This window comes from Robiginitalea sp. (assembly GCF_982776155.1).
On record NZ_CEXZKX010000004.1, the window covers coordinates 1 to 55,218 of the forward strand.

57 protein-coding genes and 1 riboswitch (1 of these 58 only partly in view) are annotated in these 55,218 nt (G+C 56.1%); of the genes, 24 read left to right on the forward strand and 33 right to left on the reverse strand.

All coding sequences use genetic code 11. The features are described 5' to 3' along the window. Nucleotides 1-193: 193 nt before the first annotated feature. Nucleotides 194-892: a DUF4294 domain-containing protein gene (locus AC3DKS_RS07805; RefSeq protein WP_015755204.1), complete on the reverse strand. Its 699-nt coding sequence runs from the start codon at nucleotides 890-892 to the stop codon at nucleotides 194-196. Between the two features lie 101 nt (nucleotides 893-993). On the opposite strand from AC3DKS_RS07805, the gene AC3DKS_RS07810 reads away from it, so the two are divergent. Continuing rightward, entirely contained in the window at nucleotides 994-2,082 is a 1,089-nt protein-coding gene (locus tag AC3DKS_RS07810) for a M42 family metallopeptidase (protein WP_015755205.1), read from the forward strand. A 16-nt stretch (nucleotides 2,083-2,098) separates the two neighbouring features. Then, nucleotides 2,099-2,647 carry an NUDIX hydrolase gene (locus tag AC3DKS_RS07815; RefSeq protein ID WP_272607880.1) on the forward strand — a complete coding sequence of 183 codons (549 nt, stop codon included), beginning with the start codon at nucleotides 2,099-2,101 and terminating at the stop codon, nucleotides 2,645-2,647. Between the two features lie 18 nt (nucleotides 2,648-2,665). Here the strand turns inward: AC3DKS_RS07815 and hisS are convergent, their stop codons facing one another. From hisS to rpsF, 5 genes are all read right to left on the reverse strand, one after another. Beyond that, nucleotides 2,666-4,048 (reverse strand): histidine--tRNA ligase, encoded by a 1,383-nt coding sequence (gene hisS, locus AC3DKS_RS07820; protein WP_272607879.1) that lies wholly within the window; start codon nucleotides 4,046-4,048, stop codon nucleotides 2,666-2,668. A 124-nt stretch (nucleotides 4,049-4,172) separates the two neighbouring features. Then, on the reverse strand, nucleotides 4,173-4,646 hold the full coding sequence (locus AC3DKS_RS07825) for a DUF6495 family protein (protein WP_272607878.1): 474 nt from the start codon (nucleotides 4,644-4,646) through the stop codon (nucleotides 4,173-4,175). A 74-nt stretch (nucleotides 4,647-4,720) separates the two neighbouring features. Further along, nucleotides 4,721-5,173, reverse strand: a complete 453-nt coding sequence (rplI, locus tag AC3DKS_RS07830; RefSeq protein WP_015755209.1) for a 50S ribosomal protein L9 — start codon at nucleotides 5,171-5,173, stop codon at nucleotides 4,721-4,723. Nucleotides 5,174-5,185: 12 nt separating this feature from the next. Beyond that, nucleotides 5,186-5,482: a 30S ribosomal protein S18 gene (rpsR, locus tag AC3DKS_RS07835; RefSeq protein WP_015755210.1), complete on the reverse strand. Its 297-nt coding sequence runs from the start codon at nucleotides 5,480-5,482 to the stop codon at nucleotides 5,186-5,188. 4 nt (nucleotides 5,483-5,486) lie between these two features. Further along, nucleotides 5,487-5,825, reverse strand: coding sequence for a 30S ribosomal protein S6 (gene rpsF, locus AC3DKS_RS07840; protein ID WP_015755211.1), 339 nt, complete (start codon nucleotides 5,823-5,825; stop codon nucleotides 5,487-5,489). A 243-nt stretch (nucleotides 5,826-6,068) separates the two neighbouring features. Between rpsF and AC3DKS_RS07845 the strand changes: the two genes are divergently transcribed. Beyond that, nucleotides 6,069-6,761, forward strand: a complete 693-nt coding sequence (locus tag AC3DKS_RS07845) for a LytR/AlgR family response regulator transcription factor (RefSeq protein WP_041327243.1) — start codon at nucleotides 6,069-6,071, stop codon at nucleotides 6,759-6,761. On the opposite strand, the gene priA is transcribed toward AC3DKS_RS07845, so the two are convergent. Genes priA through nadC form a run of 3 tightly spaced genes read right to left on the reverse strand, consistent with a single transcriptional unit; the run spans nucleotide 6,762 to nucleotide 11,103 of the window. Continuing rightward, a complete protein-coding gene (priA, locus tag AC3DKS_RS07850; protein ID WP_272607877.1) occupies nucleotides 6,762-9,281 on the reverse strand; it encodes a replication restart helicase PriA in 2,520 nt (839 codons plus the stop codon). Beyond that, complete coding sequence (locus AC3DKS_RS07855) at nucleotides 9,274-10,245, reverse strand: YihY/virulence factor BrkB family protein (RefSeq protein WP_015755214.1); 972 nt, start codon at nucleotides 10,243-10,245, stop codon at nucleotides 9,274-9,276. The genes priA and AC3DKS_RS07855 overlap by 8 nt, the downstream gene beginning before the upstream one ends. Continuing rightward, nucleotides 10,246-11,103, reverse strand: a complete 858-nt coding sequence (nadC, locus tag AC3DKS_RS07860; protein ID WP_272607876.1) for a carboxylating nicotinate-nucleotide diphosphorylase — start codon at nucleotides 11,101-11,103, stop codon at nucleotides 10,246-10,248. Nucleotides 11,104-11,233: 130 nt separating this feature from the next. Between nadC and AC3DKS_RS07865 the strand changes: the two genes are divergently transcribed. Together AC3DKS_RS07865 and AC3DKS_RS07870 are read left to right on the forward strand one after the other, a co-directional pair. Further along, a complete protein-coding gene (locus AC3DKS_RS07865; protein ID WP_015755216.1) occupies nucleotides 11,234-11,707 on the forward strand; it encodes a 23S rRNA (pseudouridine(1915)-N(3))-methyltransferase RlmH in 474 nt (157 codons plus the stop codon). A 75-nt stretch (nucleotides 11,708-11,782) separates the two neighbouring features. Continuing rightward, nucleotides 11,783-12,547: a class I SAM-dependent methyltransferase gene (locus AC3DKS_RS07870; RefSeq protein ID WP_015755217.1), complete on the forward strand. Its 765-nt coding sequence runs from the start codon at nucleotides 11,783-11,785 to the stop codon at nucleotides 12,545-12,547. On the opposite strand, the gene serA is transcribed toward AC3DKS_RS07870, so the two are convergent. From serA to AC3DKS_RS07890, 4 genes are all read right to left on the reverse strand, one after another. Beyond that, the gene (serA, locus tag AC3DKS_RS07875) at nucleotides 12,544-14,427 is read right to left on the reverse strand and encodes a phosphoglycerate dehydrogenase (RefSeq protein ID WP_015755218.1); all 1,884 of its coding nucleotides are present in this window, start codon (nucleotides 14,425-14,427) and stop codon (nucleotides 12,544-12,546) included. The two genes, AC3DKS_RS07870 and serA, sit on opposite strands and share 4 nt — an antisense overlap. A 111-nt stretch (nucleotides 14,428-14,538) precedes the next feature. Continuing rightward, the gene (locus AC3DKS_RS07880; protein ID WP_272607875.1) at nucleotides 14,539-15,243 is read right to left on the reverse strand and encodes a DUF3307 domain-containing protein; all 705 of its coding nucleotides are present in this window, start codon (nucleotides 15,241-15,243) and stop codon (nucleotides 14,539-14,541) included. Continuing rightward, on the reverse strand, nucleotides 15,231-15,851 hold the full coding sequence (locus tag AC3DKS_RS07885; protein WP_015755220.1) for a hypothetical protein: 621 nt from the start codon (nucleotides 15,849-15,851) through the stop codon (nucleotides 15,231-15,233). The genes AC3DKS_RS07880 and AC3DKS_RS07885 overlap by 13 nt, the downstream gene beginning before the upstream one ends. Before the next feature lie 79 nt (nucleotides 15,852-15,930). Continuing rightward, a complete protein-coding gene (locus tag AC3DKS_RS07890) occupies nucleotides 15,931-16,392 on the reverse strand; it encodes a methyltransferase family protein (RefSeq protein ID WP_015755221.1) in 462 nt (153 codons plus the stop codon). Nucleotides 16,393-16,457: 65 nt separating this feature from the next. Between AC3DKS_RS07890 and rdgB the strand changes: the two genes are divergently transcribed. The 4 genes from rdgB (at nucleotide 16,458) to AC3DKS_RS07910 (ending at nucleotide 21,595) form a co-directional block, all read left to right on the forward strand. Further along, a complete protein-coding gene (rdgB, locus tag AC3DKS_RS07895) occupies nucleotides 16,458-17,036 on the forward strand; it encodes an RdgB/HAM1 family non-canonical purine NTP pyrophosphatase (RefSeq protein WP_015755222.1) in 579 nt (192 codons plus the stop codon). A 198-nt stretch (nucleotides 17,037-17,234) separates the two neighbouring features. After that, a complete protein-coding gene (locus AC3DKS_RS07900; RefSeq protein ID WP_041327244.1) occupies nucleotides 17,235-19,013 on the forward strand; it encodes a DEAD/DEAH box helicase in 1,779 nt (592 codons plus the stop codon). Between the two features lie 72 nt (nucleotides 19,014-19,085). Continuing rightward, nucleotides 19,086-19,859, forward strand: coding sequence for a carboxypeptidase-like regulatory domain-containing protein (locus tag AC3DKS_RS07905; protein WP_272607874.1), 774 nt, complete (start codon nucleotides 19,086-19,088; stop codon nucleotides 19,857-19,859). A gap of 50 nt (nucleotides 19,860-19,909) precedes the next feature. Continuing rightward, nucleotides 19,910-21,595: an alpha-amylase family glycosyl hydrolase gene (locus tag AC3DKS_RS07910; RefSeq protein WP_272607873.1), complete on the forward strand. Its 1,686-nt coding sequence runs from the start codon at nucleotides 19,910-19,912 to the stop codon at nucleotides 21,593-21,595. A 36-nt stretch (nucleotides 21,596-21,631) separates the two neighbouring features. On the opposite strand, the gene AC3DKS_RS07915 is transcribed toward AC3DKS_RS07910, so the two are convergent. The 3 genes from AC3DKS_RS07915 to AC3DKS_RS07925 form a co-directional block, all read right to left on the reverse strand. Beyond that, nucleotides 21,632-22,012, reverse strand: a complete 381-nt coding sequence (locus AC3DKS_RS07915) for a VOC family protein (protein ID WP_015755226.1) — start codon at nucleotides 22,010-22,012, stop codon at nucleotides 21,632-21,634. 17 nt (nucleotides 22,013-22,029) lie between these two features. Next, nucleotides 22,030-22,560, reverse strand: coding sequence for an SRPBCC family protein (locus tag AC3DKS_RS07920; RefSeq protein WP_015755227.1), 531 nt, complete (start codon nucleotides 22,558-22,560; stop codon nucleotides 22,030-22,032). A gap of 76 nt (nucleotides 22,561-22,636) precedes the next feature. Beyond that, complete coding sequence (locus AC3DKS_RS07925; protein ID WP_015755228.1) at nucleotides 22,637-23,290, reverse strand: TrmH family RNA methyltransferase; 654 nt, start codon at nucleotides 23,288-23,290, stop codon at nucleotides 22,637-22,639. Between the two features lie 164 nt (nucleotides 23,291-23,454). Here AC3DKS_RS07925 and AC3DKS_RS07930 point away from each other — a divergent pair, with 164 nt between their 5' ends. Further along, a complete protein-coding gene (locus tag AC3DKS_RS07930) occupies nucleotides 23,455-24,150 on the forward strand; it encodes an SIR2 family NAD-dependent protein deacylase (RefSeq protein WP_272607872.1) in 696 nt (231 codons plus the stop codon). Here the strand turns inward: AC3DKS_RS07930 and AC3DKS_RS07935 are convergent. Further along, a complete protein-coding gene (locus AC3DKS_RS07935) occupies nucleotides 24,110-24,583 on the reverse strand; it encodes a heme-binding domain-containing protein (RefSeq protein ID WP_272607871.1) in 474 nt (157 codons plus the stop codon). The two genes, AC3DKS_RS07930 and AC3DKS_RS07935, sit on opposite strands and share 41 nt — an antisense overlap. A gap of 31 nt (nucleotides 24,584-24,614) precedes the next feature. Between AC3DKS_RS07935 and AC3DKS_RS07940 the strand changes: the two genes are divergently transcribed. After that, the gene (locus AC3DKS_RS07940; protein ID WP_272607870.1) at nucleotides 24,615-25,184 is read left to right on the forward strand and encodes an adenylosuccinate lyase; all 570 of its coding nucleotides are present in this window, start codon (nucleotides 24,615-24,617) and stop codon (nucleotides 25,182-25,184) included. 35 nt (nucleotides 25,185-25,219) lie between these two features. Further along, complete coding sequence (gene purB, locus AC3DKS_RS07945; RefSeq protein WP_272607869.1) at nucleotides 25,220-26,563, forward strand: adenylosuccinate lyase; 1,344 nt, start codon at nucleotides 25,220-25,222, stop codon at nucleotides 26,561-26,563. An 86-nt stretch (nucleotides 26,564-26,649) separates the two neighbouring features. Here the strand turns inward: purB and AC3DKS_RS07950 are convergent, their stop codons facing one another. From AC3DKS_RS07950 to AC3DKS_RS07965, 4 genes are all read right to left on the reverse strand, one after another. Continuing rightward, nucleotides 26,650-27,201 (reverse strand): DUF4252 domain-containing protein, encoded by a 552-nt coding sequence (locus AC3DKS_RS07950; protein ID WP_272607868.1) that lies wholly within the window; start codon nucleotides 27,199-27,201, stop codon nucleotides 26,650-26,652. A gap of 64 nt (nucleotides 27,202-27,265) precedes the next feature. Continuing rightward, complete coding sequence (locus AC3DKS_RS07955; RefSeq protein WP_015755234.1) at nucleotides 27,266-27,817, reverse strand: DUF4252 domain-containing protein; 552 nt, start codon at nucleotides 27,815-27,817, stop codon at nucleotides 27,266-27,268. An 11-nt stretch (nucleotides 27,818-27,828) separates the two neighbouring features. Next, a complete protein-coding gene (locus AC3DKS_RS07960; RefSeq protein WP_015755235.1) occupies nucleotides 27,829-28,251 on the reverse strand; it encodes a hypothetical protein in 423 nt (140 codons plus the stop codon). Next, nucleotides 28,238-28,750 carry an RNA polymerase sigma factor gene (locus AC3DKS_RS07965; protein WP_015755236.1) on the reverse strand — a complete coding sequence of 171 codons (513 nt, stop codon included), beginning with the start codon at nucleotides 28,748-28,750 and terminating at the stop codon, nucleotides 28,238-28,240. The genes AC3DKS_RS07960 and AC3DKS_RS07965 overlap by 14 nt, the downstream gene beginning before the upstream one ends. 228 nt (nucleotides 28,751-28,978) lie before the next feature. Here AC3DKS_RS07965 and AC3DKS_RS07970 point away from each other — a divergent pair, with 228 nt between their 5' ends. Continuing rightward, nucleotides 28,979-30,502, forward strand: coding sequence for a S41 family peptidase (locus AC3DKS_RS07970; protein WP_272607867.1), 1,524 nt, complete (start codon nucleotides 28,979-28,981; stop codon nucleotides 30,500-30,502). 148 nt (nucleotides 30,503-30,650) lie between these two features. On the opposite strand, the gene AC3DKS_RS07975 is transcribed toward AC3DKS_RS07970, so the two are convergent. Beyond that, a complete protein-coding gene (locus AC3DKS_RS07975; RefSeq protein ID WP_041327247.1) occupies nucleotides 30,651-32,516 on the reverse strand; it encodes a TonB-dependent receptor plug domain-containing protein in 1,866 nt (621 codons plus the stop codon). Between the two features lie 73 nt (nucleotides 32,517-32,589). Beyond that, nucleotides 32,590-32,807, reverse strand: a riboswitch (cobalamin riboswitch). Nucleotides 32,808-32,874: 67 nt separating this feature from the next. Between AC3DKS_RS07975 and AC3DKS_RS07980 the strand changes: the two genes are divergently transcribed. The 5 genes from AC3DKS_RS07980 to AC3DKS_RS08000 all read left to right on the forward strand — a co-directional run bounded on the left by AC3DKS_RS07980 (nucleotide 32,875) and on the right by AC3DKS_RS08000 (nucleotide 37,777). Further along, a complete protein-coding gene (locus AC3DKS_RS07980) occupies nucleotides 32,875-34,032 on the forward strand; it encodes an ABC transporter substrate-binding protein (RefSeq protein ID WP_015755240.1) in 1,158 nt (385 codons plus the stop codon). Next, nucleotides 34,029-35,060, forward strand: coding sequence for an iron ABC transporter permease (locus AC3DKS_RS07985; protein WP_015755241.1), 1,032 nt, complete (start codon nucleotides 34,029-34,031; stop codon nucleotides 35,058-35,060). The genes AC3DKS_RS07980 and AC3DKS_RS07985 overlap by 4 nt, the downstream gene beginning before the upstream one ends. Before the next feature lie 93 nt (nucleotides 35,061-35,153). Further along, a complete protein-coding gene (locus AC3DKS_RS07990; RefSeq protein WP_015755242.1) occupies nucleotides 35,154-35,981 on the forward strand; it encodes an ABC transporter ATP-binding protein in 828 nt (275 codons plus the stop codon). A 63-nt stretch (nucleotides 35,982-36,044) separates the two neighbouring features. Further along, entirely contained in the window at nucleotides 36,045-37,415 is a 1,371-nt protein-coding gene (locus tag AC3DKS_RS07995) for a DNA recombination protein RmuC (RefSeq protein WP_015755243.1), read from the forward strand. Continuing rightward, nucleotides 37,412-37,777, forward strand: a complete 366-nt coding sequence (locus AC3DKS_RS08000) for a hypothetical protein (protein WP_015755244.1) — start codon at nucleotides 37,412-37,414, stop codon at nucleotides 37,775-37,777. The genes AC3DKS_RS07995 and AC3DKS_RS08000 overlap by 4 nt, the downstream gene beginning before the upstream one ends. Here AC3DKS_RS08000 and pgl read toward each other — a convergent pair. Together pgl and zwf are read right to left on the reverse strand one after the other, a co-directional pair. Beyond that, the gene (gene pgl, locus AC3DKS_RS08005) at nucleotides 37,757-38,482 is read right to left on the reverse strand and encodes a 6-phosphogluconolactonase (protein ID WP_015755245.1); all 726 of its coding nucleotides are present in this window, start codon (nucleotides 38,480-38,482) and stop codon (nucleotides 37,757-37,759) included. The genes AC3DKS_RS08000 and pgl overlap by 21 nt on opposite strands. A gap of 9 nt (nucleotides 38,483-38,491) precedes the next feature. Then, nucleotides 38,492-40,015, reverse strand: coding sequence for a glucose-6-phosphate dehydrogenase (gene zwf / locus AC3DKS_RS08010; protein WP_015755246.1), 1,524 nt, complete (start codon nucleotides 40,013-40,015; stop codon nucleotides 38,492-38,494). Nucleotides 40,016-40,122: 107 nt separating this feature from the next. Between zwf and gndA the strand changes: the two genes are divergently transcribed. Continuing rightward, complete coding sequence (gndA, locus tag AC3DKS_RS08015) at nucleotides 40,123-41,538, forward strand: NADP-dependent phosphogluconate dehydrogenase (RefSeq protein WP_015755247.1); 1,416 nt, start codon at nucleotides 40,123-40,125, stop codon at nucleotides 41,536-41,538. Nucleotides 41,539-41,615: 77 nt separating this feature from the next. Here gndA and AC3DKS_RS08020 read toward each other — a convergent pair whose 3' ends face one another. Further along, nucleotides 41,616-42,476: a DUF5777 family beta-barrel protein gene (locus tag AC3DKS_RS08020; protein WP_015755248.1), complete on the reverse strand. Its 861-nt coding sequence runs from the start codon at nucleotides 42,474-42,476 to the stop codon at nucleotides 41,616-41,618. Nucleotides 42,477-42,725: 249 nt separating this feature from the next. Between AC3DKS_RS08020 and AC3DKS_RS08025 the strand changes: the two genes are divergently transcribed. Both AC3DKS_RS08025 and AC3DKS_RS08030 read left to right on the forward strand, forming a co-directional pair. Further along, nucleotides 42,726-43,139, forward strand: coding sequence for a hypothetical protein (locus AC3DKS_RS08025; protein WP_015755250.1), 414 nt, complete (start codon nucleotides 42,726-42,728; stop codon nucleotides 43,137-43,139). Then, entirely contained in the window at nucleotides 43,136-43,702 is a 567-nt protein-coding gene (locus tag AC3DKS_RS08030) for a YceI family protein (RefSeq protein WP_015755251.1), read from the forward strand. Before AC3DKS_RS08025 ends, AC3DKS_RS08030 begins: the two co-directional genes overlap by 4 nt. A gap of 7 nt (nucleotides 43,703-43,709) precedes the next feature. On the opposite strand, the gene carB is transcribed toward AC3DKS_RS08030, so the two are convergent. After that, complete coding sequence (gene carB, locus AC3DKS_RS08035) at nucleotides 43,710-46,562, reverse strand: carbamoyl-phosphate synthase large subunit (protein ID WP_015755252.1); 2,853 nt, start codon at nucleotides 46,560-46,562, stop codon at nucleotides 43,710-43,712. Between the two features lie 88 nt (nucleotides 46,563-46,650). Continuing rightward, nucleotides 46,651-46,809: a 50S ribosomal protein L34 gene (rpmH, locus tag AC3DKS_RS08040; protein WP_015755253.1), complete on the reverse strand. Its 159-nt coding sequence runs from the start codon at nucleotides 46,807-46,809 to the stop codon at nucleotides 46,651-46,653. Between the two features lie 156 nt (nucleotides 46,810-46,965). On the opposite strand from rpmH, the gene AC3DKS_RS08045 reads away from it, so the two are divergent. Then, the gene (locus AC3DKS_RS08045; RefSeq protein ID WP_272607866.1) at nucleotides 46,966-47,865 is read left to right on the forward strand and encodes a DUF6263 family protein; all 900 of its coding nucleotides are present in this window, start codon (nucleotides 46,966-46,968) and stop codon (nucleotides 47,863-47,865) included. Next, nucleotides 47,855-48,370 (forward strand): hypothetical protein, encoded by a 516-nt coding sequence (locus AC3DKS_RS08050; protein WP_015755255.1) that lies wholly within the window; start codon nucleotides 47,855-47,857, stop codon nucleotides 48,368-48,370. The genes AC3DKS_RS08045 and AC3DKS_RS08050 overlap by 11 nt, the downstream gene beginning before the upstream one ends. Nucleotides 48,371-48,498: 128 nt before the next feature. On the opposite strand, the gene cls is transcribed toward AC3DKS_RS08050, so the two are convergent. The 3 genes from cls to AC3DKS_RS08065 are packed head-to-tail and all read right to left on the reverse strand — an operon-like array spanning nucleotide 48,499 to nucleotide 51,652. Then, nucleotides 48,499-49,962, reverse strand: coding sequence for a cardiolipin synthase (gene cls, locus AC3DKS_RS08055; protein ID WP_015755257.1), 1,464 nt, complete (start codon nucleotides 49,960-49,962; stop codon nucleotides 48,499-48,501). Beyond that, nucleotides 49,962-50,933, reverse strand: a complete 972-nt coding sequence (locus AC3DKS_RS08060) for a lytic transglycosylase domain-containing protein (protein ID WP_041327249.1) — start codon at nucleotides 50,931-50,933, stop codon at nucleotides 49,962-49,964. The genes cls and AC3DKS_RS08060 overlap by 1 nt, the downstream gene beginning before the upstream one ends. Before the next feature lie 32 nt (nucleotides 50,934-50,965). Then, nucleotides 50,966-51,652: an alpha/beta fold hydrolase gene (locus AC3DKS_RS08065; protein ID WP_272607865.1), complete on the reverse strand. Its 687-nt coding sequence runs from the start codon at nucleotides 51,650-51,652 to the stop codon at nucleotides 50,966-50,968. Between the two features lie 161 nt (nucleotides 51,653-51,813). On the opposite strand from AC3DKS_RS08065, the gene AC3DKS_RS08070 reads away from it, so the two are divergent. Further along, on the forward strand, nucleotides 51,814-52,107 hold the full coding sequence (locus AC3DKS_RS08070; protein WP_272607864.1) for a GNAT family N-acetyltransferase: 294 nt from the start codon (nucleotides 51,814-51,816) through the stop codon (nucleotides 52,105-52,107). 89 nt (nucleotides 52,108-52,196) lie between these two features. Here the strand turns inward: AC3DKS_RS08070 and mtaB are convergent, their stop codons facing one another. The 3 genes from mtaB to AC3DKS_RS08085 form a co-directional block, all read right to left on the reverse strand. After that, nucleotides 52,197-53,525, reverse strand: a complete 1,329-nt coding sequence (mtaB, locus tag AC3DKS_RS08075; protein WP_272607863.1) for a tRNA (N(6)-L-threonylcarbamoyladenosine(37)-C(2))-methylthiotransferase MtaB — start codon at nucleotides 53,523-53,525, stop codon at nucleotides 52,197-52,199. A 123-nt stretch (nucleotides 53,526-53,648) separates the two neighbouring features. Further along, nucleotides 53,649-54,821: a GlmU family protein gene (locus AC3DKS_RS08080; RefSeq protein ID WP_272607862.1), complete on the reverse strand. Its 1,173-nt coding sequence runs from the start codon at nucleotides 54,819-54,821 to the stop codon at nucleotides 53,649-53,651. Nucleotides 54,822-55,012: 191 nt separating this feature from the next. Further along, nucleotides 55,013-55,218, reverse strand: the 3' portion of a protein-coding gene (locus AC3DKS_RS08085) for a type B 50S ribosomal protein L31 (RefSeq protein ID WP_015755264.1). It continues 82 nt past the right edge of the window; the window shows 206 of its 288 coding nt (coding positions 83-288); its start codon lies beyond the right edge, outside the window; the stop codon is at nucleotides 55,013-55,015.

Consider the following 55,218-nt stretch of genomic DNA (forward strand, 5'->3'; position numbering starts at 1 on the left):
TCCTCGCATCCAGGTTTTACCCCGAAAAGCGGGTGCAAATATAGAATGCTTTTTTTGAAAAACAATCACATAAATGCGTAAAATTTTTTTCTTTTTTCCGGCCTGACACCTAACCCGCTTAGAACGAGAAATTTGGTTGTATCAACCCCAAAAAAAGGACAAGGAAGATAACGGAAAAAAAAGAACCCTGCAACTAATTTTCCTTCTTTTTGGCGCTGCTCCACTGGTTGGTCAGGGAGGCGTAGTCGTAATCCAGTACGGATTCCTGCCGCTCCAGTATATTTGCCGCGAAAGCCCGCTGCAGAATATCCTCGATCAGGTAATCCTCGTGGACGCTTTCCGGGTGGAACTCCTCCTTGATGCTGATATCGAACAGGCTTGCGGTAGTCTGGTACCAGAAGGCCCGCCAGCCGCTCCTGAGTTGTTTCACCAGGTCAAAAGCGGTAATGCCCGTCTGCCGGTAGATCAGTTTCACCAGGATCTGGCCCTCGGTCCGCGTGAGCTTCTTCAGCTCAGCGGCGAACTCGTCTTCGATGAACCGCTGTACAATGCGCGTGTAGCGTTTCTGCTTCCGCCTGGAGGTGATGCTCTCGAGGCGGCTGTTGAGTTCTACGAGCCGCTCCGAGGCGAGCTTCGCGTACGGATACACCTTGATGGTCTTCCTTCTGAGGATCAGGTACCGGAGTTTGTCGTCATAGGAGTCGAACTTCAGTTTTCCGAAAATATACACCGCGTCCAGCTCGATGGAGCTGCGGAAAATACTATCCCCCTCCAGGATGATCATTTGCTCCTCCACCGAATCCAGTTCCTGTTCGGGCACCTGCCCGATAAGCCAAGCCGGCAGCAGGGAGATCTGCAGGATCGCCAATAAGGTTTTACGGGAAAAACGCATAGACATATTCAATCAAAGGCCTTGCCAAAAGTAACGATAAAGCCAGGCTGGAAGTATTAAATAAAAGTGAATATTGCTAAGTTTGCAGCAAACAAAGCTACATGAACGCAGACAGCATTCTCACTCCGGAATCCCTGGAATTTTTTGAAAAATATCTGAATAACGCCTCCCCGACCGGCTATGAATGGGAGGGCCAGAAAATTTGGATGTCCTACCTGAAACCCTATGTGGACACCTTTATCACGGACACCTATGGAACCGCTGTAGGCGTCATCAACCCGGATGCCCCCTACAAGGTGGTTATCGAAGGGCACAGTGACGAAATTTCCTGGTATGTCAACTATATTACGGACAACGGACTGATCTACGTGATCCGCAATGGGGGCAGCGACCACCAGATCGCCCCGTCGAAATGGGTGAATATCCATACGGCCAACGGCATCGTTAAGGGAATTTTCGGTTGGCCGGCCATCCATACCCGCGACAAGTCGAAAGAGGAGCCGCCCAAACTCGAAAACATCTTTATAGATATCGGGGCCAAGGATAAAGAGGAGGTTGAGAAGATGGGCGTGCATGTAGGCTGTGTTATTACCTACCCGGACAACTTCCAGGTTTTGGCCGGAAACAAGTTTGTCTGCCGGGCCATCGACAACCGGGCCGGAGGCTTTATGATTGCCCAGGTAGCCCGCTTGTTAAAGGAAAACGGCAAGAAACTACCCTTTGGTCTCTATGTGACGAATTCGGTCCAGGAGGAAATCGGGTTGCGGGGGGCCGAAATGATCACCCAGCGGATCAAACCGAATGCCGCGATAATTACGGATGTCTGCCACGATACAACCACCCCGATGATCGACAAGAAAAAAGAGGGGCATACCGAAATCGGGGCGGGGCCGGTGATCTCCTACGCCCCGGCTGTTCAGAACAAACTCAGGGAACGCATCCTGCAAACCGCCCAAAAGAATGACATTCCGTTCCAGCGCCTGGCGGCTTCCAGACAAACCGGGACGGACACGGATGCATTTGCCTACAGCAACGGGGGGGTGGCTTCCGCCCTGATTTCCCTGCCGTTGCGGTATATGCACACCACGGTGGAAATGGTGCAAAAGGAAGATGTGGCGAATGTCATCCGGCTCATTTACGAAACGCTTTTGACCATCGAGGAAGGGGAAACGTTCAGCTACTTCGATTAACCAACCCGCAGACAAGGTGGATGAGCGGATAGACATCTGGGACGCAGACGGCAATCCCACCGGCAAAACGGCGCTGAAGTCGGAAGCCCACCGGGAAGGCTGGTACCATCCCACCGTCCACGTCTGGTTCTACACCTCCGATGGACGCGTCTTGCTGCAGCGTCGCGCCGAGGACAAAGCTACCGACCCGGGCGTCTGGGACGTTTCCGTTGCCGGTCATGTCGGCGCAGGGGAAAGCCCGCTGGAAGGGGCAGTGCGGGAGATACGCGAAGAGATTGGCCTGGAGGTATCCGCGGACCAGCTCATACCGATAACCATTGTGAAGGATTCCCGGGACCACCCCGGGGGAATCCGTGACCGGGAGTTCCGGCATGTATACCTCTGCCGGCTCAGCCAGCCCTTTGGGGCGCTCACCCCCCAGCAATCCGAAGTTGCGGAACTCCGGCTTATCCCCCTCCTGCAATTTGCCGAAGAAACCTGGGGGCTGGCCCGGCCCGGGGAATACGTACCGCACGGGGCCCAATATTATTCCCGGATCGTCAAAGAGGTCAAAAAAAGGCTGTAGTAATACAGGCTGTTGCCGTTATGCGGAAAGGGTATCGGCAAAGTCTTCCCATGCATCCAGCGGGTAGGATTGCTGCCCGCCCCCGCGCATGTCCCGGACGGTAAACTCCCCTTTGCGCAACTCCTCGTCCCCGATCAGGACGACGAAGGGAACGTCCCGTTTATCTGCGTATTTAAATTGCTTGCCCACCTTGGCGTCATTTGGGTAGAGGTCTGCCCGGATCCCGCGGGAACGCAGGCGCATGACCAACCGGAGCGCTGCCCGCGCCTCTTCCGGGCCAAAATTGATGCAGAACACATCCAGGGCGCGGTCCAGGGTTTCCGGGAACAACCCAAGCTCCTCCATTACCAGGCAAATCCGGTCCAGGCCAAAGGAAATACCGACCCCGCTCACATCCCTGAGGCCAAAGATGCCCGTCAGGTCGTCGTAGCGGCCGCCCCCGCCAATGGACCCCATTTGCACCGTTTCCGGGGCTGCCACCTCAAAGATGGTCCCGGTGTAGTAGTTCAGGCCGCGGGCCAGTGTAACGTCGAGCACGCACTTACCCGCTTCCAATCCCATCTGCCGGGTCAGGTCGAGCAATTCTTCCAATTCCTCCACGCCCTGCAGCCCAGTCGGCGATTCGGCGAGCAGCCCGCGCAGTGCGGCCAGTTGTCCGGAAGCCTCCCCGCTCAGGTCGAACAGGGGTGCCGCTTTGCGGATGGCCTCCCGGGAAATCCCCTTTTCCTCCATCTCGGCTTCCACCTTTTCCCGCCCGATCTTGTCGAGTTTGTCCAGGGCTACGGTAAAATCCGTCAGCCGGTCGGCAGCCCCGATGACTTCGGCAATGCCGGACAACACCTTGCGGTGGTTCAGCTTGATGGTTACCCCATTCAGGCCCAGAGAGGCAAAGACCCGGTCGTATAGCTGGATAAACTCCGCTTCCTGGATGAGCCCGGTGGCGCCCACAACATCCGCATCGCACTGGTAGAACTCCCGGAACCGCCCCCTTTGCGGCCGGTCTGCCCGCCAGACAGGCTGGATCTGGTAGCGTTTGAAGGGAAAATCGATTTCGTTCTGGTGCATCACCACATAGCGCGCAAAGGGCACGGTCAGGTCGTACCGGAGGGCTTTTTCCGCTATTTGCGGAGTGAGCCCGGCGGAGTCTTTATCCTGCAGGACGGTCGCGTCTGCCTTTTTTAAAAAATCCCCCGAATTCAGGATCTTGAAAATCAACCGGTCGCCTTCCTCCCCGTATTTGCCCATGAGGGTGTCGTAATTCTCAAAGGACGGGGTTTCGATGGGCTGGAAGCCGAACCGCTCAAATTGTTCGCGGATGGCCCCGATGATATGGTTGCGCCTTGCAACCTCCTGCGGGCTAAAATCCCTTGTACCTTTCGGGATGGATGGTTTTCTTGCCATAAGGCGGCTTGAATTCGTGTGGTTATTTCCGGAGCCTGGGATGATCCGACACAGGCTCATGCAAATATAGCGGAAAGACGGGAGGGTGCCAGTCCCTGGGGAGGTTAGTTTTCAAGGCTTGCCGTTAGTTTTCAATCACCTCGTCAAACCAGCGGTACAGGTCGCCTTTGGTAATGGTCGCCCCCTTTCGGATCAATTCGAATTTATCCGCATTCGGATCGTCCGAATACGCCTTGGCCGCCGTGAGGTACTCCACAAAATCGGACTGCCAGTTTTTCTTGAACCAGCCAAACCCTTCCTGCGACCTGAGATCGATTTCCGGGTTCATTACCCGGACGGAAATCAGTTTCATCTCGCGCTTTGTCATGTGGAACAGATGCATTTGCTGCGCCTCGATCTGTTCCAGGTATTCTACCCGGGACAGGACGCCCTCCCAGACCAGGTCGCTGAAGACATCGATTTCGTCTTCGGCCACCTGGGGCGTTTCCCGCTTAATCCGGTCCCATTCCTCGGCCGTGATGGATTGCGTTGCCAGGAAATTGATGAATTCCGGGTGCAGTTCCTCCAACTGTTCGCGTGTAAGCCTTTCGTATTTCATCCTCCGCAATTCGGTTTATAAAAAAAGCCCACCCTGATGGCCAGGATGGACTCTTATCTATTTGCCGGTCGGGCTTAGTTTTGTTCAGCCACCACCTCAAAGGCAAACTCCACCTGTACCTCGCGGTGCAGCCGGATTTCCGCCTCGTAGGGTCCGGCGCGCTTGATAGCGCCTCCTTTGATGCTGATATACTTCTTCTCGATAGCGTGTCCCTCTTTCTCCAGGGCAGCCGCCAGGTCGGCGTTGGTAACGGAACCAAACAGTTTGTCCGCTTCCCCTACTTTGGCGGGGATTTTAATTTCCAGAGCCTTCAGGGCTTCGGCTGTCTTCTCGGCAGCGTCGATGGCCTGCTTTTCCTTATGGGCCCGCTGGCGCAGGTCCTCGGCGAGTACCTTTTTGGCAGAAGGGGTAGCCAGTACCGCCATCCCCTGGGGAATCAGGTAGTTCCGGCCATAGCCGTTCTTGACGGATACCAGGTCGTCCTTGAACCCGAGGTTCTCTACGTCTTTCTTGAGTATCAATTCCATGATTCCTTCCGTTTACTTTAATAAATCACCTACATAGGGCATCAACGCCAGGTGGCGCGAACGCTTAATCGCCTGGGCTACTTTCCGCTGGTACTTCAGGGAGGTACCCGTCAGCCGGCGCGGCAGGATCTTGCCCTGCTCGTTCACCAGCTTCATCAGGAAATCCGGATCCTTGTAATCGATATACTTAATACCGGATTTCTTGAAGCGGCAATACTTCTTCTCTTTGCTGGTCTCAATATTCAGCGGGGTCAGATACCGGATCTCCCCGTCTTTTTTTCCTTTTGCCTGTTGTTGCAGTGTGGCCATATCCTTAGGCTTTAGCTTTTAATTTGTTACGGCGTTTCTCCGCCCATGCGACGGCGTGTTTGTCCAACTTCACGGTGAGGAAGCGCATGATGCGCTCATCCCTCTTGAACTCCTGTTCGTACGGGCCAATGACCTCGCCGGGAGCCGTGAATTCGAACAGATGGTAGAATCCGCTCTTTTTGTGCTGAATGGGATAGGCCAGTTTCTTGAGTCCCCAATCTTCCTTGGAGACCATCTTGGCACCATTCTTGGTCAAGAAATTTTCAAATTTCTTAACTGTTTCCTCTATCTGCGTATCAGATAGAACGGGATTTAAAATGAAAACAGTTTCGTAATGGTTCATATTAAGAGTTTAATTTAAGGTGCGCAAAAGTAAGAATTCTTTGGCCTTTTTACAAGAAATCCAAAAAAAGATCGTTATAGCTAGGAAGGATTAAAAATTAGAGCTTAACCTGAACCCAAATCAAATGACTGAAAGTCGTCTGCAAACCGTACAGTAATTCACACCATGTTTACAACTTTAGTTGTCGACACCGCTGATTTTTAAGTACTTTGTAGATGATTAAACCCCACAAATCAACCATTTATGAAATTAAGGAGTATTGTGGTTGATGATTCATCAATGCAACGAATGGCGGTTGCGAAATTGGTGAATAATCACCCGAATTTAGCCTTGGTTGCTGAGTACAGCAATGCTATTGAAGCCAAAAACGGCATCAAAAACAATGAAATTGACCTGATTTTCCTGGATGTGGAAATGCCCATCATCAACGGTTTCGACCTGTTGGAATCCCTGGAAAATCCGCCCCAGGTCATCCTGATCACCGGGAAACCGGATTACGCCCTCAAGGCGTTTGACTACGACGTGACGGATTACCTGCACAAACCGATTACCATGGCCCGGTTTGACGCCTCCGTAAAACGCGCGGTGTCCAAATACGAGCAGATGCACAAGGTGAATGAGGACGAGGAGCACATCTTCGTGAAAAGCAACCTGAAAAAACGCAAGGTCATCCTCAACGACATCAAGTGGATCGAAGCCCTGGGCGATTACATCAAACTGGTGACCGACGAGGCGAACATCGTTATTTTATCCACGATGAAAGCTTTTGAGAAACAGTTGCCGGAAGACAAATTCCTGAGGATCCACAAATCCTATATCGTCAACCTGGAGAAAATCGAAAAATTCAACAGTAAAAACGTGGAGGTAAGCGGACGCTCGATCCCGCTGAGCCGTAACAAGAAGACGGAACTCGCGGAAGCCTTGAGCAATGTTTAACTAAATGTAGTCGACGTTATAGATCACACGTATACTTCGGAATTGCGAAATAGCATTAAAAGACGATTCAATTCTTTTAATGCTATTTTTTGTTTGGGCCAGCCCGCTGCCCGGCCGGATCTTCAATAGGATATTCTTGTGGTACTGGTTCCGGATCCGCGCTACCGGAGGGAATTCCGGCCCCAGGACGTCCTTTCCGAAATGCATCCGCATAGATCGGGCAAACCAGGCGGCGCCCTCCCCTACCCGATTGTATTCCCGGTGGCGAAAGGTGATCCGGATGATCCTGAGGGCAGGCGGGTAGCCAAACTGCTCCCGTTCGTAGACCTGTTCGGCATACATCGCATCATAGGCCCCGGAGGCAACCTGCTGGAGGATCTGGTGGTTCGGGTTGTACGTCTGGATCAGCACCCGACCCCGCTCCCGCGTGCGCCCCGCGCGCCCCGCCACCTGCGTCAAAAGCTGGAAGCAGCGTTCGTGGGCCCGGAAGTGGGGGAAGTTCAGCAGGGAGTCCGCATTCATGATGCCCACCAGCGCCACATTCCGGAAGTCGAGCCCCTTGGTCAGCATTTGCGTCCCGACCAAAATGTCCGTTTCCCGCGCTTCAAAAGCCTGGATTATGCGGCCGTAGGCGTGCTTGCCGCGGGTGGTGTCCAGGTCCATCCGGGCCGTACGGGCCTTGGGGAACAATTCCGCCAGCTCCGCCTCCACCTGTTCCGTGCCGAATCCCTTGGTGTCCAGCGTGGGGTTGCCACAGGCTTCGCAGGTGTTTTCCAGGAGCCGGTGGAAACCGCAGTAGTGGCACCGGAGCTCCTTGCGGTGCCGGTGGAAGGTCAGGCTGACGTCGCAATTTCGGCACTGGGGGGCATGGCCGCAACTCGCACATTCCACAATGGGTGCAAAGCCCCTGCGATTCTGGAACAGAATCACCTGCCCGCCCTGCCCCAGGGCACCCTCAACCTCCTCCCGCAACCGCTCTGAAAAATGTCCCTGCATCTTCTTTTTCCGGAACTGCTCCGCGAGGTCTACCAGTTCCATCTCCGGCAGCAGCACATCCCCGAACCGCCGGTCCAGTCGGGCATAGGCGTATTTTCCCGACCGGGCATTGTGATAGCTCTCGATACTCGGTGTGGCGGAGCCGAGAACCACCCGGGCCCCGGATAGGCCGGCCAGTACAATGGCAGCATCCCGGGCGTGATATCTCGGTGCCGGGTCGAATTGCTTATAAGTGTTTTCGTGCTCTTCGTCCACTACGATGAGGCCCAGGTCTGCAAATGGCAGAAAGAGGGCTGAGCGGGCTCCCAGGATTACCGACGCCTTTTCCTCCCCGGCGCGTACATGGTACCAAAGTTCGGCCCGTTCCTGCATGCTGTGGCGGGAATGGAAAACGGCCACGCGATGGCCCAGGACCCGTTGCAACCTCCTCACGAGTTGTTCCGTAATGGCGATTTCAGGGACCAGGTACAAAACCTGCCGCCCTGCCGCCACCATATCGAGGATCAGGCGGAGGTACACCTCGGTCTTTCCGGAGGAGGTTACCCCGTGGAGAAGGACCGGCCGATCCGATTCAAAACCGCTGCGAATGACTCCCAGGGCCTCCTCCTGAAGAGCATTCAACTCCGGGGGTTGATGCTGCGCCCCGCCCCCCGGGGATACAATCCGGTCTTCCTCCAGGAAGTACTCTTCCAGGACGCCCTTATCGATCAACGCTTTTAAAACTGCCCGGGAAGTTCCGGATTGCTCCTGCAATACCTTGCTGCGAATGGGTTTGTCGGTTCCCCGCCGCAATTGGAATAAATGCAGGAGGAGCTCGGATTGTTTCGGGGCCCGCCCCATGGAGTCCATCAACTCCCCGAGTGCGGCCTGGTCCTCGTAGTCCGGGTGTAACCGGATAAAACGGGCCCGCAGGGGTTTATATCCCTGTTGGAGCTTTTCCTGCAATACCAGTAAATCCCGGCCGATCATCCGGTGGAGGATGGGCAAAACGGATTTGCGGTCCACGATATCCCCTATTTCGCCCACCGAGAGTACCGGTTGGTGCTGCAATGCCTCCAGGATCAGAAATTCGGTATCGTCCAAATCCTTTTCGTCGGGGTTCGCCCCTTCCCGCAGCATGACCCGGGTTTCGCTCTGTAAAAGGAAAACCGAAGGCACGGCTGTACGGAATACCTCGCCGGCAGTACACATGTAATAATCCGCAATCCATTGCCAGTGCCGGAGCTGCAATTCGGTGACCAGGGGCTCCTCGTCCAGCACGCGGTACACCTCCTTGGCCTCATACGCCTCGGGTGCCCGGTGTCCGAAGCCCACTACCAGGCCCGTATACAATTTGGATTTTCCGAAGGGGACGGCAACCCGGGTCCCGGGACGGAGCGTCCCCGGCGGGATGTCTCCCAGGGCATAGGTGAAATTCCGCTCCAGCGGCATCGGGAGGAGCACCTCCACATAGCGCGCGCCCGACGAAACCTTTGGGCCGGAGCCCCGGGGGCTGGCATCCGCTCCGGTCCCCGCCTCATTCATCTCGCGGGAAACTTTTGCGCAAGTAATTCAGCGTGGCGTTTAGCTCAAACCCGAGCAGCAGGATATTCGAATTCAGCCAGATATAAATCATCAGGATCAACAGGCCGCTCAGTGCCCCGTAAAGCTCGTTGTACCTGGCAAAATTATCGATGTAGACGCCAAACAGGTAGGAAGTCAGCAGGATGAGCAAGGTGGTCATCAGCGCACCGTAGGAGAAAAATTTCGCTTTCTTCCCTTCTGTCGTGCCAAAGTAGTAGAGGATGGCGGTGGTGAGGTAGGTAAGCAGGATAAAGAACAATACTTTGCCCACCCGGACCCCGAGGATCTCTCCTTCGTCCAGGACCACCCCGCTGTTGCGTGCCGTGAATTCGGTGAGGTATCCCAGGACGTAAAACTCGAAATAGACGTAAAAAACCGCGCCGACAATCAGGAGGACCGAGAGGATAAGCCCCACGAACAACGCATAGGCATATTGCTTGAAGAAATTCCGCGTGAGTTCGATGTGGTAACTGTTCTCAAAGCCCCCGAAAATAGCATTCACGCCGTTGGCCATCAACAGGATGGAAATCAGGAAGGCCGAGGATACGAGCCCACCCTGTTTCTGGTCGCGGATTTGCTGATAGACCTCCGTGAAATACTCCCCGGTGGCCTGCGGGAGGAAGGCTTCCAGAAAACTCAGGAACTGGGCGTCAAAATTGCTGTTGCCCACGCTGACCAGGGGGATCACGAAAGGGATGAGGGTAACCAGGAAGATCAACAGGGGAAAAATGGCCAGGAACAGGCTGAAGGCAATGGCGCTGGCACGGGTGGAGAGCGCCCCGCGAATGATTCCCCGGGCGTACATAACGATCAGGTCGAAGAGGGAGAGCCCTTCGAATGCCTTTAGCTGAACCCGCTTTAAGGCAAATACCACCCAGCGGATAACGGGCATGCGCTCCAGTTTTTCGATGAAATTCTGCCCCATCTAGACCGCTTTAAGGCTCATGTCCAGGTTGTGGACCGAATGCGTGAGTGCCCCGGAGGAGATATAATCCACCCCGCACTCCGCAAAGGCCCGCAGTGTTTTTTCGTCGATCCCCCCGGAGGATTCGGTTTCGCACCGACCCCCGATCCGCCGCACGGCTTCCCGGGTGTCTGCGTAGTTGAAGTTATCCAAGAGGATCCGGTGGACGCCCTGGCAGGCGAGTATTTCATCTACTTCCACGAGGTTCCGGGCTTCGACGATGATCTTCAGGTCGCGGCCGGTACTTGCCAGGTATTCCCGGGTCTTGCTAATGGCTTCCCGGATTCCCCCGGCAAAGTCTATATGGTTGTCTTTCAACATGATCATGTCGTAGAGGGCAAACCGGTGGTTTGTGCCGCCCCCGATGCGGACGGCCCATTTCTCCAGGGCGCGGATGCCCGGAGTGGTCTTTCGGGTGTCCAGGATTTTGGTGCCCGTCCCTTCGAGCAGGTTCACATACCTGCGTGTTTTGGTGGCAATCGCACTCATTCGCTGCATCGCGTTGAGGACCAGCCTCTCGGCGCGAAGGATACTCTGGGAGGATCCCGAGATAAAAAATGCCGTGTCGCCGTGGCCCACATTGCTCCCGTCCTGCAATAAAACTTCCATGTCCAGGTCCGGGTCTACCGCCTGGAAAACCTGTCGCGCCAGGTCTACGCCGGCCAGGATTCCCCGGTCCTTGACCAGCAGGCGGGCCCGCCCCGCCGCCGACGCCGGGATACAGGCCAGGGAACTGTGGTCCCCGTCACCAATATCTTCCCGCAGCGACGTTTCGATAATCCGGTCAATTTCCTGCTGGAATTTTTCGGCTGAAATCATTTGTTCTTTTTCTATCGCTAAAGTAACAAAATGTTCGGGTTAGACCCGGGCCAATCAGACCGAATCGGTGGGGGATACACTGCGGAACGGGAGATTTCCCGAATTGGCCCGCATACCTTATTTTTACCGGATGAAGCTCATTCTGCTCGCTGTTGGCAAAACGGATGCCGGCCCGTTGGAGGCTCTCATTGCGGACTTTGAACGCCGACTCAACCACTACATCCCTTTTGAAATCGGGATCGTCCCGGATATTCGAACCAAAGGGAAGGTTAAACCGGAACAGCTGAAAGAAAAAGAAGCGGAAGCCATCCTCCGGGCGTTACATCCCCAGGATGCCCTTTGGCTGCTCGATGAAAAGGGGCGGGAGTATTCCTCCCGGGGGTTTGCAGGGCAGTTGCAGAAATGTATGAATGCCGGGCCGAAAAGGCTCGTACTGGTTATCGGCGGGGCCTACGGCTTTTCAGAAGGCCTGCGCACCCGGGCCGATAGGACGGTGAGCCTCTCGAAGATGACCTTCAACCACCAGGTGGTCCGGCTCCTGGCGGTGGAACAGCTCTACCGGGCTTTTTCCATCCTGAGGGGGGATCCCTACCACAATGACTGACGGGGAAGGCCGCCCCCGGGCCTGTTCCCACGTTGCGGAATACCGTCCGGGCGGCACCGTTAAAAAGCGACAAAGATGAAGCAACCGAAAGACTTGTTTTCCGAGCAGGCCGCAGATTACCGGCGATTCCGGCCTTCCTATCCGGCAAATTTGCTGGAAGATATAATCGCCCTGGTTCCCGACAGGCAACGGGCGCTGGATTGTGCCACCGGCAACGGGCAGGTAGCCCGGGCCCTTTCACCTTATTTCCAGCAGGTAAACGCTATCGATATCAGCGAAGAACAATTGCGGCAAGCCCCTTCGGCCCCCAACATTACCTACAGCCGGCAGCGGGCGGAAGCCACCGGTTTTGCCAACGGGACGTTCGACCTGATCTGTGTGGCCCAGGCCATCCACTGGTTCGACATCCCGGCATTCCACAACGAGGCGCGACGGTTGCTCAAACCGGGAGGCGTGCTGGCCGTCTGGGGTTACGGCTTACTGAAAACCGACCCGGAAACCGATGCCTGGCTCGATCGGTATTACCGGCAGGTGGTGGGCCCCTATTGGGAGCCCGAACGACGATACGTGGAAGCGGCATACGCCAACCTGCCCTTCCCCTGGGAAGAAATCGAAATGCCCGGCCCGTATTCCATACGCCGTGAGGTGGCACTGGAGGATATAGCCGGATACCTGTATTCCTGGTCGGCTACACGCCACCTGTTGCACACCGAAAGGGACCCGGTGCCCGAATGGATGGATCAACTGGCTGCCCGCTGGATCCCGGGAAGCACCCGGGAAGCAAGACATGAGATATTCCTGCGTGCGGGGCGAGCGGATGTCCCGGACGGAGACGGTTAGTAGAGCACCCGGAACTTAATCGTGTGCTCGATGGCCTTGAGTTCCTTGATGACCGCTTTGTTGTACTCCTTATCCAGGTCGGTGATTACGTAGCCCACTTCTGGGTCTGTCGACAGGTACTGGCCGATGATATTCATGTCGTAGGACGCCAGGACCTTGTTGATATGGGCCATGATCCCCGGCACGTTCTTGTGGATGTGCAGGAAACGGTGCGCATTTTGTTGTTTGGGCAGCCGGATGTTCGGAAAATTCACCGCGTCTACCGTACTGCCCGAATTGATATAGTCCATGATCTTGTTCGGGACAAAGTCGGCTATATCCCGCTGGGCTTCCTCGGTGCTCCCGCCGATATGGGGGGTGAGGATCACGTTATCCAGGTTTCTCAGTTCAGTTTCAAACGGGCCGTTGCTGGCAGGTTCTTCCGGGTACACGTCGATGGCGGCACCTGCGAGCTTTCCGGATTTCAGGGCTCCGACCAAAGCCGGGATATCCACCACGAACCCCCGGGACAGGTTGATCAGGTAGGCCCCCGTGCGCATCTGGGCGAGTTCCCGTTCCCCGATGAAATTCCGGTTGGCAGGGTTGTCGTCTATGTGCAGGGTGACCACGTCGGAGACGCCGAGCAGGTCTTCCAGCGTGTCACATTTAACGGCATTGCCCAGGGCGAGTTGTTCGTTCACGTCGTAATAGTACACGCGCATGCCCATGGCCTCGGCCAACACGGAGAGTTGTTTCCCGATATTCCCGTACCCGACAATCCCCAGGTTCTTCCCCCGGATTTCCCGGGCATTTGCTGCGGTTTTATGCCATTCCCCGTTGTGGATTTCCGTGCTCCTGGGAAAAATGCTCCGCATCAGGACGATGATCTCCCCGATGGCGAGTTCCACCACGGAACGCGTGTTGCTGTAGGGGGCGTTGAAGACCACCACCCCTTTCTGGCGGGCGTACTCGAGTTCGATTTGGGTGGTCCCGATGCAAAAGGCCCCGACAATCAAAAGCTTATCGGCGGCATCCAGTACTTTCTTGGTGACCCGGGTCTTGGACCGGATACCCAATACATGGACACCCTTGATTTTTTCGATCAGTTCTTCCTCCGGGAGGCTGTGTTTGACCAGTTCGACGGAAAATCCGTCTTCGGAAAGGTTTTTAAATGCTGCCGGGTGAACATTTTCCAGCAGGAGGATCTTGATCCGGTTCTTGGGGTAGGATAGATTTCGTGGCAAATCGTTTACAAATAAAAATTCATCAAGGTTAGGTGCGATATGGTCGGCATTTCGGGCGGCCTTTTCGCGGTGGACATTCTCGGTATAGGCGAAGAATTTATGGGCTATACCGGCCTCGCGCATCACGTAATCGCTGTAGCCGTCACCGATGACCTGTACCTCCCCTTCCAGGTCGAGTGCCCGGAGGCATTCGATCTTTCCGTTGTGGGAAGCAAGTACATTGGCCGTGTCGAATCCGGTAATGCGGCCCTGCTCGTCAAACTCGAAGGTGTTTGCAAAAACCCGTTCTTCCGGAATGTTGTATTCCCGGACAATCGGATCGATAAACTCCTTGAAACCGCAGGAAATCACATAGATGTCATCCGCAAATTTTTCAAAGAATTCCCTGTTGGTTGCAATGGATTTTGAAATTTTCTCCCGCAGCATCCCTATGAGGGGTTCCAGGTCTTTCCGGTGCGCCCCGAGCAATCGGATACGCCTTTCCAGGGACTCCGTAAAGGAGATATCCCCGTCGATGCCCAGGTTGGTGATCTGCTGAATCTCCCGGATGATGGCATCCCGGTCTTCCCGGCCTTCCAGGGTAATTTCCGCCAGGACATCCAGGGCCTCAACCCGGGTCAGCGTGCTGTCAAAATCGAAGACGAATTTCCGGCTCACGTACCAACAAGTGTTTAAGGCGGTGAAGATAAAAAGAAATTGCGGCAACCCCTCATTGCCTCTGACAAAATGAAACGGGCGCTACAAAGCCGCCCCGGGATGTTATATTCTTTAACCCTGCAGGGAGGGGAGAACCCACAGGCCGGCCAGGATGGCCATGCCAAAACTCAGGAGCGTCCCGATCAGGATATATTCCGTCCAACGGCGGTTGTTGAACTCCTTCAGGTCGTTGAAGCGGAATACGGATTTGGCCGCTATGAGCAACCCGATGGCTTCCCAACGACCCAACAGGATAAACGCAAAGACAAACAGTCTTTCCAAAATCCCGATATACATGCCGGCGCGCGGGAGGGATTTGTGGTCCATTGGGATCTGTTCGCCCAGCCCCTCGAGGAGTTTGGCGGTGAGGAAGGCCGCCGGAAAGGTCACAAAGAACAAACCGGTAAGGACAGGCCAGTTGAGCCCCGCTGCCAGATGCGCCAACTCCCCTGTGGTATCCGGATAGGTTGCCACGACCAGGAGGACCAGTACATGGGCCAACTGGTCCAGGAAGAATGGGATGCTGTCTCTTCGGTACCAGTGTGCAGTGTAGAGTTTGACGGCGTCGATGACCAGGTGGGAGGCCGCGATGACCAGGGCCTCCTGCCAGAACCGCAAGTCCCATACCAGGAGCAGGGTCAGGGAAAAATGCACCAGACCGTGGAGGTAGAAAAACCAGGAGCCGGCCTTGCGGGCCTGCTTGTGGCGGAGCGCCCTGCCGGGTTGCAGGAGGAAGTCGCCAAGCATGTGGGCGAGCAATAATTTTACAATAAGCATCCGATCTGTTTTAGGTAATCATCCTGGTAGTAACCCAGCAACTCTCTTACCAGGTCGAGGCGGGCCCGGGTCTGTCGCTGACTCACCGCCGACTGGCGGATTTCGAGCCGTTCTGCCAGCGTCTCCTGGCTCGCTTCCGGATAGGCCAGGGCCAGGCTGACAGTTTCGGCAGAGACCCGGGTCCAGCTGTCCATGAACTGCAATGCGAGCCGGAGCATCAGGTTGAGGCTTTTGTCGGCATCCGGGACGCCTCCTGAAACCTTCAGGCGCGTTTTATCCTTCTTCAGATTTTCAAAAGCCCGCCCGGATCGCCGGTAAGCTTCCCCATTCGACTCGCTGACCCGCCGGCCCCGAAAAGTTTCCGTCCCGATTCCTATGGCCAGCCGGATATCCATGTCCTCCCGCGACCGCATGAGGGCTTTCAGCCAAACTGCAGCCCGGAGGGCTTTGCCCGGGGGCAGGCGCAGCTGCAATTCGTCCCCCCGGTATATTTCCCAATCCTGCGGGCTTTCCCCCCACTCCCCCATCAGCGATTTAAGTGCAGGCAGCCATTCGGGAACCGGTGTTTGGGCGGAATTGATGATGTCTCCTGTGAGAACAGCAATCATTTTATTAGTTTTTCAGCTAATATAATTATTTATTATTTAAAAAGCTAATATTTTGTATTATAAGCATTAAAGATAATAGTTAGAACCACCTGCGGACCAATTTGCAATACTGCCTGTAGGGCGCCCCAAAGCGATCCAGCAACACCCGCTCCTCCGGGAGAATCTGAAAGCGGTTCATATACGCGACAAACCCGGCCGCGAGCAGCGTGTTGAAGGCGTTGCCCAGTTGCAGCCCCCAGGCGAGCAAAAACAAAAGCATGGCCAGGTACATCGGGTTCCGGGTATAGTTGTAAATCCCCGAGGTGACCAGCCGGTTGACCTTCTGCGGATGCATCGGGTCCGTGGTGGTCCGGCTGAAGACGAATTGCAGGATAGCGACGGCCAGGATGACAATCCCGGCACCTCCCAGTGCATAGATCAGCCAGCGCCGGCCGAAAAAATCAAATTCCCCTGCAGGCAGCCAGGCGGCCAGCAGGTACATGGCGCCGGCAAAGGCCAAAAAAACCAGGGCGGGCGGAAGGCGTAATTCAAGTGTTTTCATAATGCGGGCAGAAGCCTAAAAATAGTATTTTTGAAACCGTCCCAGGAACAAATGATCCAATATCTGTGAAACTGGTATTTGCAACTCGAAACCCCGGCAAACTCCGGGAGGTTCGGAAAATGCTGCCGGAAGGCATTTCCCTCCTTTCCCTGGACGCCATTGGCTGTACAAGTGAAATCCCCGAGACCGAGCCCACCCTGGAAGGCAATGCAGGCCTCAAGGCCCGATATGTTTCAGACAATTTCCGCATGGATTGTATTGCCGATGATACCGGCCTGGAGGTAGCCGCCCTGGGCGGGGCCCCCGGCGTATATTCGGCGCGGTACGCAGGCCCTGCAGCCGACCCGGAGGCCAATATGCGCAAATTGCTGGCAGCGATGGAAGGGAAGGAGGATCGGCGGGCCCGATTCCGCACGGTGATCGCCCTTTGCCTGGGCGGACAATTCCACTATTTTGAAGGCGTGGTCAACGGGGAATTGCTCAAAGCCCCCAGGGGGACGGGTGGTTTCGGCTATGACCCGGTATTCCAGCCGGAGGGTAGCCCGCGGAGTTTTGCCGAATTTACCACGGACGAAAAAAACAGCATCAGCCACCGCGGAAAGGCATTCCGCGCCCTGGATGCCTTCCTCCGCACCCGGGTCTGAGCCTGGCGGCAGATCCCGGTCCATCCGGGCCCGGGACGCAAACATCTGAGGCAGAAAAAGATAAATTGCGGCACATATGTCGAAAATTCGAAATATCTTTGCGGCCGAATTTCAACCGCCGGGTCTCCCGGGTTCATGCGGCACATCCCATGCGTATCGCCGCCACTGTTCGCAACGATTGAACAGCAATACCATCCTATGACATCATTTAAAGACCTGGGGCTCAGCCAGCCACTTGTGGAGGCCGTCGACGCCCTCGGATTTGTACAACCTACGGGCGTTCAGCTCGAAACCATCCCGCTGCTACTCGGCCCGGAAACCGACCTGGTTGCCCTTGCCCAGACCGGTACGGGAAAAACTGCCGCCTTCGGCTTGCCACTTCTGGAAAAAACGGATTCCGCCAGCCGGAAGAGCCAGGCGCTCATCCTGGCCCCTACCCGGGAACTCTGCCTGCAGATTACCTCGGAATTACAGGCCTATGCCAAATTCATCAAGGGGCTCTCCATTGTGGCCGTATACGGAGGCGCGTCCATCCAGCAACAGGCCAAGGCACTTAAAAACGGCGGTCAGATCATCGTGGCCACGCCGGGGCGGATGAAAGACATGATCAGCCGGAAGCTGGCGGATATATCTTCCATTGGCTACTGTGTCCTGGACGAGGCCGATGAAATGCTGAACATGGGTTTTTACGAAGACCTGGTGGATATCCTCTCCCATGCACCCAAAGACAAATCGACCTGGTTGTTTTCGGCCACCATGCCGAACGCCGTCGCCCGGATAGCCCGGGACTTTATGCACCAGCCTGCAGAGGTAACCGTCGGAACCCGAAACGAGGCCATTGCCAGCGTCCAGCACGAATACTACACCGTTGCGGGCAGGGACCGTTACCCGGCCCTCAGGCGCCTGGCCGACGCAAATCCCGGCCTGTTTTCCGTAATTTTCTGCCGAACAAAACGCGACACCCAAAAGGTGGCGGAAAAATTGATCGAAGACGGGTATAACGCCGGCGCCCTCCACGGCGACCTGAGCCAACAACAGCGCGACCTGGTGATGAATGCCTTCCGCAAGCGGCAACTGCAATTACTGGTAGCTACCGATGTAGCCGCCCGGGGCATCGATGTGGACGATGTCACCCATGTGATCCATTACCAGCTGCCCGACGAAACAGAGACCTACACCCACCGCAGCGGGCGTACGGGCCGCGCGGGAAAATCCGGGGTGTCCATGGTGATTCTGACGCGCTCGGAACAACGGCGGATCCGCGCCATCGAAAAAATAATCGGACGGCCATTTGAGCAGAAAAAGCTGCCCGACGGAATGGAGATTTGCGAAATCCAGCTCTATCACCTGGCCAACAAAATCCGGTCTGTGGAGGTCAATCCCTCTATCGAGGCGTACCTCCCGGCCATTGAAGATGTCTTTAAAGGCATGGACCGGGATACGCTGATCCGGAAGATGATCTCGGTGGAATTCAGCCGGTTCTACGACTTCTACAGCAAGACGCGCGACCTGAACCCGGCCGCAGGGGCTGCCGAATCGGCCCGGGATTCCGGGACCACGCGGTTTTTTATCAATATCGGCGAAATGGACGGCCTGGACTGGATGCAGCTCAAGGACCTGCTTAAAGCGGCAACCGGACTCGGCCGTGACGACATCTACAAGGTGGAGACCAAGGACAGTTTCTCCTTCTTCAACACCGATTCTTCCATGGCCCCACTCGTGATGGAATCGATTCAGGGGGTCACCTACGAGGGGCGGGAAGTCCGTGTGGAAATTTCTTCCAGCCCTCAGGACGGGGGATCGAACAGGAAAGGCGGCAAGAAATTCCGCAAAGGCGGCAAGAAGTCCTACAAAGGCGGAGGCCAGGGAAAAGGCGGGTACTCCAAAAAAGGGGGGTATCCCAAAAAAGGAAAGCCTGCGGGGGGCAAGAAGAAAAAGGGGGCCAAGAAAGGCGGGAAACGTGCCGGCTTCTATTAGTTAAGGCCACGCTAAAAATTGGGAAACAGCCATTTTTTTTGTTTTCTTAGCAGCCCATTGTCCCGCATCCCCATGAAGAACCCCCTGCTTTTATTCCTGCTCCTGGCAGTTACCCTTCCGGCAAGCGCCCAGGATACATCGACAGCCGGCGTTTTTAAGGCCCGCGTGATCAACGCGCAGACCGATCAGCCACTGGAGAGCGTTCACGTCATCAATTTGAACCAGGTGGTCGGGACCATTACGGACCGACAGGGGGAATTCGCCATCCGGGCAGCCGTCAACGACACGCTCTACTTTTCCTATCTGGGGTTTAAGTCGCAAAAGATCCGGGTAACCAACGACATGTTTAAGTTCGAGGATACCGACATCGCCCTGACCGAGCTCGCCTATGCCCTGGAAGAAGTCATCGTACAGCCCTACCAGCTTACGGGCTACCTGGAGATAGACGTTAAAAACCTGCCCATCAATACGGCCTACCAGTACAGCATCTCCGGCCTGCCCGTGAGCTATGAGTCCGGGAGCAAAAGCCCGAGTGCGGTTACCAAGGTCCTGGGGGCCATCATGAACCCGGCAGACTTGCTCCGCAACCTGTTTGGCAGGCACCCGCGCCAGATGCGCAAGCTCCGGCAAATCAAGGAAGACGATCGGATCCGGGACCTGCTGGCCTCGAAGTTCGACCGGGAAACCCTGACCGAACTCCTGCAGCTGCAGAAGGTGGATATCGAGGATATACTCACCAATTGCAACTATTCCAGTTCGTTTATCCGCACAGCAAATGACCTGCAGATCCTGGATGCCCTGAGCAGTTGTTACGAAGAGTACAAGGTGCTCAACCGCCAAAAATAAATTTTAATTATCCCCCTCCATTTTTTAGCTTTAGGAAAAATCCTGAAACCATGCATAGACTCCTGCTGATTCTGGCGCTATCGGTTAGTATTTACAGCTGTAAACCCGAACCAAAAACAGCGCAGTTACCGGCAACGGAGCAAGTGGCAGATCAGGGCCGGGACAGCATCCCCTTCCTCTGGGAGGCAGCGAACATCTACTTCCTGCTCACCGACCGGTTCCGCAACGGGAATCCGGAAAACGACCTGAATTTTGATCGCGTCAACCCCACCGGGCCCCTCCGCGGGTTTATGGGTGGCGACCTGGCCGGCATTACCGAGAAAATAAAAGACGGTTATTTTACCGACCTGGGCATCAATGCCATCTGGTTTACCCCCGTAGTGGAGCAGGTGCACGGGGACACGGACGAAGGGACGGGCAACACATATGCCTACCACGGGTACTGGGCGAAGGACTGGACGGCCCTGGATCCGAATTTCGGTACCCGGGACGAACTGGCAGAACTGGTGGCAGCTGCCCACGCCAAAGGGATCCGCATACTGATGGACGTGGTCCTGAACCACACGGGTCCGGTTACCGGGGAGGATCCGGCCTGGCCGGAGTCCTGGGTGCGTCTGGACCCCACCTGTAATTTTGAGGATTACCAGGGAACCACCGCCTGTACCCTGGTGGAGAACCTGCCGGATATCCGAACGGAATCGTCGGAAGCCGTCGTGCTGCCGGATGCGCTCCTGGCCAAGTGGAAGGCGGAAGGCCGGCTGAGCGAGGAATTGGACGAATTGCAGGTGTTCTTTGACCGCACGGGCTACCCCAGGGCACCGCGGTACTACATCATCAAATGGCTGACCGACTATGTCAACGACCTGGGCATCGACGGTTTCCGCGTAGATACGGCCAAACACGTCAATGAAGACGCCTGGTCGGAATTGTACCGGGAAGCCGCCTACGCATTCCAGAGCTGGAAGCGCAAACATCCCGGGAAGGTCCTGGATGACACCCCGTTTTATATGGTTGGGGAAGTGTACGGCTATGGGGCTTCCTCAGGCCGCGACTACGATTTTGGCGACCGGACGGTGGATTACTTTGACCACGGCTTTAAAAGCCTGATCAATTTTGAACTAAAATCGGACGCCGGGCAATCCTATGACCGGATCTTCGAAAAATACAGCACCCTCCTCCACGACGACCTCAACGGACTGGGAATCGTCAATTACCTGAGTTCGCACGACGATGGCAGCCCCTTTGACCCGGACCGGTCCAAACCTTTCCGCTCCGCCAATATCCTGCTGCTCACCCCTGGCGCCTCACAGGTTTACTACGGGGACGAAAGCGCCCGGGGGTTGGTGGTGGAAGGCACCGTAGGCGATGCCACGCTGCGTTCGTTCATGAACTGGGAAGAACTGGACAGCCTCCCGGAGAAACAGGAGATCCTGGCCCACTGGCAGAAACTCGGCCAATTCCGGAACCACCATCCGGCTATCGGGGCCGGCAGGCACAAACGGCTTGCCAGCCAGCCGTATGTATTCAGCCGCACCTATACGGACGGCGACTATCGGGATAAGGTGGCCGTTGGCCTGGATTTACCCGAAGGGCCAAAATCGCTCTATGTACGTGGGTTTTTCGGGGACGGCACCGTCCTGAGGGATGCCTATTCGGGCAGCGAAGCCACGGTTAGCGGCGGCCGGGTGGAGCTCGATACGCCCTACCCCATCGCCCTGCTGGAACTGGCGGATTAACGGCGAGACAGCCAAAAGCCCGTACAGCCTATTGACCTATTGGCGGGAATGCAGCGCCATCCGGTTTCCTTCCGAATCGATAAAAAGCCCCATGTACCCGTGGTCCGGCGAGATTTGTTTTTTCTCCTGGAGGACCTTGCCTCCGGCTTTGGTAATTTTATCCAGGGTTACCGCCACATCCCCGCAGGAAAGGTAAATCATTACTCCCTTGGAATCGCTTGGCTCGTAGAAATCCTTGTGGTACACCAGGGATCCCGAAGCGCCCGGCTTCTCGGGTGCAAACGGGAACCACCCCATCTTGAGGTCGTGCATGTCGTTTAGCTGAATCTCGATATCGAGGACCGATTCGTAAAACTTTTTGGCCCGGTCCATATCCCTGACAGGGATCTCGAACCAGCCTACAAAATTCTGTTCCATTTTTAGGTTGTTTTAATTCACTCCTTGCTTTCGAGCCGCGTTTTCAGGGAGGCCAGCCCCTCCTCAAAATCCTTGCCCACCATTTTATCCATGCTCATCACCAGCATCATCAACCGCATGGGGAATCCGTTCTGCCCGGAAAAACCCCAGCGGACCCGGGTAGCGTCCCCTGCGGCAGGCTCCACTTCAATGTAGGCATCCGAGGTGGATTTCCAGGGCTTCAAAAACCGCAACTCGCTCTCGATTCGGGAACCTTCCTGGATGCGGGTGATTTCCTGCTCCCCGGCCCCCACTTCCTTGTTCCCCTCCCAGGAACTCACAAAGCCCACGGTGCCGTCCGTACCCCGGTACTCCTTCTTCATATCCGGGTCCCGTTTCGCCCAGGGCGACCATTCATCCTGGTTTTTCAGATACTTTAAATACTCAAAAACTACAGCCGGGGGGCGGTTGATCAGAATGTTCCTGGATACATCGTATCGGGCAGGGGCAATAAGGTACAGGATAATAAGCAGCACCAGGATGGCTGCCAGGATATAGATAAAAGTCATCATTTGGCAGGTTTAGTTGGAAAAGCCCGGATGGCAGTGCCACCAGGCAGGTTTGTGTATTGTAATATACGAAAAATCAGTGAGTTCTCCGGTAATGGGCGATGATCTCCGGGGCAGACTTAATTGTTTTCTGAGCCCAGTCCAGTCGTTTCTCCAGGATTTCCGCTTCGGTAAGGCGCCAGGGCAATTCGGATTTACGCAGGCGGGTTCCCAGTTCCCGCAGGACGATGGCAGCCGCTACGGAGACATTCAGGCTTTCTGTAAACCCCACCATGGGAATCTGGATTGCGGCATCCGCCTGCCGGATGAGACCTTCGCTCAGGCCTTCCTTTTCCGTGCCGAAAAATACGGCCACCGGGGTGTCCAGCGGGAGTGCCTCCGGGGAGACGCTCCCCTGGTGCGGACTGGTCGCCACAATCCGGTACCCCTTTTCCCGGAGGGCATGGACGCACGCATCCGTGGATTTGTAACGATGGATGTCCACCCATCGCTGGGCCCCCATAGCGATATTCTTATCCAGGCGGTTGCCAAACCGTTCCTCAATCAGGTGGGCATCCTGGATGCCGAAAATATCGCAGGAGCGGATCACTGCGCTCGCATTGTGCAGTTGATAGACGTCCTGCAGCGCCACGGTGATATATCGCGTCCGGTTTGCGAGAACTTCGAGGAAACGATTGCGCCGCTGTTCAGTTAGAAATTCCTCCAAATATTCCAGCAGGCCAAAATCCATGCGTATATTTCGTTTGTAATGCGATTTACCAACCCGATGAAATTACAGATTTTTCAATTAGGCCCGATACCGTTCGCCCGGATTACCCGGACGGGAGGGTATCGGAATGCATGTATGCAAAATGCAAGTAGATTGTCCGGGTCCCCGGACAAAACCCCTTTGCCATGAAGCGCCTGGTGGTTCTCAGCGGGGCCGGGATGAGCGCCGACAGCGGGATACGGACATTCCGGGATGCAGGCGGGCTTTGGGAAGGTCACCCGGTAGAGCAGGTAGCCACTCCCGAAGGATTCCGCCAGGACCCCCGGCGCGTCCTGGATTTCTACAACCAGCGCCGCCGTCAGCTATCGGAAGTGGCCCCCAACAAGGGGCATTTGGCATTGGCGGAAATGGAGCAACACTACCACACCACCATCGTCACCCAGAATGTAGACGACTTGCACGAACGTGCCGGCAGCAGCCGCGTACTGCACTTACACGGGGAACTCCTCAAGGCGCGGAGTACCGGGCCGAATGCACGCGTATTCCCCTGGTCCGAAGACATCGTGCTGGGGGATACCTGCCCGGACGGATTCCAATTGCGGCCCCACATTGTCTGGTTTGGCGAGGAAGTGCCCATGTTGCAACGGGCGGCTGAGGTAACCGCCCAGGCCGATGTTTTGATCATCGTAGGCACCTCCATGCAGGTGTATCCGGCAGCCGGGCTGGTCCATTATAAAAAAGAGGGAGTCCCGCTGTATTTTGTGGACCCGGATCCGCAGATGGCGCCGGGGGAACACGGGAACCTGGAAATAATCCGGGAGCGCGCTTCGGTGGGGCTGCCTATTCTGGCGAACCGTTTACGGCCAGGCGACTCCGGCTAAGCCGCGCCCATTCCAGGATGGCGTTGCGCTGAGACTCTGTCAGCCGGGCCTCGGCATGGGTCCAGGTATATTCCCGCAACGGCATTTCGCCGGATTCCACGGTTTCCACAACCTCTTCGAGCTTGTGGTCTTTCTCCCCGGCATCATAGGTACCCCACTCCGAAAAATTCAGGTGCCCCTTGCCGTGGTCAATGTGGTCGGCCAGCCAATAGGAGACCGGCGCTACGCGGTTGTACCAGGGATAGACCGTATGGTTGCTGTGGCAATCGAAACAGCTCGTTTTCAGGAGGTGCTCCACCTGGTCGGGCGGATTGGTTTCGCTGAGGAAGGTGGCCAGGTGGTCTGAAGTATCTTCATTTTTGTCCGGCTGGAAGAACTGCATGCCGACAAACACAATGAGCAGTGCCCAGGCAATTTTTTTTCCTAATTTCATAGTGGCGATTTAACCAACCCAAAATACGTCATTGGAATTAAACAACCAACTACTCCAGCGTTTGGATTATGTGGATGCCACCCGGAAGGAGCGCCTCGCCATGGCGGCAGAAATCCTGGGTACCCCCCATTGGCTCCCGGATTTAATCGCTATCTGCCTGAACCGGCACGACGCTATTGGCAGCCGGGCCTGCTGGGTACTGGAATTCGTCTTTAAAAAAGACCCGGCCCGGTTATTCCCGTATTTGGGGGTATTCATTGACGGGCTGTCGCGCCTGCAGGAAGAGTCTTCCATCCGGCCCATGGCCAAAATCTGTGAATTACTCGCCGGGAGTTACTACAAGCCCGGCAAAGGAGCAAAGCCCCCCCTGGAGAGCCGTCACCGGGAGCGGATGGCCGAGGTGTGTTTTGACTGGTTGATCGGACCGCACAAGGTAGCTCCCAAGGCCTATTGCATGCAGACGCTCTACCTGCTGGGGGAGGAATTCCCGTGGATCCGGCCGGAATTGCGGGAAGTCCTGAAGTTGAATTACGCAAAGGGAAGCGCTGCCTATCAGGCGCGTGCCCGCCACGTCCTGAAACTGCTGGAGAAATCGCAGTAATCAGTATCTTTGCCCTTTCCAACGCAAACAGCCCTATGGCCCACGATCCACTATACGCTATCTCTCCCGTCGACGGTCGGTACCGGGATAAAATAAACTCCCTCGAGGACTATTTTTCAGAAGCCGCCCTGATCCGTTACCGTGTCCGCATAGAAATCGAATATTTTATCGCCCTGTGCGAACTGCCGCTCCCGCAGCTCCGGGACGTGAAGCCGGAAGTCTTCGGGGATTTGCGAAAGCTGTATCGGGAGTTCGACCGCGCAGATGCCCGTGCTGTAAAAGAAATCGAAAAGACCACCAACCACGACGTGAAAGCCGTGGAATATTTTATCAAGGAGCGATTCGATGGACTGGGACTGTCCGACTACAAGGAATTTATCCATTTTGGCCTTACCTCCCAGGACATAAACAATACGGCCATCCCGCTTTCCCTGCAGGAAGCGGTCAACGAGGTCTATGTACCCGCCCTGGAGGAGGTGCGCGAAAAAATCGGCGAACTGGCCGGGCAGTGGCGGGATGTACCCATGCTGGCCCGGACCCACGGGCAACCGGCTTCGCCAACCCGACTCGGCAAGGAAATCGAGGTCTACGCCGTCCGCCTCCGGGAACAATTCAACCTGTTGAACGACGTGCCCTGCGCCGCCAAATTCGGCGGCGCTACCGGCAACTTCAACGCGCACCATGTCGCCTACCCGGATATTGACTGGAAGGCATTTGGAAGGAAATTTGTCCAGGACCGCCTCGGGCTGCACTACTCCTTCCCGACCACCCAGATTGAACACTACGACCATATGGCCGCCCTGTTCGACGGGCTGAAGCGCATCAACACGATTCTGATAGACCTGGACCGGGATTTTTGGAGCTACATCTCCATGGATTACTTCAAACAGCAGATCAAAAAAGGGGAAGTGGGTTCCTCCGCCATGCCGCATAAGGTCAACCCCATCGATTTTGAGAACAGCGAGGGGAACCTGGGTATTGCAAACGCCCTGTTTGAGCACCTGGCTGGCAAGTTGCCGGTTTCCCGGCTGCAACGGGACCTGACCGACAGTACGGTTCTCCGGAATATCGGCGTACCCCTGGCCCATACGCTCATCGCTTTCCGGGCCACGCTGAAAGGCCTGGGCAAACTCCTGTTAAACGCCCCGCGTATTGCGGCGGACCTGGAGGCCAACTGGGCAGTGGTGGCCGAGGCAATCCAAACCATCCTGAGACGGGAAGGATACCCGAACCCCTACGAAGCCCTCAAGGGCCTAACGCGCACGAATCAGGCCATTACGGCCGAAACCATGTCCGAATTCATCGACACCCTGGAGGTGTCCGAAGGGGTGAAAAAGGAACTCCGGGCCATCCGCCCGGAAAATTACACCGGGGTATAAAAAATCCCGTTCCGGGGAACGGGATCGATACCGCAATGCGGGTTTCTTTTCAATAAACGGAGTTGCTGCGGTGGGAACTGCCCGGATCAGCCATTGATCAGGAAAGCGAGTTCCGAAAGCCCCTCCCCTTCCAGGTCGGCATTTTCGATAGCCTGGAGCAGTTGGACGAAGTAGGCCGGGTTCATATTCTTCCCGAGCACGCGGATTACCGCAAACCCGTTTTCCCTGCTGTCGCCGTAGATCACCACCTCGTCGATGGCATCCTCGTCGCCCAGGTATTTGACCACCCCACGTCCGTACTTGGTGTTGAGCTTCATCAGTTCCTTGAACTCGGAATCCTTCAGGATCGCTTTAACCTTGGCGCTTTCCTCCTCATAGGACCGGGCGTTCGCTTCGGTTTTTCGAAAGGTAAGGATATTGAGTTTCCGCAGGGATCTGAGAGCCTGTTTCTCCGTTTCACTCAGCGCGGCTTCGTCGAGTTTCAGGATATTGGCCGGGACATCGAGCACCAGGAAATTCGGGTTTTCCGAATTGTCCACATAGTATTCCTGCAGGCTCTGGGTGCCGGAGCAACCCATAAACAGCAAGAGGGACGCAAGTCCCGCCAGCAGTGAGCCAAATGTGATTTTACGTTTCATCCCGTTGGGGTTATAACAGGGTCCCCGGGCGGTGGATCGCCGCCCGGGTCCTGCCTGTCTGATGTTATTTATTCGATTTTTTCTCGGCCTTGTTGAGTTCCTCGGGAAGATTCATCTTCCGGGTCAGCGCACCGATCTTGGTCAGGTCGATATCGCCGGTTAGGGTCAGCAGCACCGTTTCGATCTGCCGGTCATTCACCTCGAGGTCCATGTTCTTGATGCCGGTTACGAACATCAGCAATTCGCTCACATGATCGCTGTCCTTTCCCTCGCGGATATAGAACTTCACATTGGCATCCTTGTCCTTTACCCGCATCAGCTCGCTCAGGGAGGCAGACTTCAGGTAGCGGTCCACGGTGGCTTTCATGTCCGCAGATACCCCGCTGTCTTCAGTGATAAAGACCTTCACGCCGTTCAGGCTCTTGGCGATGTCCATAAACTCCTTCGCCTCCGGGTCATCCACGTCCACGTCCATCTTGATCAGGAGTTCAAACATGTTTTTATTGACGATCACGGAGCTCACCTCGTCCATTTCCTCGTACTTGTCAAAAATCGACTGGGAGGAAGCGGCCAGGGGCGCAATGAGCATCAGGGCAATTATTACATACTTTTTCATTGTTTTTGGATTTAATTGTTTTTGTAAATTTTTTGTTTGGTTTCTTCAAATTCGCTCAGGTGGGCTACTTTTTCCGTACCCCGATCGAGGTTCTGGGCAATCAGCCCCAGCGCCTTGCGGGTCTGCTGGTAGGCGTACTCCGCTTTTTGCTGTTCCCGGTACTGATTCCCGAAATACAGGCCCATCATCAGGACGGCTACTGCGGCAACGGATAGCCACCGAAACGTGTTTCTTCTGGCTGTTAGTGGTACCTGCCGGGTAGACCGTTGATTTTTGGCCTCGGAAAAGTATTGGAACATCGGGGCGTATTGTTCCAGGCCGGGCGCAATGTCCCCTGCCGAAAAATAATCCCGGAGTTGCTGTTCCTCGGCCTCCGTAGCGGTGGCCTCGAAATACTTTTCCAGTATCGATTCTATTTTTTTATCCAATTCCATAGCGATGCTTTTCTATTAATTTATCGCGAACGGCCTTCCGCGCCCTGGAAAGGGCCACGCGAACGGCGGTTGGCTTCATATCCATCAGTTTTTCAATTTCCTCGTATTCGTAGGACTCCACGTCCCGCAACTGGAGGATGAGCCGCTGTTGTTCCGGCAATTCGTCCATAATCCGCTCCACCCAGCCCACACTGTCCCGGGCCTCCACCTGCTGTTGCAGGGAAGAATGCCCATTGTCCGCGTAATTGCTGTGCACCAGCTTCAGGTTGCCGGATTGTTTGGACTTTAACCGGTCGAGGCAAAAATTCTTGGTCATTGTCATGGCGAAAGCCTCGACATTTTTATACCGGCCCATTTTCTTCTTTCCCGCCCAGAGTTTCATCAGGATTTCCTGGGTGGCGTCCTCGGCCTCTTCGGAGGAAATCAGCAACCGCTTAGCTACGCGGTACAGTTTATCCTTAAAAGGCATTACGATCTGCAAGAACTCAGCCTGTGTCATTTTGGGTCGGTCGATGGTTGTCGTTGTCAATTTAACGTTGCTTTACATCAGGAAGACGAAAGTGGACGAATTTTGTTACAAAAAGTTTTTTATTCAGGGGGGCGTGTCTATTTTTAACGCTGTAAACCGCTGATACAGGGTCAGTAAAACGCTATTTATCAGTATTTTTGCAAATATAGGGCCGGAATTTTGGAACGGTCTTTGCCCCAAACAATAAAAAAATTGAATATGAAGAAGCTAGTATATCTGCTGGTGGGTCTGTCGGTGCTCTCCTGCAGCAAGGATGACGATGCCAATCCCGGACCGGACCCGCAGCCCGTTGGCGATACGAATGTGCAGGATTTTATGTGGCAGGCCATGAACCTCTGGTATTTCTGGCAGGGAGACGTGGCAGACCTGGCGGATGACCGGTTTGGCACGGATGCGGAATACAGCGAATTCCTCGATTCGGAAGATAGCCCAACCGCATTTTTTGAAAACCGCCTGCGGTTTGTGGAGGACCGCTTCAGTTTTTACAGTGACGACTACACGGAACTTACCCAGAACCTGGCGGGAATTTCCCGGAGCAACGGGCTGGAGTTCGGGCTGATTTACGACGACGCAAACGGAAACAGCCAACTGGACGATACGGATCCGATTTTCGGCGTGGTCCGCTATGTGGTCAACGGCTCGAATGCCGCCACGGCGGATATCGGACGGGGGGAGATCTTCGTGGGCGTGGATGGGACGATGCTCAACGGCGGCAATTACGCGGACCTCCTGTTCGGGGAAAACGCCACCTATACGCTGATGATGGCCGACTACAATGGGGGGGACCCGGTTGTCAACGGCAAGGAAGTGACCCTGACCAAGGAAGAAGGGCTCGCCGAGAACCCGGTGTATATCGTCAAGTCCTTTGAGATCGGGGCCGATAGAATCGGATACCTGATGTATAACGGCTTTACCAACGAATACGACGAAGACCTGAACGATGCCTTTGGGAGCCTGGTGGCCGACGGGGTTACCGACCTGGTCCTCGATTTGCGCTATAACAGCGGGGGGTCCGTCAATTCGTCCCGCCTGCTGTCGAGTATGATTTACGGCCGGAATCCGAACGATTTATACCTCAGGCAACGCTGGAATGACAAAATTCAGGAAGCCTTTACCAGGGACGACCCGAATGCCCTGGACGATTATTTCGCCACCCAGACCGGGGCCGGGTCGGTTATCAATACGCTGAACCTCCAGCGCGTCTATATCCTTACCACCGGCAGTACTGCTTCGGCCAGCGAACTGGTAATCAACGGCCTGGACCCCTATATAGAGGTCATCCAGATCGGGACAACCACCACCGGGAAAAACGAATTTTCGCTAACCATGGTGGACGACCCGGGACGACCCGGTGCACCGTTTATCTACAGTGCCAGCCGTGAAAACCAGATTGACCCGGAAAATAACTGGGCCATCCAGCCCCTGGTTGGACGGAATGAGAACGCCGTCGGTTTCTCCGATTATACGGCCGGTTTTGCCCCGGAAATTGAACTCCGGGAAGACCTCGGGAACATGGGCGTCCTCGGGGATGACGACGAGCCCCTGCTGGCCCGCGCCATACAGGAAATCACCGGCGTATCGGCCAAAAGGAGCTGGCAGCCCGAGCGTCCTATTGAGGCCTTTACCCATAACGGGATGTTCACGCCCATGCGGAACAATATGGTGCTGGACAAGGACATCCAACTGCCGCCGAGCCTGCTGGAACGCATGCCCCAACAATAAGCCCCACTGCCGGTGCAGGCCGGAAGGCCGTGCGCAACATCCCTTTTCCTAATGAGCAATCAAAAACGCCCCCGGCCGGGGGCGTTTTCGTTCCGGGCCGATGCCGGGCCCTATTCCAGTTGCAGGGCCCTATTCCAGTTGCAGGGACCTAATCCAGTTGCAGGGACCAGCCAAGGTAAATCGTCCGGCCCGGGGTTTGGTAGCCAATTACCTCCGTAAATTCGGTATTCAACAAGTTGTCCGCCCGGAGATAGGCATCCAGTTTCCCACGGAGGAAGCTGTATCCAACCTGCCCGCCTACCAGGGAAAATGCGTCCAGTTCCCGGTTGGTAAACGTACTGAAATCCGTATCCGTCCGTGTCCCGGTGTACCGGTAGTACAGGGAGCCCCTCCATCGGCTGGAAATCTCCCCATTCAGGCGAAACTGGAATTTATGGGCCGGTATCCGGATCGCAGCATCCCCCTGACGGTCCGTATAGGTGTAGCCCGCCCGGACCTGCCAGCCATCCGCCGCAAACCAGGTGGCCTCAAATTCCACCCCGTTTACCTCCACGGGGTCCGGGCTGTTCCTGTATTGCATCCCGGCGCCGTCATAGATAACCGCCTGCTCTTCTTCCCGGTCAAAGTACAGCACGGACAGGCGCATCCGATTCCCGAACTGCCACGCCAGGCCCGCTTCCAGGGTCCGGTCGGTCTCGGGTTCGAGTTCCGGGTTGGCCCCGAAGGTGCCATAGAGCTGGTTCAGGGTGGGCGTAATATAGGCCGTGGACCAGGTGGCCAGGGCCTTAAAGGTGTGTTCCCCAAGGGTGAGCGCATAAGAGGGATTCAACTGGTAGACCCACTGGGAGCCGTATTGCGAATGGAAATTGACCCGGGTTCCGGCATTCAGGTTCCATCCGGAAGCGGATGCCCATACCAGGTTTACGAAGGGGTCGATAAACCGAAAGGATTCCACATCTTCGGTCCCCGCCCGGTCTTCGGATGCCATGATACCCCCCAAAACAGACAGGCTGCGGTTCAGGCGATGCTTGTACAGGACCTCCCCGAACCAATTGCTTCCCCGAAAGGTCGTCGGGAAGTCGCTGCGGTTGTCCGAATCGAACTCCGAATAGCCCGCGCGGGCCTCCAGCGTTCCTTTTGAAAATTCCCTGGTGGCATTCAGGGAAACCCGGGTTTGCTCCGAGAGGAACAAAAAGTCTGCATCTGCCCCGTTAAAGGCGTCATCATAGGCCGTCCGCAATTGCGTCCGGTTTGCCGTGAGTTGCACCCTGGTATGGTCCCAGGGTCGGTATCCCAGCCGGGCACTCAGCGAGAGGTTTCGGAAGGGGTCCGTTTCAGTACCGGATCGCAGGGAAGACAGCCCCGTAGCCCGGGCGTGCGTAATGCCCGCCTGGTAATTGAGCCGTCCCGAGGTCCCTCCCAATCGCGCATACTGCTGGTACTGGCCAAATTGTCCTTCAGGGTCTTCGGGGGCCCGGTGGGTCCCCAGGAGACTGCCCACCCGGAGTGCGAGGGGGGATTTGGGTGCCTTTCGGGTGCGGATGTTAATCACGGCCGTTGCCGCATTGGTGCCGTAAAGTGTGCTGGCTGCCCCTTTCAGTATCTCCACGGACTCCACCTCTTCGGCCTGGACGAACCGCAAATCGTATTCCTGGGATGCCGAGGAGGGGTCCGTTACCCGGACCCCGTCAATCAGGACGAGTACCTGCCGACCCCGGCCGCCGCGGGCAAAAACTCCCAGGACCTCCCCGGGACGGCCCCTGCTGCCCGATATTTCAATCCCGGTTTGCGCATTCAGGATCTCCGCCATAGTCGCCCCCCGGTAGGATGCGAGTTCCCGCCGGCTCAGCCGGATGACGGTTTTTCCGCTTTGTTCCCAGCGCAGCGGAAAGCGCGTGTCCGATACGACCACTTCGTCGAGTTTTTCAATACGGGTGGAATCCGTTTGGCCCATAAGAGGGACGCATGCCGCCAGATAAGCGGCAACGCCCAGGGCCTGCCATGGTTTGTGCATGTCTTTTTCGTTTTAAGACACGGGAAAGGTTTTCCGTAGAATAGCTACCTAAACTTTTATCCCGAAAGTTTAACAATGAATGCGGAAAACGGCAGGTCTCCTGGCTTGCGTCCCGGCTGCCTGCCTTCCCGTCCGAAAAACAGACAGTGGTCTAATGAAGATGGCAGCGGGCATCCCCCTAAGGGGACTGAGCATACAGTTGCGGGAACAGCTCCGGCCTTTCACCGGATTCCCTTTTAATCCCGCATCCCCTGGTGGGGCGATACGGGAACCGGTATCCGGCCGCAAGATACACATTTACCGCAAACTTTGACAGGCGGTATTTTCAGGCTACTTTTGATCAAACCAAAAATGACCCGTGGCCCGAACATCTGCCTTGCTCATCCTGATCCTCCTGACAACCGCCTGCAGGGAACGGCCTGAGAAAGCCGCTCCCCTGCCGGAAGCAGCTGTTGACAACCCCGTTGAAATCGATTACGCAAAAGGCTTTGCCGCTCATACGGATGCGTCTGGCGTCACCTACCTGACCGTGAGCGATCCCTGGCCGGAAGCGTCCCGGGAGTACAAATACGCCCTGGTGCCCCGTGGGAAACTGGCCGCCATCACGCTCCCTGCCGATACCTTTGACGCTATTATCCCTGTCCCCGTGGAGCGCCTGGTCCTGACCTCCACAACCCATGTCCCTTCCCTGGTGGCTTTGCGGGCTACAGAATCCCTGGTGGGGTTCCCGGGCCTGGATTACATCTCCTCCCCGGAAGTGCGGCAGCGTATCGATGCGGGAGCGGTGCGGGAACTCGGGGCGAATGAACAACTCAACACCGAATTGGTCCTGGAGGCGGCCCCGGAGGTCGTCGTGGGCTTTGGTATCTCGGATGCCCCAGGTTCCTATCGGGGCGTCCGGGAGGCGGGGATCCCGGTAATCTACAACGGCGACTGGATGGAGACCAACCCGTTGGGAAAGGCCGAATGGATCAAATTCTTCGGGTTGCTCCTGGGGTCCCTGCCGGAGGCTCAGCAGTATTTCGAAGAGGTGGAGGCCGCCTACCAGGAGGCCCGGGAGCTGGCTGCAAAGGCCTCCACCCGGCCAACGGTCCTCAGTGGGGCACTCTACCGGGATGTCTGGTACCTGCCGGGGGGTGAAAGCTGGGCTGCGGCCTTCCTCGAGGATGCCCATGCAGAATACCTGTATGCGGATACCCCGGGCAGCGGCAGCCTTTCCCTCAGCCTGGAAGCTGTTCTTGAAAAAGGCGTGGATGCCGAATTCTGGATCTCGCCCTCCCAGTATACTTCCTATTCGGAAATGGCCTCCGACAATCCCCATTACGAGCAATTTCGCGCCTTCCGGGAACGGCGTATTTTCGGGTATGCCTCCAATCGGGGTTCCGGCGGGGGGCTTTTGTATTTCGAAATCGGGCCAAACCGTCCCGACTGGGTACTCAAAGACCTGATCCACCACCTCCACCCGGGGTTGCTGCACGGGTACGAACCCGTATTCTTCAAACCCCTGGCCCCTTGAGACGTCCATTCCACCAGCCCGGTCGGTTCCTGCTGCTCGCCCTGATCCTGGCAGTGGTATTCCTCGTCAATCTGAGCCTGGGCTCTGTGGACATTCCCCTGGGCGATATTTTTCGCTGGATGGCAGGCGGCCCATTGGGCGAAACGAGCTGGGGGTATATCCTTCGCGAATACCGATTGCCCAAAGCGCTCACGGCAATAATTACCGGGAGCGGGCTGGCCCTCTGCGGCCTGCTGATGCAAACGCTTTTCAGGAACCCGTTGGCGGGGCCCTTTGTATTGGGCATCAGTTCGGGTGCCAGCCTGGGGGCTGCCCTGCTGATCATGGGGGCCTCCCTGCTGGGGCCCGTGGCTGCGGCCTGGGCAGTTTCCGACCTGTCCCTGGCCATTGCAAGCAGTATGGGCAGCCTGTTGGTGCTGCTAACCGTGGTGGCGGTTGCCACCCGTTTGAAGGATGCCATGGCCCTGCTGATCGTCGGTTTGATGTTTGGCAGTATCACCGCGGCTGTGGTGACGGTATTGTCTTCGTTCGCCCAGGCGGAACGCCTGCAACAATATATATTCTGGTCCTACGGCAGCGTGGGCAACCTGGGCTGGGGACAGCTGGGTGTCCTCGCCCTGGTATTTGCCATCGGCACCGGTATTTCCATCGGGATGCTAAAAGGCCTCAATGCCCTGTTGCTGGGCGAGGCATATGCCCAGAGCCTCGGCATACCGATCCGCCGGTTGCGCCTGGGCATCCTATTGGCCACGGGCCTGCTGGCCGGCGGGATTACGGCTTTTGCGGGGCCCATTGCCTTTGTCGGCCTGGCCGTACCCCACCTGACCCGGCAGCTGCTTGGGACTTCCGACCACCGGCAGCTCATGCCCGGGGTACTGCTCTACGGGGCCATCCTGATGCTCATTTGCGATACGGTGGCCCAGATGCCTTATTCCTCCTACGTCCTGCCCATCAATGCGATCACCTCGGTAGTAGGTGCCCCGGTAGTGATCTGGCTCCTGCTCCGACGGAACCGGATGCTGTTCTGAACCGCCTGCTCGTGGGGCTGTAACCCGGATACCACCCGGCATGTGCCGGGAAATTAATAGGAAAATATTCTGTGAGCGCATAACTTAGCAAACATGGAATCCACAGAGGACCTATCCCGTAAATCGACCAATGGCCAGGCCGCCGATCCGATCCTTGAGGCAACGGGCCTGCGGATTGGGTATCCCGGGGCGAAACCTCCCCTGTCTCTTTGCGGCGAACTGAACTTCGGCCTGCCATCCGGCCTACTGGCGGCCGTAGTAGGGATCAACGGGGTCGGAAAATCCACGCTGCTGCGGACGCTTGGGGGGATGCAACCCGAACTTTCGGGGGAAATACGGATTGGCGGGAAGCCTGCCGCAAAACTCCCTGCCCAGCGAAGGGCCAGGCTACAGAGCCTCGTCCTTACGGAGCCCCCCGCCTCTCGGAACCTCACCGTGACCGAACTGGTTGCCCTGGGGCGCCACCCGTATACCAACTGGATCGGGCAGCATACCGGAGAGGACCGGGAATGTATCGAAAAGGCCCTGCAGCGCATGGAACTCGGCAACCTCCGGGAGCGTCCCTGCCATACCTTAAGCGATGGTCAGCTTCAGCGCGTTCAGATAGCCCGCGCCCTGGCCCAGGACACCCCGCTGATCCTGCTTGACGAACCCACCACCCACCTGGACCTCTACCACAAAGTACAAATCCTCAAAGGCCTCCGGGCCATCGCACACGATACGGGGAAAACCGTCCTGTTTACCACCCATGAAATCGACCTGGCCATCCAGCTCTGCGACCGGATACTGATCCTGCACCGGGACCGTTCCGTTTTTGGCGATCCCTGCCAGCTGATCGAGCAGGGGGCATTCGAGAAATTATTCCCCGAAGAAACGGTTCGTTTTGACCGGGAAAGCGGTGCCTTCCGGATTGCGAAGTAATCCATTCCACCCCGTACCTTTCTTCAGGTATCTTGTTATCTTTACGGGAAATTCACTTTTCGGATGAGCGAAATCTGGACCCTGGGGATTGTTGCCCTGTTTTTCCTGGCAGCCGGCTTCTTCCTCGGCAGTTATATCGTCAAATTAAAAACCCAATCGGGCCAAAGCGCACTGCGCGAACGGGAACAGCAGCTGAGCCACAACCTGGAACTCCTCGGGGCGGACCTGCAGGAGGCCCGGGGGCAAAACCAGGCACTCCAACTCGAAAAAGAACGGCTCGGGCAGGAACTGGTTCGCCGGGAATCGGAGATCGCCAACCTGGAGGAAAAACACCGGGAACAACGGCAACAACTCGAGGAACTCCAAAAGACGTTTACACGGGAATTCGAAAACCTGGCCAACAAGATCCTGGACGAAAAGAGCGTCAAATTCACGGAACAAAATCAGAAAAACATCAAGAATATCCTGCTTCCCCTGCAGGAGCGCATCCAGCATTTTGAGAAAAAAGTGGAGGAAACCCGGAAGGAAAATTACGGGATCCACCAGGCGCTTCGGGAGCAACTGCTGAACCTGCAGAACCAAAACCTGAAAATCACCCAGGAGGCTGAAAACCTGACCCGGGCCCTGAAGGGCGACAGCAAGATGCAGGGAAATTGGGGCGAACTGGTCCTGGAACGCGTCCTGGAAAAATCCGGCCTGGAACGCGACCGGGAGTATTCAGTACAGCAGAGTTTTACGCGGGAGGATGGCACCCGTCTGCTCCCCGATGTAATCATCAACCTGCCCAACGGCAACAAAATGGTTGTAGATTCCAAAGTTTCCCTGACCGATTACGAGCGGTATGTCAATGCAGACGAGGAGGCCCGGGAGCGGCACCTGAAAGACCATGTCAATTCCCTGAAACGGCACGTAGAGCAATTGTCTGCCAAGAAATACGAGGATCTGTACGAAATGGAAAGCCCGGACTTTGTGCTGATGTTCGTCCCCATCGAGACGGCATTTTCCATCGCGATCAACGCGGACAACGACCTGTACAACAATGCCTTTGTCAAGAATATCGTCATTGTGACCCCTTCCACGCTCCTGGCCACCCTGCGAACCATCGACAGTATGTGGAGCAATGAGAAACAACGTCGGAATGCGATCGAAATTGCCCGCCAGGCGGGAGCGCTCTACGATAAATTTGAAGGCTTCGTCACCGACCTCACCCGGGTGGGAAAAAAAATGGACGATGCCAAGAGCGAGTATCGGGGCGCCATGAACAAGCTGGTGGAGGGCCGGGGCAACATCCTGACTTCCATCGAAAAACTAAAGAAAATGGGGGCAAAAGCCAAAAAATCCATACCGGAATCGCTGTTGAAAAGGGCCCGGGAAGCCGAGGAGGATGCCGAACTGGAACTGGAAGACCCCACTGAACCCAACCCGCAATCGTGAAAAAAGCCCTTTTTGCCAGCCTGGCGGTTATTCTTTTGGTTTTCGCGGCCATATATGCCGTTATTTACTACATACCCTATAGCGAAGGGGTGCGTTCCGGGGAACTCATCAAGATCAGCCGGAAAGGCGTGTTAATCAAGACCTGGGAGGGACAGATCAGCCAGGGAATTTCCGGGGCGCAGATATTTTCGTTCTCCGTGCTGGACAAGGAATCCGAAGTCATCCGGAATTTGGAAGAATACCAGGGGGAATACGTCAAGCTCTATTATACGGAACGGTACGCCACCTTCCCCTGGCTGGGGGACACCAAGTACTTTATCACCCGGGTAGAACCGGACGAATCACCACATTTCAGGCGGTAGGCCGGCTGCTGCTGCCTCATCCAGGATCCAGATCAACCTTCCGTCCCGGGGCGCTACCCGGCCTGCCGGATAATTGCCCCCGGCTCCCTGCTGCCCTACAATTTCAGCCACGCGCCCGGCCTTGGCCGCCCCGGTTACGAGGAATACGATACGCGCCGCATTGTTGATGATGCCGCCGGTCAGGGTCACCCGCTGCTGCCCCGTATCCGGATGATTCGCTACCGCGCATAATTCCGGGGAATCCCATAAATGGGCTTCGTGGGGAAACACGGAAGCTGTATGCCCGTCATCCCCCATCCCGAGTATTACCAGGTCAAACCGAGGCAAACCGTTTTCCGCTGGGAGCTGCTTTTTCAGGAGGTCGGCATAGCGTTGGGCCTCGGACTCCGGGTTGGCTTCCCCCCGGATGCGGTGGATGTGCTTGTCCGGGATGGGTAAGGGGTCGAAAAGGTGCTCGCGGGTCATCCTGAAATTGCTCTGCGGGTCGTCCGGGGGAACGCAGCGCTCATCGCCCCAGTAAAACTGCAGTTCTTTCCAGGGCAACCGGAACCAGTAGTCCTCCGCAAGGGTATCGAAAAGAATTTCCGGGGTACTCCCGCCCGAAAGGGCCAGGTGCTCCACGCTGCCCTCCCGGGCCCATTCGGACAGCTGCTCGGCCAGGGCCTCGGCGGCCTCTTGTTTTCCCGGGTAAACCTGTAATTCCATAACGCGTAATTAACTGATGACACAAAATCCGGGGTCGTCCGTGAGGTGGGCCCCCGGGTTCCTCCACCCATAGGCTCCTTCAATCAGGTCGTCGGCGTTTTTCGGGCCCCAGACCCCTGCCGAATAGCCATAGGTCACCACGTCCCCGGCCTCCGACCAGTATTTCAGTATCGGATCCACAAACTCCCAGGCGGCTTCCACCTCATCGGCACGGGCATAGAGGGTTGCATCCCCCTGCATGGCATCCAGCAGGAGCCGCTCGTATGCCGTCATGATGTTTTGATCGGCCAGGTCCGAGTAATAGAAATCCAGGTTGGCCCGTTCTACCTGAAACCCCTGCCCGGGTACCTTTACCCCGAATTTGATGAGGATCCCCTCGTTGGGCTGGATGCGGATAATCAGCTTGTTGTCCTTGCTGTCCATGCCAATATCCCGGAAGATCTGGTGGTGGGGCGATTTAAAATGGATAACCACTTCGGTCACCTTGGTGGGCATCCGTTTGGCGGTGCGTACGTAAAACGGGACTTCCGCCCAGCGCCAGTTGTCCACATAAAATTTCAGGGCGGCATAAGTTTCCGTGGTGGAGTCCGGGTCCACGCCAGCTTCTTCCCGGTACCCGGGTACTGCCTCCCCGTCGATCTCCCCGGCAAGATATTGTCCGCGGATGGTGTGCGCGTAAAGCGTTTCCGGGTCGCGCATAATGCGCAGGGACTTTAGGGCCTTCACCTTTTCGTTCCGGATGGCCTCCGCCTCGGGCCCGATCGGGGGCTCCATGACCACGAGCGAGATGATCTGCAGCAGGTGGTTCTGGAACATGTCCCGGAGGGCACCTGCCGAATCGTAGTAGCCGCCGCGCTTCCCCACCCCGACGCTCTCCGCGTTGGTGATCTCCACATGCCGGATATAATTGCGGTTCCAGAGCGGTTCAAAGATGCTGTTCGAAAAGCGGGTCACCAACAGGTTCTGGACGGTTTCCTTGCCCAGGTAATGGTCAATCCGGTAAATCTGCGATTCCTGAAAGTACCGCTGTAAGCCCTTGTTGAGACTCCGGGCGCTTTCCAGGTCATAACCGAAGGGTTTTTCCACGATCAACCGGCGCGTGCCCGACTCCTCGGAGGAAAGGCCCTGGTCGTGCAGGCGCGAGGCAATCGTTTCGTAGATCCGCGGCGGGACGGACAGGTAAAATATCATATTCCCCGGAGAACCTATGCCATTGTCGAGTTCCGCGATCCGCTCGTTCAACCCCGCATAGTCCTCCTCATAGCTCCCGAGGTCGTAATAGTGCAGCAGTTTTGCAAACTCCTTCCGGTGGCCGTGGTTGCCCACGGTCTCCGGGATATGCGGATTGTCTAGGACGACCTTCTTGCGGAAAGCCTCATCGTCCATATCGCTCCGGCTAACTCCCAGGACGGCAAAGGACTCCGGGAGGTGCCCGCCCTGGAACAGGTTCATCAGGGAGGGGATGAGTTTCCGCTCGGTCAGGTCGCCGGAGGCCCCGAAGATGACCAGCAATTGTCCGTCAATGGCATTCATAATTGATAATTTGCCCTATTTTTGAAGGAAGGACGAATATACGTCGAAAATTGCCGGCGGAAAAGACCGGGCGGCCAGGCAACAGAAGAATTTTAAGAAAATAGTATATGCAAGCGAATAACCAGTACGCATTTGGGTTGATCGGCCTCGGGGTCATGGGCCGGAACTTCATTCTCAACGTGGCCGAAAAGGGCTTTACCGCCCTGGGGTACGACCTGGATCCCGGTCAGGTGGAAGCGCTGAAGCGCGAAGGAGGGAACCTGGACCGGGTCAATGCAACCAATTCGCTGGAGGCGTTTGTCCAGGGGCTGGAAACCCCGCGGAAAATCATGTTGCTGGTCCCGGCCGGGCCCATCGTGGATTCGGTAATCGAAGAACTGCTGCCCCTGGTGTCCGCTGGCGACCTGATCATCGACGGGGGGAACTCCTTTTTCCGGGATACGGACCGGCGGGAGGCCTACCTGAAGGAAAAAAACATCCATTTTTTCGGGGCCGGGGTTTCCGGCGGGGCCGAAGGGGCCCGGCGGGGTCCCAGCCTGATGCCCGGCGGTGACCGGGACGCTTACCGGGAAGTACAACCGATTTTCGAGGCCGTGGCCGCAAAGTTTGAGGGGACGCCCTGCGTAGCCTACCTGGGGCCGAAATCGGCAGGCAACTACGTAAAAATGGTCCACAACGGGATCGAATACGGCCTTATGCAACTCACCGCCGAGGCCTATGACCTGTTGCGACGGGCCGGCGGTTTGGGCAATGCGGAAATTCAAGAAGTCTTTGCCCGCTGGAACCGGGGCCGCCTACAGTCCTTCCTGGTGGAAATCTCCTCGGAAATCCTGGGCCGGAAGGACGACCTGGATTCCGGCGACCTGATCGACAAGGTTCGCGACCAGGGGAAACAAAAGGGTACCGGCAAATGGACTTCCCAGAATGCCATGGACCTCGGCATTCCCGTGCCGACCATCGACATCGCCGTCAGCATGCGGGCCATCTCCGCATTTAAACAGGACCGGGAGCGGGCAGATACCCTGTTCGAAAGGCCCGGGGCCGGATCTGTCGATACCGAAAAGCTGATTGCCGATTGCGAAGCCGCCTTGTATTTCAGCTTCCTGCTCACATACGCCCAGGGGCTTCACCAGCTGGCCGAAGCCTCTGAAACCTACGGGTACGAACTGGACCTGGCAACCGTGGCCCGGATCTGGCGGGCGGGCTGCATCATCCGGGCGGCCCTGCTCGAGGATATCGCTTCGGCCTACGAAACCGCACCGGAGCTCGTCAACCTCGTTTTCTCCGAGAATTTCCGGGAGCCCCTGCAAAAGGCGGCGACCCCTGCCCGCCGCCTCGTGTCCCTGGGGGTTTCAGCCGGAATCCCGGTACCCGGCCTGGCGAGTGCCCTCTCCTATTTCGACTCCTACACCACCGGACGGCTACCCATGAACCTCGTCCAGGCCCAGCGCGATTATTTCGGGTCGCATACCTACCAGCGAACAGACCGGGACGGGACATTCCACACGGATTGGGACGCATAAGGCCCTGCAAGGAGAACCTCCCGTGAGGTCCTGATCGCAGAATTTCCTTAAGCAATCGGGGCCGGAATGGCCGGGGCTTAGAACTGGAACACCCGGCTCAGGTTAAAGCCGAAATAAACAACCCCCTCGGACCAGTCCCCCACCGCATTGCCGAGGAAACCGCTCTCAAAAGTTGGCTGGGCATTCGTGAAGTGAAGCTGGAAAACGTGTCCGCCCGTTTCGATGTCCACCCCAATGGACAGGGGGTTTACGAAGGGCGAGCCGGATGCCCGGTTCAGGTGCCAGCCGTAATCGACGTTGAGGCTCCAGTGTTTCCCGATTTTATACCGTCCCCCAATACCCAGCGCCCACTGGGAATTATCCTGAGGGGCGTAGTCCACATATCCTTCGTGGAAATACGTGGGCATCAGTTGGAGGGAAAGCCGTTCGTTGAATTTCCGTGAAATCAGGACTTGCTGCGTATAGGATACCCGGTCCGAAAAATCGACGGGGATGGTCAGCAGGTCTTCGTCCAGCTGCGTATTGATCGCCAGTTGGCTGTATCCCACCACCGTCACCGGGACCCCGGCCTGTTGCTGCAGCATCCGGTATTTCAGGGAAAGGTCGTAGGTCTTGTTAAAAGAACTCCTGGAAACCGAAATGTTGAACCCATCGGATACCCCGTAGAGGAAATGCAGGCGGGTATTGGCAAAATCCAGGCCGAAAAAATCGTCGAATCCGTTGCTGATGCTGCCAAAGCGGTGGGATACCACAAAGTAAAACTCCCGTTTGGAAAGGAGTTTTGTGGATTCGAAGTTGACGATTTTAAGGCCTTTAAAAGCGGCCTCTCCGAGTTGGGTGGTGTCTTCCTTGTCGATAGTGGCGAGCAGGTCGTCCTGCCCGTTGACCCCGAGATGCAAGGCGCAAGCCAGGCACAAAAGGCTGATTGTTTTTTTCATAGCGGTTGTTTTAAGGAGCCGGCCCTCAGTACCCGGGGGGCCATACGGAAACCGGCCTTTTTTACGTTAAACATACTAAATAATTCAATGGGCGGATGGTTTCCCTGCCCGGACAACCGGTGGGAAATCCGGTGAACAGAAGCAACCAAAAGCGTATTCAGGCGTCTTTTTGAAAAGAGGAATCGATTCGCAGTTACCTGACTATAAAGGACGTAGTTGGGAAAATCGAACAACCTATCTCAAGACGCTATGAAAAAAATGAAGGTAATCCTGGGGGCAGTCGCGCTGGCTGCAGTGGTATCCTGTTCCAAGGGCGGGGACTCCGACCCTGTGAACGACCCGCCCGTAAACAACCCGGGCAACGGCTCGGGCGATGATTCAGGCGACGGTTCCGGGGACGGTGCCGGGACAGACCCCGTATCCTACCAGGCAGACATTGCACCCATTATGAGTTCGAGCTGTACAAACTGTCACGGCGACCCGCCCACCCAGGCGGCCCCGATGGCCCTGGTAACCCTTGCGCAGGTACGCAGCGCCGTGGAAGACCGGGGACTGATTTCCAGGATCAACAGCACGTCCAACCCCATGCCGCCCGACGGCCGGTTGCCTCAGGCAACCCGCGACCTGATACAGGCCTGGGTAGACCAAGGATTCCCGGAATGAAGAAACTGCTCCTGCTTTGCTGCCTGCTCTGCCTCGGCGCTCCCGTTAGCCGCGCACAGGATCTGTGGACTACAGAGACCGGCATCGTTCATATCAATGCTTCCACCCCCCTGGAGGATATCGATGCCACGAACGACCGGGTCAATGCCATCCTCCGCCACGGCGACGGAGCCTTTGCCGTGGTCATGCTGATCCCGGAATTCCGGTTCCGCCGGAAATTAATGCAGGAGCACTTTAACGAAAATTACATGGAGTCCGACAAGTTCCCGAAAGCGACCTTCAGCGGAAAGATCTCGGGCCACGCCGATATGGCCCCCGGGGATACCCGCCAGTGCCGTATAGCGGGAACGCTCACGGTTCACGGAGTGGCCCGGGAGCGCGTGGTGGAGGCGGAAATCCGCCGCACGCCCAGGGGGTGGCGAATCCATTCGGATTTTACAGTCCGCACGGCCGACCACGATATTGACATCCCCAAAATCGTCTTCACCAAGATTGCCGAAGAGGTTGCGGTATCCCTGGATTTTGACCTGGACTCCGAAAAGGATTCGGGGCCCGGGGAATAAGAGCCGCTTACTTGCTCAGGTACATTTTCCGCCGGGAATACAGGTTGTAGAACTCGTCGTCTTTCAGGCTCTCGATAAACAGGATGCTCTCTCCCGTACTCTTCATCTCCGGCCCCAGGTTCTTGTTGACGTTGGGGAATTTGTTGAAGCTGAATACGGGTTGCTTGATGGCAAAGCCTTCCAGTTTCGGATTAAATTTAAAGTCCTTCAGCTTGTTTTTCCCCAGCATGATCCGCGTGGCGTAATTTACATAGGGCTCCCCATAGGCCTTGGCAATAAAGGGCACCGTACGGGACGCCCGGGGGTTTGCCTCGATGATGTAGACCATGTCGTCCTTAATGGCGAACTGGATGTTGATGAGCCCGACCGTATTCAGCGCCAGGGCGATCTTCCGGGTATGGTCCTTGATCTGCTGCATCACAAATTCCCCGAGGTTAAACGGCGGCAGGGTGGCATTCGAATCGCCGGAGTGGATTCCGCAGGGTTCGATGTGTTCCATGATCCCGATGATATAGACATCCTCCCCGTCGCAAATAGCGTCCGCCTCGGCCTCGATGGCCCCGTCCAGGTAGTGATCGAGTAGCAGCTTGTTGTTTGGGATCTTCCGGAGCAGGTCCACGACATGCGCTTCGAGTTCCTCCTTGTTGATGACGATCTTCATCCCCTGGCCGCCCAGCACGTAGGAAGGCCGCACGAGCAATGGGAATTTGAGTTCATCGGCGAGTTGCAGCGCCTCGTCTGCGCTTTCCGCCACCCCAAACTGCGGATAGGGGATGTCGTTGTCTTTCAGCAGTCGGGAGAAACTCCCCCGGTCTTCGGCCAGGTCCAGGGACGCAAAGCTGGTGCCCATGATGCGGATGCCGTATTTATCGAGCTTTTCCGCCAGTTTCAGGGCCGTTTGCCCGCCGAGCTGCACAATGACCCCTTCGGGTTTCTCGTGCAGGATGATGTCGTAGATGTGCTCCCAGAATACCGGCTCGAAATACAGCTTGTCCGCCGTGTCGAAGTCCGTGGAAACGGTTTCCGGGTTGCAGTTGATCATGATGGTCTCGTAACCGCATTCCGCAGCGGCCAGCACCCCGTGTACGCAGCAGTAGTCAAACTCGATCCCCTGTCCGATCCGGTTGGGCCCGGAACCGAGCACCACGATCTTCTTCCGGTCTGTGACCTCGCTGTCGTTGGCCACATACCGCTTCCCGTCGGCTGTCTCGATCTCTTCCTCGAAGGTGGAGTAGTAATACGGGGTTACCGCCTGAAATTCGGCTGCGCAGGTATCTACCAGCTTGTAGACCCGTTTGATGTCCAGGGCCATCCGCTTGGCGTGGACCTCGCTCTCCCAGCAATCGAGCATATGGGCAATCTGCCGGTCGGCAAAACCTTTTTGTTTCGCCTCCAGCAGCAGCGCCTTCGGCAGCGTTTCTACGGTATAATTCCCGATTTCCTTTTCCAGTTCATAGAGCTCCTCGTATTGTTTGAGGTACCACATATCGATTTTGGTGATCTCGTGGATGCGGCTCAGCGGTATTCCCAGTTGGATGGCATCGTAGATCACAAATACCCGGTCCCAGCTGGGATGGGTGAGCTTGTCGATGATCTTGTCGTAGTCCCGATACCCCTTGCCGTCAGCTCCGAGACCGTTCCGCTTGATTTCCAGGGACTGGGTTGCTTTGTGAAGGGCTTCCTGGAAGGATCGGCCGATTCCCATCACCTCCCCTACTGCCTTCATCTGCAGTCCGAGCGTCCGGTCGGCGCCCTCGAATTTGTCGAAATTCCAGCGGGGAATCTTAACGATTACGTAGTCCAGAGTGGGTTCAAACAGGGCCGAGGTGGACTGGGTGATCTGGTTGTCCAGCTCGTCCAGGTGGTAGCCGATGGCCAGCTTGGCGGCCACCTTGGCAATGGGATAACCCGTCGCCTTGGAAGCCAGGGCCGAAGACCGGGATACCCGCGGGTTGATCTCGATGGCAATGATATCCTCCTTCTCGTCCGGGCTTACCGCAAACTGTACGTTGCATCCGCCCGCAAAGTCCCCGATGCTGCGCATCATGTGGATGGCCATGTCCCGCATCCGCTGGAAGGTGCGGTCCGAAAGCGTCATGGCCGGGGCCACGGTTACCGAGTCGCCCGTGTGGATCCCCATCGGGTCCATATTCTCGATGGTACAGATGATGACCACGTTGTCGTTTTTGTCGCGCAGCAATTCCAACTCGTATTCCTTCCACCCCATCATCGCCTTGTCGATCATCACCTCGTGGATGGGGGAAGTCTCCAGTCCGACGCTTAAAAGGTTGTCGAAGTCCTCGGGTTTGTAAACGATGGAGGCCCCGGCTCCCCCCAGGGTATAACTGGCCCGGATAACGAGCGGAAAGCCGTATTCCTGTGCGATTTCCTTACCCTGCAGGAAGGAGGTGGCTGTGGCCTGCGGCGCCATGGCCACGCCGATGCGGCTCATCAGATCCCGGAATTTCTCCCGGTCTTCGGTAATGTTGATCGCATCGATGTCCACACCGATGATTTCAATTCCGAAATCCTCCCAAATGCCTTTGTCTCCTGCCTCGATACACAGGTTCAGGGCTGTCTGTCCCCCCATGGTGGGCAGGACCGCATCGATTTCCGGGTGCTTTTTGAGCACCTCCAGGATGGACTTGGTGGTCAGGGGCAGCAGGTAAACGTGGTCGGCCATGGACGGGTCCGTCATGATGGTGGCCGGGTTGCTGTTGATCAGTACGGTTTTGATCCCGTCCTCCCGGAGCGACCGGAGTGCCTGGGAACCGGAATAATCAAACTCACAGGCCTGGCCGATGATAATTGGGCCCGAACCGATAATCAACAGGGTTTCTAGATCTTTTCTTTTGGGCATGGGGAAGCGAACTTTTTGGAGTTAGTGGACAAAAAAAAGGTGCTACTTTCAAAAGTAACACCTTCAGATTTTATGATTGGGTACACCATTATTTTTTATGCCGTGGCTCAGAGGATACGCTCAGTTTTTTACGTCCTTTGGATCTTCTGCGGGCCAGCACTTTCCGACCGTTGGCTGAAGCCATGCGCTCGCGAAAGCCGTGTTTGTTTTTCCTTTTCCTTTTGGAAGGCTGAAATGTTCTTTTCATCTTGAATCTTTTTCCGCTTGATGGATTAAGGCCCGGAGCCTCTTGAAAATCTGGGCGCAAATATACGAAGAGTTTTGGCAATCCCAAATGCAAATAAATTTTTTTTCGAATAGTTTTTAGTACTTTTGCGGCAGCCGTTTAAACGCTGCCAATCCCATGTCCAAGGCCCTGTTTTTAGCACTTTTCACCCTGTTTTTGACCGGTAGCACCACCGCCCAGGAAAAGTTGGGGTACTCCTTGCAGAAAGGGGATGTATTCACTGTGGAACAACAGTCGGAACAAAACGTTTTCCAGGATGTCGGCGAAACGGGCCACCAACTGACCAATCGGGTGACTGCCGTACTCGAATTCCAGGTTCGGGAAGTCAAGGACAGCACCTATGTGCTGGTGATGCGGTTCAGGGACCTGTTCTTCCGGATTGAAAGCAGTTCGCAAGGGCAACTGCTCGACGTGCGCGCCCGGGAACCCGGCAGGACGGATCTGCGCTCCCGCCTCTTCCGCAACCTGATGGATGTACCCGTAACCATGGAACTAACGCGCAGCGGCGAGGTGCTGTCCGTTACCGGGGGAGACGGCCTGGTGGATGGCATGCTGGATGGCACGGGCCTGATGGCGGGAGCCGAACGCACAGCCCTTAAGGAAAGCCTGCTGGCTGACTACAGTTCGGAGGCCCTGGCGGCCAGCTTCGAACAATTGACCTATTTTTATCCGGATCGCGCGGTGCGCTCCGGTAGCCAGTGGACAAACCGGCACGAGGGCAAGCTCCAGGCGGCAAACACCTGGAAACTGGATACCGTGGCAGGCGGCAGCGCCTCCATCAGCGGCCAGGCAACCATTCTGCTGCGGGAACATCCGGAATCGCCCGGGAGCGCCCTGCAGGGCAAACAAAACATGCTGGTAAAGACGGAAGCCGGCAGCGGCTTTTTGCTTAAAATGGTCGTCTCCGGAGAAGCCTCCGGTCAGACGCCACTCGGCGCCCCGGGGACAGATCCTGTGCCCACAAGGGTTCAAATGAAAAGTATCTACACGCTAATAGACCACAAACATGTTCAATAAAAACATCAAAATCGTCCTGGCTTTTTTGATAACCGGGTATGCCGGATACCAGTTCTACGAAGGTGAAATCGGCAATGGCATTATGTTGGTGCTTTTGGCACTCATTTTTGTCTTCCTGTATTTTCGAAATGAATTGATCCTCCTCGCGTTTTTGCGTATGCGGAAACAGGACCTTGAGGGTACCGAGAAATGGCTTGGGAAAATCCGCAACCCAAAGGCGGCCCTGACCACCAAACAACAAGGCTATTACGAATACCTCCACGGGATTATCTACTCCCAGAAAAACCTGACGCAGGCCGAAAAGCACTTTCGCAAGGCCCTGAAACTCGGGTTAAACATGGATTACGACGTTGCCATGGCGAAACTCAGCCTGGCCGGGATCGCCATGCAGAAACGGCGGAAACGGGAGGCCACCACGCTCCTTTCCGAGGCCAAGAAACTCGATAAAAACAACATGCTTAACGAGCAGATCCGCATGATGCAGCAGCAGCTGAAACGGATTTGATAATTTGGGAATTTGGAAATGCGTTTAACGGGCGATGCCGTAAATTGGCCGCGGGAAATTCCCGGGGTGCAGTCCTGGAGCCAGGAGGCCCGGAGCCGGTTTTAGAGCAAGGGGGACCAGAGCCGGTTTTAGAGCAAGGGGGCCCAGAGCCGGTTGAGGGATTCCTGTAATTTTCGGGAGATCCCCCGTTCCTCCCAGCGTTCGAGTTCCACTTCCTCAGACTCTTCCAGGTCGCGGAGAAAGACCTCCTTCAACTGTTTAGCTTTGGTCTTGCTGTAAAGCAGGGCATTGATTTCGAAGTTAATCGAGAAACTCCTGTAATCCATATTGGCCGTCCCGATGCTCGCGAAGGTGTCGTCCATGACCAGCGTCTTGGCATGCACAAACCCCTTGTTATACCGGAAGATACGCACCCCGGAACGCAGCATCGATTCGATATAGGAATCCGTGGCGTACTGGGCTGCCCACGAATCGGACTGGTACGGGATGATTACCCGGACATCCACGCCGGAGCGGGCCGCCGTGGTCATGGCGGTCATGATGGAGGCATTCGGTATCATGTAGGGCGTGGTGATATACACATACTCCCGGGCCGTATTGATGGCCGTAAACAGCGCCTCCATGATATTCGCGTAGTCGGAATCCGGGCCGCTGGCGGCAATCTGGACAGCTACCGGGTCCTGGGAATCGGGTTTGGTATCCGGGAACAGGTTCTTTTGGATCGAGGTAATGTCATCGGATACAAAATCCCACGACAGTAAAAAGCTCGCCTGGAGGGAACCCGTTGCCGGCCCCCGGATCCGAAGGTGGGTGTCCCGCCAAAACCTCGGGTTGCTCAGGGAGTTGTCGTATTTCCTGCGGATATTGATCCCCCCCACATAGCCTGTAATCCCGTCAATCACGATGATCTTCCGGTGGTCCCGATAGTTGAATTTACCCGTAAACCGGGTGAACAAAACAGGCATGAATGGAAAATGCTCCACCCCGCATTCCGTCATGCGCTTCTTGGTGCTACCGGAGAGTTTACTCCCCACATCGTCGTAGATCACGCGCACGGTAACCCCTTCCCGGGCCTTACGGCAAAGCATGTCGATGATCGGGAGCCCGGTCGCATCGTCGTAGAGCACAAAATACTCCAGGTGGATATGGTCGGTGGCTTTTTCAAGGTCTTCCAGCAAACGGGGGAATTTGGCCTCCCCGTTAATGAGGATTTCCACGTCATTTTCATACGTCAGGACAGCGCGGTCATTGTAGTGCAGCAGTTGATACACCCGATAAAGGCCGGGGCCGAACCGCTGTTCAAAATCGGTTTGCTGGTCCGGGGTCATCCCGAATTGCTCCCGCCAGTCTTTTAGCCGGGTATTATCGGTGAGGTACTTCTTTTCGAAAATTTTATTTTTCCGGTGGTCGATCCCGAAGAGGTAATAGACCAGCAACCCCAAAAACGGCAAAGTAGCCAGGGCAAAGAGGTAGGTAAGCGTTTTAACCGGATTGTCGTTCTTGAGCAGGACCGTTACGGCAATAATAATGGCCAGCAGGTAGTTGACCAGCAGGAGGTAGGCCCAAAGATTGTCCTGCAGATAGTCCGACATCAGGGCCCGGTCTTATAATAACCTTTGTGGGGGATGGCGATCTGGTATTTTTTACGGGAGGCATTATTCAGGTGGGGTTCCCGCAGCCAGGGGTTGTGCCGTTTGAGGATTTTATAGTTAATCTCGTACTGGTTGGCGAAATCAGCAAAATTGCGGACGGCCGTATCCACCTCCACCGAAAAAGTGGGGACCTCATTGTACAGATCTTCCTTCTCAATGACGAATCCGTATTTCTCCGGATGCGAGAGGATTTCCTTGATGGCCAGGATCCGGAACACGTACCGGCCGGTTTCCGCCCCGAGCAATAAGTCGTAGTAATCGTCCACTTTCTGTATGCCCATGTACCGGTCGATAGACCCGGTACCTGTATTATAGGCCGCGGCGGCCATCGTCCAGGAACCGTATTTGTCCCGGTAGCGCTTCAGGTAGCGGCACGCCACTTCCGTGGATTTTTCAAGGTGGTAACGCTCGTCTACATTGTCGTTGATCTCCAGGCCGTATTCCCTGCCGGTGGCTTTCATTATCTGCCAGAATCCCGTGGCCCCGGCGGGGGATACCACATTCTCCAGCCCGCTTTCAGCTACCGCCAGGTATTTAAAATCGTCAGGGACTCCATTTTTTGCCAGAATGGGTTCGATGACCGGAAAATATTTGTGGGCCCGCTTCATCAGCAGCAGGGCATTGGATTGCCAGTAGGTGTTCACCAAAAATTCCCGATCCACGCGCTCCATGATTTCCGGGTCGTCCTGGGGGACGGGCTCCCCGGCAAAGTTCAGATCCCCGGGGATATCGATGGCGGAAATCCGGTAGGCGGGGGAAACGTTTTTGTCCTGAGCTTCAACCGATTCCGGCGCTTCCAGCGATTCAGGTGCCTCCCCGGCGGTTTCCGCCGATTGCTGGACGGCAAATACCAGGGTGCTGACCACGCTGATCAGACCGATCAGCATCAGGGCGTTCTTGAGAAGTCTCATACAAAAAGGATTAAGGATTTATACCAAAGGTATTAAATAGAACTCCCATCTTGCAAAATAATTGCAGGCAACCGTTCATTGAGCCAGCGATGCCGGTGGAGGATCATTGTATGGGTACCCCCGGGCACCGAAATACAATCGCCGATATACCCCATCGGAAAGACAGCATCTTTTTCACCGTGCAAATGCACCAGGCCGGGAACGGGTTCCTCCCGGGTCCAGTTTACAATCTGGTCGATGGCCCAGTCCAGGTAGCCGGTATCCCGCACGCCCAGGTACCTCTCGTAAAGCTTCAGCCGCTTGCCGATCGATTCCCCGAAGGCATACCGCGCCAGGACCTCCACATTGTTGACCAGGGATGTGGGCAGGAGTTTGTGGAGTTTCGTATAACGCGCCACGAGCAGTCGCCTGGGCATTTCCCGGCGGCATTTTACGCTGGAAATTATTATCACTTTACGGGTTTCCAGAAATCGGGTCATCTCCTGGACGAGCATCCCTCCAAAGGAAACCCCGATCAGTACGGGGTTGGCCTCCCGCACCTGCATGCTCATCCTGCGGGCGTATTCCTGCAGGTCCATCCCGGGCTCTGGCAGGAACCATTCCAACAGGTGGATCCGGAAGCGGTCCTCCGGCAATCGGATATTTTCAAAGATATCCGGACTGGCTGCCAGGCCGGGCATCAGGTAAACGTGTACCAGGGGAGCTTCTGGGTCCTTCAAAACCGTTTAAATCTTAGGTTTTTAGCATTATTTTGACTAATTTTGAACGCTATCGGTGGTATTTTTTGCATTTCTGAAAAAAAACGCGCCCGGTGCTTCTAAATTACAACACTCCATAGTTCGTAATTTTTTTATCTGAAACCAAAATTAAATCACGACATATGAGCGAGCTGGCAATTAAGGACAATAGCTTCCTGCGTCAATTTGAAACGCGGGTTAACGGGCAACTGGCCAAGATTGAGTATTCCTCTCAGGAACGGAAAGTATTCCTGACCAAACTGGTCATTCCGGAAACCATTACCCGGGAGGGCTTCAAGGAAGAGTTTATCAAGGCCGTACTGAACCACATCCAGGAGCAAAACCTTCGCGTTGTCCCGACCAGTCCGCAAATTGCCGGTTTTCTGAGGAAAAACAGGCAGTATAAGGAAATGCTCCCCGTCGGCATCCGGATCTGATTGCCGACGTTACTCCAAACGGCCTGGTAACCAGGCCTGCATCCCGGTACTGAGACCGGGATTTTTTTTGTCCGGGCTCCAAGCCAAAGTTAAATTGCGAAAGCGGGCGATACCGGCTCCATGCGCACCAGGCCATCCGAGTCGATTTCCGTCAGCCGGACGCGTAGGGTGGTACCTGTCAAAGCCGGGTCCCAGGGAGCTTTGACCTTCACGTAATTCCCGGTAAAGCCGTGGATGTATCCCTTTTTGTTTTCCCCCTCAAAGAGTACGGTTTGTTCGGTGTCCAGTTGCTCCTGGTAGAACGCCCGCCGTTTCTTGGCCGAGAGGCTGCGGAGCATCTTGCTGCGACGGTTGCGTTCTGCCGGGGGTACCGCCCCGTCCATCTTCGCGGCCGGCGTATCGGCCCGTTCCGAATACGTAAAGACGTGCAGGTAGGAGACCTCCAGTTCGTGCAGGAAATTATAGGTTTCCATAAAGTGGTCTTCCGTTTCCCCGGGGAACCCGACGATGACATCCACCCCGATACAGGCATGGGGCATGACTTCCCGGATGCGCGCCACCCGGTCTGCGTACAACTCCCGCATATACCTCCGGCGCATCCGTTTCAGGATTGAATTGCTGCCGCTTTGCAGGGGAATATGGAAGTGCGGTACAAAATGCCGGCTGCCCGCCACAAAATCGATCGTTTCATTCTTCAACAGGTTCGGTTCGATAGACGAGATCCGGACGCGTTCAATCCCGGGTACGTCATCGAGGGCCCGCACCAGGTCCAGAAAGGTGTGTTTGTGCCGTTTATCCCCGTTTTCGCCCTTTCCGTAATCCCCGATATTTACGCCCGTAAGGACAATTTCCCGGATCCCCCGGGCTGAAATTTCCCGGGCGTTTTCCAGGACATTCTCCAGCGTATCGCTCCGCGAAATCCCGCGAGCCAGCGGGATGGTGCAATAGGTGCACTTGTAATCGCATCCGTCCTGCACCTTGAGGAAGGCCCGGGTCCGGTCTCCGATGGCATAGCTGCCCACATAGAAGTCCGCTTCGCGGATCTCGCAGGAATGCACTTCCCCCATATCGTTCTTGGACAGGTCGTCCAGGTATCGGGTCAGGTTGAATTTTTCCGTTGCCCCCAGAACCAGGTCCACACCGGGGATGGAGGCGATTTCCTCGGGTTTGAGCTGGGCATAGCAACCCACCACGGCTACAAAGGCCTCCGGGTTGTTCCGCAGGGCCTGTCGGACAACGGCCCGGCAGCGCTTATCCGCATTATCGGTTACCGAACAGGTATTGATCACATACAGGTCGGCGGGCTGCCCGAATTCCACTTTGCGCAATCCCTGTTCCACCAGGTCGCGGGCAATCGTGGAGGTCTCTGCAAAATTCAGTTTGCAACCCAGGGTATAAAAGGCAACGGTGCGGTCCATAGTATTTTTCAGGTCGTCGGCCGGGCCGGGGCTAACACCGGCCGGTTTTACCGGGTGGCAAAGATACGGATTTACTCCCTTTTGGCAAGCCGGGCCGGGCACGCAGCGTATTGGCCCCGATGCCTATTTGCGCCATTGGGCACTGTCGTCAAAAACCTGCTGGAGGATCCGGGCGTCTTCCTCGGTGAAGTCCACACCCCGGCGGGCCATCATCACCCGGGCTGCCTCGAATGCCTTTGCCGGCTGGTAAGTGGAAAAACCGGAGGCGCCCCCCCAGCTGAAACTCGGGACAAAATTCCGGGGAAACCCCGGCACATAGATATTGCAATTCACCCCGATAACCGTCCCCGTGTTAAACATCGTATTGATGGCTGTTTTGCTGTGGTCGCCCATCATCAGCCCGCAAAACTGGAGGCCGGTGGGATCGAAGCGCCGGGTCTCATAATTCCAGAGCCGGACCTTGGCGTAGTTGTTCTTCAGGTTGGAATTATTGGAGTCCGCCCCGATATTGCACCATTCGCCCAAAACGGAATTTCCCAGGTAGCCGTCGTGCCCCTTGCTGGAATACCCGAAGATGACCGAATTGTTGATCTCCCCGCATACCTTGCCATAGGGCCCCACTGTGGTGGGGCCGTAAATCTTGGCGCCCATTTTCACCACCGCATGGTCACAAACGGCCAGCCCGCCGCGGATCAGGTTGCCTTCCATGACCAGGGCATTGCGGCCAATGTAGATCGGGCCATCACTGGCATTGAGGATACTGTGCTCCACTTCGGCCCCCTCCTCGAGGAAGATCCGGTCGGCAGCTACGAGCCGGTTTGTGGCGGAAATCGGGGCCGACTTACGCCCGGCGGTCACCAGGTCAAAATCGGCCTCCAGGGCCCGGCCGTTCATCGAAAAGATATCCCAGGTATTTCGCAACTGCCAGGTCTCGCCCGGGTAGTCTCGCCGGATGAACCCTTTGCCCTTAGGGTCGGCATGCGGGTCTTCGCTCCTGCAAGCCAGGACGCAATCGTCCTTCCAGAGCGCCTCCCCGGGCTGCAATTTCCGAATGGCTGCCACCAGGCCGGGGTCCGGGAAAAACGAGGCTTGAATCAGCAGGTTGTCCGCCCCGCTCTTCATTGGGAATTTTCCGGAGAGGTACGCCTCGGTACGGCAACTCACCTCCTCCCCCAGGTAGTGCTGCCACTTCTCGCGGAGTGTGAGGATCCCGATCCGGATATCCCCGACCGGCCGTGTATAGGTAAAGGGCAACAAGGCGGTCCTGCGGTCGCCGTCGAACAGGATGTGGTTCATGGTTCCGTTTTAGCGCAAAGCTACAAAAAGCGTTCGGTGTGGTTTACCCGGTTGGTCGGCAGGATGGAACCCGTGGTCGAAACGGGTCCGCGCCTGAGGGCGAAGGCCCGTGTGCGGCAGATGCGATCTGCCATAAAAAAAGCGACCCCCGTATGGAGGTCGCCAATTTGATCCGGAAAGCTTTCGGGAAATTATTTCTCTTCCTTACTGGCCTCCTTTTTACCTTCTTTCTTGTCGAACTTCTTGTACTTGTTCTTGAATTTATCGATCCGGCCGGCCGTGTCGATCAGTTTGGACTTGCCGGTGTAGAACGGATGCGAGGTACGGGAAATTTCCAGCTTCACCAGCGGGTACTCCACCCCGTCAACCTCCATGGTCTCGCGGGTTTCTGCGGTAG

What these genes read in the sequence shown, in the direction of transcription:
- AC3DKS_RS07915 (WP_015755226.1), bottom strand. Translation starts at nt 22,012, where the DNA reads ATGGAACAGAATTTTGTAGGCTGGTTCGAGATCCCTGTCAGGGATATG.
- AC3DKS_RS07965 (WP_015755236.1), bottom strand. Translation starts at nt 28,750, where the DNA reads ATGACACAGGCTGAGTTCTTGCAGATCGTAATGCCTTTTAAGGATAAA.
- AC3DKS_RS07805 (WP_015755204.1), bottom strand. Translation starts at nt 892, where the DNA reads ATGCGTTTTTCCCGTAAAACCTTATTGGCGATCCTGCAGATCTCCCTG.
- gndA (WP_015755247.1), top strand. Translation starts at nt 40,123, where the DNA reads ATGCAAGCGAATAACCAGTACGCATTTGGGTTGATCGGCCTCGGGGTC.
- rpmH (WP_015755253.1), bottom strand. Translation starts at nt 46,809, where the DNA reads ATGAAAAGAACATTTCAGCCTTCCAAAAGGAAAAGGAAAAACAAACAC.
- AC3DKS_RS07855 (WP_015755214.1), bottom strand. Translation starts at nt 10,245, where the DNA reads ATGGGGCAGAATTTCATCGAAAAACTGGAGCGCATGCCCGTTATCCGC.
- carB (WP_015755252.1), bottom strand. Translation starts at nt 46,562, where the DNA reads ATGCCCAAAAGAAAAGATCTAGAAACCCTGTTGATTATCGGTTCGGGC.
- AC3DKS_RS07825 (WP_272607878.1), bottom strand. Translation starts at nt 4,646, where the DNA reads ATGAAATACGAAAGGCTTACACGCGAACAGTTGGAGGAACTGCACCCG.
- AC3DKS_RS08025 (WP_015755250.1), top strand. Translation starts at nt 42,726, where the DNA reads ATGAAAAAAATGAAGGTAATCCTGGGGGCAGTCGCGCTGGCTGCAGTG.
- AC3DKS_RS07955 (WP_015755234.1), bottom strand. Translation starts at nt 27,817, where the DNA reads ATGAAAAAGTATGTAATAATTGCCCTGATGCTCATTGCGCCCCTGGCC.
- cls (WP_015755257.1), bottom strand. Translation starts at nt 49,962, where the DNA reads ATGTCGGACTATCTGCAGGACAATCTTTGGGCCTACCTCCTGCTGGTC.
- AC3DKS_RS07880 (WP_272607875.1), bottom strand. Translation starts at nt 15,243, where the DNA reads ATGCTTATTGTAAAATTATTGCTCGCCCACATGCTTGGCGACTTCCTC.
- AC3DKS_RS07910 (WP_272607873.1), top strand. Translation starts at nt 19,910, where the DNA reads ATGCATAGACTCCTGCTGATTCTGGCGCTATCGGTTAGTATTTACAGC.
- AC3DKS_RS08030 (WP_015755251.1), top strand. Translation starts at nt 43,136, where the DNA reads ATGAAGAAACTGCTCCTGCTTTGCTGCCTGCTCTGCCTCGGCGCTCCC.
- AC3DKS_RS07990 (WP_015755242.1), top strand. Translation starts at nt 35,154, where the DNA reads ATGGAATCCACAGAGGACCTATCCCGTAAATCGACCAATGGCCAGGCC.
- AC3DKS_RS07905 (WP_272607874.1), top strand. Translation starts at nt 19,086, where the DNA reads ATGAAGAACCCCCTGCTTTTATTCCTGCTCCTGGCAGTTACCCTTCCG.
- AC3DKS_RS07960 (WP_015755235.1), bottom strand. Translation starts at nt 28,251, where the DNA reads ATGGAATTGGATAAAAAAATAGAATCGATACTGGAAAAGTATTTCGAG.
- AC3DKS_RS08080 (WP_272607862.1), bottom strand. Translation starts at nt 54,821, where the DNA reads ATGAACCACATCCTGTTCGACGGCGACCGCAGGACCGCCTTGTTGCCC.
- AC3DKS_RS08070 (WP_272607864.1), top strand. Translation starts at nt 51,814, where the DNA reads ATGAGCGAGCTGGCAATTAAGGACAATAGCTTCCTGCGTCAATTTGAA.
- AC3DKS_RS08050 (WP_015755255.1), top strand. Translation starts at nt 47,855, where the DNA reads ATGTTCAATAAAAACATCAAAATCGTCCTGGCTTTTTTGATAACCGGG.
- rpsR (WP_015755210.1), bottom strand. Translation starts at nt 5,482, where the DNA reads ATGGCCACACTGCAACAACAGGCAAAAGGAAAAAAAGACGGGGAGATC.
- AC3DKS_RS07975 (WP_041327247.1), bottom strand. Translation starts at nt 32,516, where the DNA reads ATGCACAAACCATGGCAGGCCCTGGGCGTTGCCGCTTATCTGGCGGCA.
- zwf (WP_015755246.1), bottom strand. Translation starts at nt 40,015, where the DNA reads ATGAATGCCATTGACGGACAATTGCTGGTCATCTTCGGGGCCTCCGGC.
- mtaB (WP_272607863.1), bottom strand. Translation starts at nt 53,525, where the DNA reads ATGGACCGCACCGTTGCCTTTTATACCCTGGGTTGCAAACTGAATTTT.
- AC3DKS_RS07870 (WP_015755217.1), top strand. Translation starts at nt 11,783, where the DNA reads ATGAAGCAACCGAAAGACTTGTTTTCCGAGCAGGCCGCAGATTACCGG.
- AC3DKS_RS07890 (WP_015755221.1), bottom strand. Translation starts at nt 16,392, where the DNA reads ATGAAAACACTTGAATTACGCCTTCCGCCCGCCCTGGTTTTTTTGGCC.
- priA (WP_272607877.1), bottom strand. Translation starts at nt 9,281, where the DNA reads ATGAATGAGGCGGGGACCGGAGCGGATGCCAGCCCCCGGGGCTCCGGC.
- AC3DKS_RS07845 (WP_041327243.1), top strand. Translation starts at nt 6,069, where the DNA reads ATGAAATTAAGGAGTATTGTGGTTGATGATTCATCAATGCAACGAATG.
- AC3DKS_RS07885 (WP_015755220.1), bottom strand. Translation starts at nt 15,851, where the DNA reads ATGATTGCTGTTCTCACAGGAGACATCATCAATTCCGCCCAAACACCG.
- AC3DKS_RS07935 (WP_272607871.1), bottom strand. Translation starts at nt 24,583, where the DNA reads ATGAAATTAGGAAAAAAAATTGCCTGGGCACTGCTCATTGTGTTTGTC.
- AC3DKS_RS07930 (WP_272607872.1), top strand. Translation starts at nt 23,455, where the DNA reads ATGAAGCGCCTGGTGGTTCTCAGCGGGGCCGGGATGAGCGCCGACAGC.
- AC3DKS_RS07810 (WP_015755205.1), top strand. Translation starts at nt 994, where the DNA reads ATGAACGCAGACAGCATTCTCACTCCGGAATCCCTGGAATTTTTTGAA.
- nadC (WP_272607876.1), bottom strand. Translation starts at nt 11,103, where the DNA reads ATGATTTCAGCCGAAAAATTCCAGCAGGAAATTGACCGGATTATCGAA.
- AC3DKS_RS07900 (WP_041327244.1), top strand. Translation starts at nt 17,235, where the DNA reads ATGACATCATTTAAAGACCTGGGGCTCAGCCAGCCACTTGTGGAGGCC.
- AC3DKS_RS07950 (WP_272607868.1), bottom strand. Translation starts at nt 27,201, where the DNA reads ATGAAACGTAAAATCACATTTGGCTCACTGCTGGCGGGACTTGCGTCC.
- rplI (WP_015755209.1), bottom strand. Translation starts at nt 5,173, where the DNA reads ATGGAATTGATACTCAAGAAAGACGTAGAGAACCTCGGGTTCAAGGAC.
- hisS (WP_272607879.1), bottom strand. Translation starts at nt 4,048, where the DNA reads ATGGCAAGAAAACCATCCATCCCGAAAGGTACAAGGGATTTTAGCCCG.
- AC3DKS_RS07925 (WP_015755228.1), bottom strand. Translation starts at nt 23,290, where the DNA reads ATGGATTTTGGCCTGCTGGAATATTTGGAGGAATTTCTAACTGAACAG.
- AC3DKS_RS08020 (WP_015755248.1), bottom strand. Translation starts at nt 42,476, where the DNA reads ATGAAAAAAACAATCAGCCTTTTGTGCCTGGCTTGCGCCTTGCATCTC.
- rpsF (WP_015755211.1), bottom strand. Translation starts at nt 5,825, where the DNA reads ATGAACCATTACGAAACTGTTTTCATTTTAAATCCCGTTCTATCTGAT.
- AC3DKS_RS07995 (WP_015755243.1), top strand. Translation starts at nt 36,045, where the DNA reads ATGAGCGAAATCTGGACCCTGGGGATTGTTGCCCTGTTTTTCCTGGCA.
- AC3DKS_RS08045 (WP_272607866.1), top strand. Translation starts at nt 46,966, where the DNA reads ATGTCCAAGGCCCTGTTTTTAGCACTTTTCACCCTGTTTTTGACCGGT.
- purB (WP_272607869.1), top strand. Translation starts at nt 25,220, where the DNA reads ATGGCCCACGATCCACTATACGCTATCTCTCCCGTCGACGGTCGGTAC.
- AC3DKS_RS07970 (WP_272607867.1), top strand. Translation starts at nt 28,979, where the DNA reads ATGAAGAAGCTAGTATATCTGCTGGTGGGTCTGTCGGTGCTCTCCTGC.
- AC3DKS_RS07865 (WP_015755216.1), top strand. Translation starts at nt 11,234, where the DNA reads ATGAAGCTCATTCTGCTCGCTGTTGGCAAAACGGATGCCGGCCCGTTG.
- AC3DKS_RS08060 (WP_041327249.1), bottom strand. Translation starts at nt 50,933, where the DNA reads ATGAGACTTCTCAAGAACGCCCTGATGCTGATCGGTCTGATCAGCGTG.
- pgl (WP_015755245.1), bottom strand. Translation starts at nt 38,482, where the DNA reads ATGGAATTACAGGTTTACCCGGGAAAACAAGAGGCCGCCGAGGCCCTG.
- AC3DKS_RS07920 (WP_015755227.1), bottom strand. Translation starts at nt 22,560, where the DNA reads ATGACTTTTATCTATATCCTGGCAGCCATCCTGGTGCTGCTTATTATC.